Below are 57,671 nucleotides of genomic sequence, written 5' to 3' on the forward strand. Positions count from 1 at the left end.
ACACTGGTTCGTAGCGCGTGATGGACTGCAACGGCATTGAGCGGGCTGTACTGCCATTCTATATTGCTGGTGGTGAGTGAATCCGGGGAAATCAGGTCGTATGAATATTTCTCTTTGCCAGCCGTGTAGTTAAACGGCTTACCGTTGCCAAATGTGGCTGACCATCCGCGTTTGAAGCTGTTAGGGCTGATGTGGGTAAAGGTTTTGCCGTGCTGCTCCCACAGCATTTTGATGTGAGTCGAACCGTCGTCGATATAAATGCGCATGTTGTACCTTATTTGAGTCAAATGTGAGATGAGAATTAAACATCCGGCGTCGGTAGATGCCTGAAAGGCGATTATTGAGCCAGAACTGAGAGCACAATGAGATGAATCAGCGCCATAAAGCGCTCAATGAGAAAAGGAAGTGCCGCAAGTGAGACAAAGATGAGAAATCTTTTCATAGGTTTTTTCCTGTATGGGGTGAGTAAAATGCGAATTGCCATACAAGATTAAGGAGATGAGCGTCGGGAAATTACTCCACTGCTGATATTGAGAATTGCTCGCAACTGATAAAATGAAAATGCAGTTCATTTAAAGTGCATTGTGGGGGCGAGATTGAGTGGGAATTAAAGCACTGCTATGAAATGAAGAAGGACGCACAACCATGCAAGCTGTACGCCTTGGGATTACGCCATTTTATTTGCCACGACTCAGGTTGTCGATGTGGTCAGCGTACCACTGCATCATTTCGCGCCGCCCATCCAGATACAGCGCATGGTTGTATGTTCCACGGATACTGTTCTTATCCACATGCGCCAGTTGTAGCTCTATCCATGCAGAATTAAAGCCCTGTTCATGCAGGATGGTGCTCATTGTGTGGCGGAATCCATGACCAGTTGCCCTGCCACCATAACCGATACGCCGAATCAATACATTCAACGACATATCGCTGATTGGCTTAACTTTTTCAAGTCTCCCAGGGAAAACATACTGATAACCAGTAGTCATCGTTTTAAGTTCCGCCAGAATAGCCAAAGCTTGTAGAGACAAAGGTACAACGTGGGGGCGACGCATTTTCATACGTTCTTCTGGAACACTCCAGAGATTATTTTTAAAATCAAACTCTGACCACTCTGCCTTACGCAACTCTCCTGGACGAGTACCGGTTAAGATAAGCAATTTCATAGCAAGCTTAACCAGAACATTTCCAGTGTACGCTTGAAGCAGAGTAAGAAAGTCAGGCAACTCTGTTGCTTGCAAATGTGGGTAATTCGCCTTTTTATGCGGCATCATCACACTAGCGAGATCTGGAGCTGGATTAGATAAAGCACGTCCCGTCGCTATTGCATACTTCCAAACTTCACCACAGCGCTGACGAACCTTTCGCATCTTCTCTGTAGCCCCCCTTTTCTCAAGACGGGATAGCACCCCCATCAATTCCATCGGTGTAATAGAGTCAATAGGGCGATGACCGATATAAGGGAAAACGTCTTTCTCAAAAGTTGCGATCATTTCTGTCCGGTAAGACTCGGCCCAAAGATCATAACGCCGTTGATACCATTCCCTAGTTATAGATTCAAAAGTGTTGCCGAGCTTATCCTGCTGGGAGATTTTCTTTTCTTTGCGGGTATCACTCGGGTTGATACCTGCAGCTAATAGGTCCTGCGCCTCATCGCGTTTGCTACGAGCTTCGGATAAAGAAACTTTTGGGTAAGTTCCTAAGGACAACATTTTCGCCTTACCTTCATAGCGATAACGAAACCGCCAGCCCTTCGAGCCATTAGGTTCAATCTGTAACGATAATCCGTTACCATCTGCTTTGGTATACGTTTTATCCGCGGGCTTGGCGCGGCGTATCTCAAGGTCTGTGAGAGGCATATGTATAGTTTTCTCCTCAAAAATCATCCTATGTGTATAGTTTCAGAGTGTATAGGAGAAACTATACACATTTCTATACAACATCGGTTCTTGATTTGGGGTAACTCTGGTTGAATTGGGTTGATGAAGAAATGATTAAAAACCCAGTAAAATCAGTATGCAGTTGACTTGAGTGGAGTTCAGAAGAGTTGAAATTGGAGCGGGCGAAGGGAATCGAACCCTCGTATAGAGCTTGGGAAGCTCTCGTTCTACCATTGAACTACGCCCGCTTTGAGGTACGAGTGGTATTATAAACCTAACTCTTCCACTGGCAAGCCTTGCGCTTGCCAAGTGGCGAGAAAATAACCTTTTAACACTTAGGCTTACTGCCCTGCGGTGGTAAATAACGCAGTGGATCGATAGCCGTGGCGCGGTAGCGGATCTGAAAATGCAGCTGCACGCCGCTGGCATCACTGCTGCCCATCGTCGCTATCTGCTGGCCAATCTTCACGCTCTGGCCGTTGTTGACCATCATTTTGTCATTGTGAGCATAAGCGGTGATGTAGTCTTCGCTGTGCTTAATCATAATGAGGTTGCCATAACCCCGGAGCTGATTACCGACGTAGACCACCTTACCGGCTCCCGCCGCATAAATTGGCTGACCGCGCTGCCCTGCAATATCAATACCTTTGTTACCGCCATCGGCGGTAGAGTACGGCAATACCACTTTCCCGGACGTTGGCCAACGCCAGCAGCGCTGCCCGACCGGAGGCCACGATGACTGCGGCACTGCGGCCGACGGTGTGACTTTCGCCGTCTGGGTCGTCTTGCCACTACCCGTTTTCTTCGTCGATCCCGAAGAGCCGTTAATCTTCAGCCGCTGTCCCACCTCGATAGTATAAGGTGGAGAGATACCGTTAAGCCGGGCCAGGTCCTGCACGCTGGTGCCGGTCGTGCGCGAAATACGGTACAACGTATCTCCGCGTTTAACGGTGTAGGTTGGGCCGCTACTGCCGCCGCTCGAACCCGATTTATTACTGGAACAACCAGCCAGCATCAACCCTGCCAGCAGGCAAAGTATCAGGGAAAAGGGGATGTTATTCAGGCGTCCTGCACGCAAAACGGATCCTCAACAAGCGGCTACGGGTGACCTATTCTAGCAGCCTCAAGCCGGATGCCAATGCCTCCCTTCGTTTAAACCTGTTTACTGACAGTAATCAGACTCGCGAACTATCAACGCCGGGCTCAGGTTATCAGCCGATTTTCCCCGGTACCGCCGCACAGATATCCTGTGCCGGGCATCTTCACACGAGGAAGTTATCATGAGCCTGTCTATTCCTGCCCTGGCGCAGGCAGCCGGGGCGAGCTATGCCGAAGCACAAAAATTAATGGCGCCGAAAGGCATCCTGGCCATTATCAAAAATTTCTTTACCTGTGGCGGAGTCACTCGCGCCAACATGGAACTTCTGGATGAATTTAAAACTGCAGTCCGGGAAAAGATAGACACACAGCACCCTCAGCACATTCAGTTCCAGTTCATGGAGCACGAGATTTGCATATCCCCGGGATCTTCAAACAGAACATTCACATGCACGGTAAAAGGCCATCATGGGGATGAGGATTCCACAGAAGAGATAAACTGCGGCTATCATCGTTTTTTGGCCTCACTCACCAGCCCTGCACAGAGCGTCTCGACCAGTGTATCTGCTCGTGGGAACAGCGCTGATGCAAACAAACTACTGAATCAGTATCTTGGTGCCGTTCATTTACCACCGTTCCATTTTGAGCCCGGCCCCGATGGTAATCCGACAGGAAAAACGGAATCAGATTGCGTCCGGATACTCAGCGCCAGGGCAATGGTCGACTGGAAAACAATGGCATCAGTTTGTGACGACATTCAACAGCAGGCTGTGCTTGCCGCAAAACCAATCCTGGCTCCGTTAGGCCTGATTAATCGCCCCCTGTTTTACGAACCTCATATGGTTCTACTGGTATGCATCCCCGATCAACTGCCAAAGATCGTCGACAGTAAAAACACCAGCCCTTACCCACGTGGTATTAGCGTCGAATGGACCGGGCGTCAGCCATTTCTGGACAGGCAGAGTTGCTGGGCGCATGCCTGCCAGCAGGCCATACACTATGCGCATCAATTGACTATGGGGGTTCCTGCAGAGCAACTCACGTTCTGGGAGGATTAAAACAACGGCGGGGTAATAGCAGAAAAAGAATGCCCCAGGGAGGGGCATTCCAGCGTGTCGAACTTACTTCTGCGGACGCAGAGCCGGGAACAGGATCACGTCACGGATGGTGTGGCTGTTGGTGAACAGCATAACCATACGGTCGATACCAATGCCCAGACCAGCGGTCGGCGGCAGACCGTGTTCCAGCGCGGTCACGTAGTCTTCGTCGTAGAACATCGCTTCGTCATCGCCTGCGGCTTTCGCGTTTACCTGATCCAGGAAGCGCTGAGCCTGGTCTTCAGCATCGTTCAGCTCGCTGAAGCCGTTACCGATTTCACGGCCGCCGATGAAGAATTCAAAGCGATCGGTGATTTCCGGGTTCACGTCATTACGACGCGCCAGCGGAGACACTTCTGCCGGGTATTCAGTGATGAAGGTAGGCTGAATCAGGTGCGCTTCTGCCACTTCGTCAAAGATCTCGGTCACGATACGGCCCAGACCCCAGCTCTTCTCGACATGAATGCCGATAGATTCTGCGATGGCTTTCGCCGCGTCGAAGTTATCCAGATCCGCCATGTTGGTTTCCGGACGGTATTTCTTGATAGCTTCGCGCATGGTCAGTTTCACGAACGGCTTGCCGAAGTCGAAGGTGTGTTCACCGTAAGGTACTTCGGTTTTACCCAGAACATCCTGCGCCAGGGTGCGGAACAGGGATTCGGTCAGCTCGATCAGATCTTTATAATCTGCATACGCCATATAGAGTTCCATCATGGTGAACTCAGGGTTATGACGAACGGAGATACCTTCGTTACGGAAGTTACGGTTGATTTCGAAGACGCGTTCGAAGCCACCCACGACCAGACGCTTCAGGTACAGTTCCGGCGCGATACGCAGGTACATGTCCATATCCAGAGCGTTGTGATGCGTGATGAACGGACGTGCAGAAGCACCACCCGGGATCACCTGCATCATCGGGGTTTCCACTTCCATGAAGCCACGACCAACCATGAATTTACGCATGCCGGCCAGGATCTGAGAACGGATTTTAAAGGTGTTACGGGACTCATCGTTAGCGATGAGATCCAGGTAGCGCTGACGATAACGCGCTTCCTGATCCTGCAGGCCGTGGAACTTGTCCGGCAGCGGGCGCAGTGCTTTAGTCAGCAGGCGCAGCTCGGTGCAGTGAATAGACAGCTCGCCGGTTTTGGTTTTAAACAGCTTACCGCGCGCAGCGATGATGTCGCCGAGATCCCATTTCTTAAACTGATCGTTGTAAACGCCTTCCGGCAAATCGTCACGCGCCGCGTAAAGCTGGATACGGCCACCCACGTCTTGCAACGTGATGAAGGAGGCTTTACCCATAATACGGCGGGTCATCATACGGCCAGCAACAGAGACTTCAACGTTCAGGGATTCGAGTTCCTCGTTTTCCTTGGCATCGAATTCAGAGTGCAATTGGTCAGAGGTATGATCGCGACGGAAATCATTCGGGAAAGCAACAGCCTGCTCTTCACGCAGCGCGGCCAGCTTCTCACGACGAGATTTCAGTTCATTATTAAGGTCAATGGCCTCATCGGCACCTTGTGCTTGTATTTCAGACATTTTGGTTCCTCATAACCCTGCTTTCAAACTTGCTTCGATAAATTGATCCAGGCTGCCATCCAGCACTGCCTGGGTATTGCGGGTCTCTACACCAGTACGCAGATCTTTAATGCGCGAGTCGTCCAGGACATAGGAACGAATCTGGCTACCCCAGCCGATGTCAGATTTGTTATCTTCCATCGCCTGCTTTTCGGCATTCTTTTTCTGCATTTCCAGTTCATAAAGCTTCGCTTTCATCTGCTTCATGGCCTGGTCTTTGTTCTTATGCTGAGAACGGTCGTTCTGGCACTGTGTCACGGTATTGGTCGGAATGTGGGTAATACGTACCGCAGATTCCGTACGGTTAACGTGCTGGCCACCGGCACCTGACGCACGATACACATCGATACGCAGATCCGCCGGGTTGATATCGATGTCGATATCATCGTCCACTTCCGGGTATACAAACGCGGAGCTGAACGATGTATGACGACGACCACCGGAGTCAAACGGGCTCTTACGTACCAGGCGATGAACGCCAGTTTCAGTACGCAACCAGCCGTAAGCATAATCACCGGAAATTTTAATCGTGGCAGATTTCAGGCCCGCCACTTCGCCTTCGGACTCTTCAATCACTTCGGTTTTAAAGCCGCGTGCTTCAGCCCAGCGCAGGTACATACGTACCAGCATGCTCGCCCAGTCCTGCGCTTCTGTACCACCAGAACCCGCCTGAATGTCGAGATAACAATCAGCATTGTCATATTCGCCGGAGAACATACGACGGAATTCTAACTGAGCTAATTTCTCTTCCAGTTGATCAAGCTCAGCAACTGCTTCATTGAAGGTCTCTTCGTCTTCAGCTTCAACAGCAAGTTCCAGCAGACCGGAAACATCTTCCAGCCCCTGAGCCATCTGATCCAGCGTTTCGACGATGGCTTCGAGGGAGGAACGTTCTTTACCCAGCGCCTGTGCGCGCTCAGGTTCGTTCCAGACATCCGGCTGTTCCAGCTCGGCGTTTACTTCTTCCAGACGCTCTTTCTTGGCATCATAGTCAAAGATACCCCCTAAGAACGTCAGAGCGTTCCGTGAGGTCCTGAATGCGGTTTTTTACCGGATTAATTTCAAACATGGTCTGTTTTCTTTAATTGGACTTGTAAAATGCGGTGTTAAGGGGCGAATTTTACCGGATCTCCGCCCCTTTTTATAGCGATTACTGCCACGCGCTGTCTCTAGACAGGCCAAATATTGTCAATAATCAGCTGTACACTTCGGTTGCCACGGAATTCGTTGATATCAAGCTTATAAGCCAGCTCAACCTCACGCACACCGTTATCTGGCCAGCAGGCCGTGTCGATATTAAACGCGATGCCGTCGAGCAATGGCCCGCCGCCAACCGGCTCTACCATCACTTTTAAATGACGCTCTCCAACCAGGCGCTGCTGCAACAGCCGAAAACGCCCGTCGAACAACGGCTCTGGAAACATTTGTCCCCACGGGCCAGCATCGCGCAGCATTTGAGCGATTTCCAGCGTCATCTCATTGGGTGACAACGGCCCGTCAGAGACTACTTCACCCTGTAGCAGCGACGGATCCAGCCAGTCAGTGACCAGCTCACCAAAACGTTGCTGAAACTCGTCAAAACGAGCCTCTTCAAGCGACAGCCCCGCCGCCATGGCATGGCCACCAAACTTGATTATCAAACCGGGAAACAGCGTATCAAGGCGCTCCAGAGCATCTCGCATATGCAGGCCCTGAATAGAACGCCCGGAGCCTTTTAACGTACCGTCTCCCGCAGGGGCAAAAGCAATGACCGGGCGGTGGAAACGCTCTTTTATCCGCGAAGCCAGAATACCGACCACGCCCTGGTGCCATTCGGGGTGATACATGGCGAGGCCCCCCGGGAGGGTATCCCGAGAGCGCTCAAGCTTTTCGCAAAGCGTCAGCGCTTCTGCCTGCATCCCCTGCTCAATCTCTTTGCGCGTCTGATTCAGCGCATCGAGCTCGTTGGCGAGCATTCGCGCTTCACCCGGGTTATCACAAAGCAGCAGCGCCACGCCAACGGACATATCATCCAGCCGGCCAGCAGCATTCAGACGCGGCCCAAGCGCAAAGCCAAGATCGCTTGCCGCCAGCTTCTGCGCTTCACGATTAGACACTTCAAGCAGCGCTTTGATACCGGGACGGCACTTCCCGGCACGAATCCGACTGAGCCCCTGCCAGATAAGAATGCGATTGTTAGCATCAAGCGGTACTACGTCCGCCACGGTACCAAGCGCAACCAGGTCGAGCAGCTCCGCCAGATTCGGCGGCGTAATGCCTCGCTCCTCGAACCAACCGTTGTCACGCAGGTGGGTACGAAGCGCCAGCATCAGGTAAAACGCCACCCCCACGCCCGCCAGCGATTTCGACGGAAAGTCGCAATCATTCAGATTTGGGTTAATGATGGCTTCGGCGGCGGGCAGCGTGTCACCCGGCAGGTGGTGATCGGTCACCAGCACCGGGATGCCGAGCGCATGCGCACGATCCACTCCCGCGTGGGAAGAGATGCCGTTATCCACGGTCATAATGAGCTGTGCGCCGCGAGCGTGGGCCTGTTCAACCACTTCCGGGCTAAGGCCGTAGCCGTCTTCAAAACGGTTCGGCACCAGATAGGCGATGTTCTGGCAACCCAATGCACGCATGCCGAGCACGCTGAGCGCGGTACTGGTTGCGCCATCGGCGTCGAAATCGCCCACCACGACAATACGCAGCCCTTCCCGGAAGGCGTTATGCAGGATCTCAACGGCCTTTTCCACACCGCTAAGCTGCTGCCAGGGCAGCATCGCCTTCACGCTGCGTTCAAGATCGCTTGCGCTCTTCACGCCCCGACTGGCGTAAAGTCTGCGCAAAAGCGGCGGCAGTGACTCAGGTAGCACCACCGCCTCGTCGACTTCTCGCCGACGAAGTTGTATCTGTGATTTCACGCGAATCAGTTACCGCTGGTTTGTTTCTGGTGTTCATCAAGAAACGCTTTCATCTCTTTTGGTCCCTGATAACCAGGTACCACGAAACCGTTGCTCAACACGATGGCCGGCGTTCCGTTCACGCCAAACTGCACGCCCAGCGCGTAGTGTTTAGCGATATCGATGTCGCAGGAGGCAGGTTTAACACCTTTGCCCTGCATGGCGTCATCAAAGGCTTTCTGGCGGTCTTTGGCACACCAGATAGATTTCATGTCGCTCTCAGCCTGGCTCTGCACGCCCTGGCGCGGGAAAGCGAGATAGCGCACGGTAATACCAAGCGCGTTGTAGTCTTTCATCTCTTCATGCAGCTTGTGGCAGTACCCGCAGGTGATATCGGTAAACACGGTGATCACGTGTTTTTCCTGCGGAGCCTTATAGACGATCATCTCTTTTTCTAACGCATTCAGGCGGGTCATCAGCAGCTGATTAGTGACGTTTACCGGCTGAGCGCCGCTGACGTCATACATCGGTCCCTGAATGATATGTTTACCGTCTTCGGTGACGTACAGCACCCCGCTGTCGGTGAGCACGGTTTTCATGCCTGCAACCGGTGCAGCCTGAATATCCGCGTTCTGAACACCCAGTTTCTTCAGGGACTGTTTGATGGCTGCATCATCAGCATGGGCTACGCCAGAGAGCGAAGCGGCCAGCAGAGTGAACATCAGTAAACCTTTTTTCATACCATTTCCTTTTAATCAGCCTTCACGCACGCGGGTGATGCTGTTGATGGAGCTGCCGCAGGCGTTCGGTCGCGACATGGGTGTAGATCTGTGTTGTTGACAGATCGCTATGCCCAAGCAGCATTTGCACCACGCGCAGATCTGCGCCGTGGTTCAGCAAATGCGTCGCGAACGCATGTCGTAAAACGTGCGGCGAGAGTTTTTCACTGTCTATGCCCGCCAGTTGAGCATAGTGCTTAATTCGATGCCAGAAGGTCTGGCGCGTCATTTGCTGAGCCCGGGAGCTTGGGAACAGAACATCCAGCGAAACGCCGTTCAGTAGCCATGGCCGCCCGTGTTCAAGATAATTCTCCAGCCAGTACACCGCTTCTTCTCCCAGCGGAACCAGCCGTTCTTTGTTGCCCTTGCCAATAACCCGCACCACCCCTTGTCGCAAACTCACGTCGCTCATGGTCAGGCTAACGAGCTCGGTAACGCGCAGCCCGGTGGCGTAGAGTACTTCCAGCATAGCTTTATCGCGTAACTCCAGCGGCTGGTCAACTAACGGTGCCTGTAACAGGCTGTCGACCTGCGCCTCGCTGAGATCTTTGGGCAACCGCTGCGGGAGTTTTGGTGAGGCCAGCTGGGCGCTGGGGTCGTCAGCGCGTAGTTTTTCCCGATACAAATGCTGGAAGAAACGACGCATAGCGCTCAGCAAACGAGCAGAACTGGTTGCTTTGTAGCCACCGGCTTTACGTTCAGCAAGCAGCGCCTGCAGTTCGTCATGCTGAACGGTTTCGAGGGTTGATCCGCGATGGTTCAGCCACTCCACCAGCATGGTCAGATCCCGACGATAGGCGCTGAGCGTGTTTTCCGCCAGATTTTTCTCAAGCCACAGCGCATCGAGAAACTGTTCTATTTGTGCGAGATCCTTTTCCACATTCGCTCCTCTCAGTCGGCAACCCGGGTCATTATGCCTGAACGGAATTCATTTCTGTTACACTAGCGCGAAGTCATAGCAATAAATGAGACGTTTACGCGATGAACATTGGCCTTTTTTATGGTTCCAGTACCTGTTACACCGAAATGGCGGCGGAAAAAATCCGCGACGTGATCGGCGACGAACTGGTGACGCTGCACAATCTTAAAGATGATTCACCCTCGTTGATGGAGCAGTACGATGTGCTCATCCTTGGTATTCCGACCTGGGATTTTGGTGAAATCCAGGAAGACTGGGAAGCCGTCTGGGAACAACTGGATACGCTGAATCTGCAGGGCAAGATCATCGCGTTATACGGTATGGGCGATCAACTTGGCTACGGCGAGTGGTTCCTCGACGCCCTTGGTATGCTGCACGATAAGCTGGTCACCAAAGGCGTACAGATGATTGGCTATTGGCCAACGGAAGGTTATGAGTTCACCAGCCAGAAACCCATTATTGCCGACGGGCAACTGTTCGTTGGGCTGGCGCTGGATGAAACCAACCAGTACGACCTGAGCGATGAGCGCATCCAGAACTGGTGCGAGCAAATCCTCGGTGAAATGGCTGAACGCTTCTCCTGAGCCCGCTACTGTTGCGCCGGTTGTTGCATAATTATCCGGCGCAAATCCCGCCACTCTCCGGCTTCCATACTGTCTGCCGCCAGCCATAGATGATGTTTACGGCGATGACCGACGCGACGGATCCGCAGCAGCATCCCGCCAGATAATATCCAGGGTGTGCCCAGGATATCCCACTCCTGATTTTGCCAGCGTAGACGTGAATCTATCAGTAGTTTAATTTCGCCCTGCCGCGCGTTTATCCTCCGCTGGCTGCGGACGCAGTCAAACACCACCAGCGAAAGCAGCAGCAGCCACAGCGGCGTATAGCTCAACGGCCAGGGCATCAGTAATACCACCCCGGCCACCACGCCATGAAGTAGCAATGACAACCATTGTGCGCGCCATGAGACGCGAAGATCAGATTGCCACAGGACCACGTTCCCGATTCCGTGTCTGAATAAGTTGTACCATGCGCTGGAAACCGGCATCGGCAGGTTTGCCGTGGTTCATCAGCCAGTTAAACAGGTCTGGGTCGTCGCACTCCAGCAGACGAACGAAGAGGAGTTTATCTTCATCACTCAGCGTGTCGTACTCGTACTCAAAGAACGGCATGATGGAGATATCAAGTTCGCGCATACCGCGACGGCATGCCCAGTGGATACGGGCTTTGTTATTAATGTCCATGTTGTCCTTCCTGCATAACGATACCGAATAGTTTAACGCGTTTTCCGCCCTTACTTTACAGGATTATTACACTGTGCGGTGCCTCTTCCACAAAAAACCCTTTTACTTGCAAGGATTTCAATTTTTCTCGTGTCTTCTCGCATAACCGTCAAACGGCACAAAAGGGCTGTGGAAAGCGCTTGCATTAGGGCCTGTCTCTTTTACCATTAGTCATTATCAGAGCGTTAAGCAATTCAGGACATTATTATGGCATTTACTCCATTTCCTCCGCGCCAGCCTACCGCCTCTGCGCGTCTGCCGCTGACGCTAATGACCCTTGATGACTGGGCACTGGCACGCATTACCGGCCCTGATGCCGAGAAATACCTGCAGGGGCAAGTGACTGCAGATGTCGCGCAAATGAACGACAGCCAGCATCTGCTGGCCGCGCACTGTGACGGAAAAGGTAAAATGTGGAGCAATCTGCGTCTTTTCCGTCAGCCCGAAGGCTTTGCCTGGCTTGAGCGCCGTAGCCTGCGCGATGCCCAACTCACCGAGCTGAAAAAATATGCCGTGTTCTCGAAAGCGACCATTGCCGCTGATGATGAACATGTTCTGCTGGGCGTTGCCGGTTTCCAGGCACGCGCAGCGCTGGCAAATCTGTTTACCACCCTTCCTGACGCCGAACAGCAGGTTACCCATAATGACGCGACGACCCTGCTGTGGTTTGCCGAACCGGCTGAACGTTTCCTGCTGGTGACCGATGTCGCCACCGCAGAGAGCATCGTTGACGCTTTACGCAGTGAAGCACAGCTGAACAACAGCCAGCAGTGGCTGGCGCTCGATATTGAAGCCGGGATCCCGGTTATCGACGCGGCGAACAGCGGGCAGTTTATTCCGCAGGCCACCAACCTGCAGGCGCTGGGCGGGATCAGCTTCAAAAAAGGGTGCTATACCGGTCAGGAGATGGTGGCACGAGCAAAATTCCGGGGCGCCAATAAACGTGCGCTGTGGTATCTGGCAGGTCACGCCAGCCGCGTACCGGAAGCCGGAGAAGATTTAGAGTTGAAAATGGGTGACAACTGGCGCCGTACCGGCACCGTACTCGCCGCCGTTCAGCTCGACGACGCCCGCGTGCTCGTTCAGGTCGTGATGAACAATGACATGGAAGCTGACAGCGTATTTCGCGTTCGCGACGATGCTAATACCCTGAGCATCGAGCCGCTGCCTTATAGCCTGGAAGAAGAATAAGATCTTTAGTCACGCGACCCGGCACCGCCGCCGGGTCGTTGTTGCTATTTATAAGACGTATAAATAGATGGCGAGGAAGTGGCACACGCTGCCTCCAAGCACAAAACCGTGCCAGATAGCATGATTGTACGGGATACGTTTACAAACGTAGAAAATCACCCCCAACGAATAAACCACCCCACCCGCCGCCAGCAGCGTAACACCACCCACCGCAAGCTTGATGGCTAACTGATATACCACAATCAGAGACAGCCACCCCATGATGAGATAAGTCACCAGCGACAACACTTTGAACCGGTGCGCGATAGTCAGTTTAAACAGGATCCCAACCAGCGCCAGGCTCCAGATGACAATCATTAGCCCCCGCGCCAGCGGTGAGTCAAGCCCCACCAGCAGAAACGGCGTATAGGTACCGGCAATCAGCAGGTAAATGGCGCAATGGTCGAACTTTTTCAGCCACTGCTTTGCCCGTTGATGGGGAATAGCGTGATACAGGGTGGAGGCAAGAAACAGCAGGATCATGCTGCCGCCGTACAGGCTATAGCTGGTGATAGCCATAGCGCTGGCATTGGTATCCACAGCCTGCACCAGCAGCAACACCAGGCCGACAATCCCGAATACCAGGCCTATCCCATGGCTGATACTGTTAGCAACCTCTTCAGCCAGCGAGTAACCCTGGGTAATTAATGCTTTACGAACCATACTGAGCTCCGGAAGAACTAATCTACAATTAGCGCATCACTAGCGTAACTGAGAATGATTCCAGTGAACACATGTTCGCTAAAATAAATACGTGAATATTTATAACCATCACAAAATCATTAAGTTACGTTTTTATTTCAACTAACAGGTGTTCTCTATAAACTCAAAGGCATTTGAATTCAATCACATAAAACTGATTCTCACCGGGGTAAATGTCTGAAATAACTTGCTTAAGCTGCGCCAGAGTCATGTTTTCCTGTTGGGCATGCTGAGTGGTAAGAGCGTCGAGCGTCACCGTTGAGGTTGCCACTACCTCGATAGTGCAGAAGTAGCCATCATCTTCGTAGCGCCCCACGCGCAGAATATCCCCGACGTTAAAGTGTGACTCGCTCGCGTCGCGCAGGGTTATGGTTTTACGCCCGGCTAAAATGTCTTCCTGAAAGCGCTGAAAAAAAGTGATGTCGTTAGCTGTCATGTTATGCTTTCCTTTCGCTGAATGTCTGTCGAGAGTAACCCGTACCGTGAGCCTATTTTCACACGCCGCCATTGCCAGCCTCAACAATCTCGAAATGATGGTCTACCACTTTGTCATCAAAAATCGCGACACGGTGATGTACATGACCATTCGTGAACTGGCCGATGCCGCGGGGGTATCCACGACCACGGTGCTGCGTTTTTGCCGTCGCCTGGGCTGTGAAGGGTACTCTGAGTTTCGGGTGCGTTTTAAATTATATTTAGAGCAGGAAGAACCTCAACAGACAAATTTTGGTGCCAGCGAAATAATCAGTTTTTTTAAAAGCGTTAATAACGACGAGTTCGATACACTACTTGATGATGCGGTCGATATTATCCTCGCTTCAGAACGTATTATTTTTGTCGGTGCAGGCACCTCCGGTTCTCTGGCAAAATATGGCGCACGTTTTTTCTCCAACGTTGGTAAATTCAGTAACCATATTGACGACCCTTATTTCCCGGTCACCAACGATATGGCAAAGAATGCGCTGGCGATTGTGCTGTCGGTCTCCGGAGAAACCGAAGAGATCCTGCGCTTTGCCAGCCAGTTCAGTCTGCATCACTGTAAAGTGCTCTCCATTACCAGCCACGAGCACTCACGCCTGGCAAAGCTTGCTGATTTTAACCTCTCCTGGCATGTTCCTCAGACTCGTATAGCGGGCGTCTACGATATTACGACCCAAATCCCGGTTATTTATATTCTGGAATCCCTGGGGCGAAAACTTGCCAAAAAGCTACGTTAAAAAACAGCTTGTTTTTTGGATGTGACAAATCACATTCGGCCTGAATTGTTATATCGTGACAATTCACTTCGCTTTGTTAGACTCATTTTCAGCGATTTATTGAATGAGATTAATAGCGATGAAAAAACTGACTCTACCGAAAGACTTTTTATGGGGTGGCGCCGTCGCGGCACACCAGGTTGAAGGTGGCTGGGATAAAGGCGGCAAAGGCCCCAGTATTTGCGACGTTCTGACCGGCGGCGCTCACGGCGTTCCACGTGAAATCACCCAGCAGGTTGAAGCAGGAAAGTACTACCCGAACCATGAGGCCGTCGATTTCTACGGGCATTACAAAGAAGACATTAAGCTTTTTGCTGAAATGGGCTTCAAATGCTTCCGTACCTCCATCGCCTGGACCCGAATCTTCCCGAAAGGTGACGAAGCGCAGCCGAATGAAGAAGGGCTGAAGTTCTACGACGACATGTTCGATGAACTGCTTAAATACAATATCGAACCGGTTATCACCCTCTCCCATTTCGAAATGCCACTGCATCTGGTTACGCAGTACGGTAGCTGGACTAACCGTAAGGTGGTTGATTGTTTTGTACGCTTCGCTGAGGTGGTTTTTGAGCGCTATAAGCACAAAGTGAAGTACTGGATGACCTTCAACGAAATCAATAACCAGCGTAACTGGCGTGCACCGCTCTTTGGTTACTGCTGCTCCGGAGTCGTTTATACCGAACACGACAATCCGGAAGAGACCATGTACCAGGTACTGCATCATCAGTTCGTTGCCAGCGCCCTGGCGGTGAAAGCTGCTCGCCGCATTAATCCAGAAATGAAAGTCGGCTGCATGCTGGCGATGGTGCCACTCTACCCCTATTCCTGTAAGCCAGAAGACGTGATGTTTGCTCAGGAATCAATGCGTGAACGCTACGTCTTTACCGACGTCCAGCTGCGCGGTTACTACCCGGGTTACGTGCTGAACGAGTGGCAGCGCCGTGGCTTTACTATTCACATGGAAGAAGCTGATGCACAGATCCTGCGCGAAGGGACCTGCGATTACCTCGGCTTCAGTTATTACATGACCAACGCGGTCAAAGCCGAAGGGGGTACCGGGGATGCAATTTCCGGGTTTGAAGGCAGTGTGCCTAACCCGCATGTAAAAGCCTCCGACTGGGGCTGGCAGATTGACCCCGTTGGGCTGCGCTATGCGCTATGCGAGCTGTACGAGCGCTACCAGAAGCCGCTCTTTATCGTAGAAAATGGTTTTGGAGCCTACGATAAAGTCGAAGCCGACGGCACTATCAACGACGACTACCGTATTGAATACCTGCGCGCGCATATTGACGAGATGGTCAAAGCGGTCACCTGGGACGGCGTCGACCTGATGGGCTACACCCCGTGGGGCTGCATCGACTGCGTTTCCTTTACTACCGGACAGTACAGCAAGCGCTACGGTTTTATTTACGTTAACAAACACGACGACGGCACCGGCGATATGTCCCGCTCAAGGAAGAAGAGCTTTAACTGGTACAAAAACGTGATTGCCAGCAACGGCGAAAATCTCTGATTATTTGCCGGATGTGACGTGAAAACGTTATCCGGCAGAAAATGAATTATCTCCAAAAAATAAGGGCGCCGGAGCGCCCTTAATCAAACCGTAAACCAATGTGGTTACTCGTAATCGCTCATCGGTACACAAGAGCAGAACAGATTACGATCGCCGTAAACGTCATCCAGACGTTTCACCGTCGGCCAGTATTTGTTTGCAAAGCCTCCCGGGAAGACCGCCTGCTCGCGGGTGTACGCATGGTTCCACTCGCTCACCAGCTCATTCTGGGTGTGCGGTGCGTTCACCAGCGGGTTATCTTCCAGCGTCCAGTGACCCTGCTTCACCTGGTCAATTTCAGCACGGATAGCCAGCATCGCATCGATGAAGCGGTCCAGCTCCACCTTGCTTTCCGATTCCGTCGGCTCCACCATCAGCGTACCCGCAACCGGGAACGACATGGTCGGTGCGTGGAAGCCGTAGTCAATCAGGCGTTTAGCGATGTCGAGCTCGCTGATGCCGGTCTCTTCTTTCAGAGGGCGAATATCCAGAATACATTCGTGCGCCACGCGACCGTCGCGGCCGGTATACAGCACCGGGAACGCGTCTTTCAGACGGGTCGCGATGTAGTTGGCGTTCAGAATAGCCATCTGGCTCGCCTGCTTCAGGCCTTCAGCCCCCATCATACGGATGTACATCCAGCTGATTGGCAGGATTGAAGCGCTGCCGAACGGTGCAGCAGAAACCGCACCCTGACGGGTCAGCATACCTTCAATTTGCACCACGCTGTGGCCCGGCACGAACGGAGCCAGGTGCGCTTTCACGCCGATAGGCCCCATACCCGGGCCGCCACCGCCGTGCGGGATGCAGAAGGTTTTGTGCAGGTTGAGGTGAGAGACGTCGGCACCGATAAAGCCCGGTGAAGTGATCCCCACCTGAGCGTTCATGTTTGCGCCATCGAGATAAACCTGACCGCCGAACTGGTGTACGATTTCGCATACTTCACGAATTGTCTCTTCGTACACGCCGTGGGTAGACGGATAGGTCACCATGATACAGGAGAGGTTCTCACCCGCTTGTTCTGCTTTTGCACGCAGATCGGCGAGATCGATGTTACCGTTCTTATCACAGGCCACAACCACTACCTGCATCCCTGCCATCTGGGCAGACGCCGGGTTAGTGCCGTGCGCGGAGCTTGGGATCAGGCAGATATCACGATGACCGTCGTTGCGGCTTTCGTGATAGTGACGGATCGCCAGCAGGCCCGCATATTCGCCCTGCGCGCCGGAGTTCGGCTGCATGCAGATTGCGTCATAACCGGTCAACTTCACCAGCCACTCGGAGAGCTGGCTAATCATCTGATGATAGCCTTCCGCCTGCTCTGTCGGGCAGAACGGGTGCAGTTCGGCAAATTCCGGCCAGGTGATCGGCAGCATTTCTGCGGCGGCGTTGAGCTTCATGGTGCAGGAGCCCAGCGGGATCATCGCCTGGTTCAGCGCCAGATCTTTGCGCTCAAGCGAGTGCATATAACGCATCATCTCGGTTTCGCTGTGATAGCGATTAAACACCGGATGGGTCAGGATAGCGTCATCACGCAGCATCGGAGCCGGGATAGAGCGGCTGTCGAGGGCAATTTCTTTATCGAGCTTATCGATATCCAGGCCGTGATTGTCGCCAAGGAACACGGTAAACAGATTCAGCACGTCTTCCCGGGTTGTGGCTTCGTCGAGGGTAATCCCCACCGCGCCAACGATATCGCTACGCAGGTTGATTTCCGCCGCTTCAGCACGAGCCAGCACTGTTGCTTTGTCCGCCACTTCTACGCACAGGGTGTCAAAGTAGTGAGCAAAACGCAGCTTCTGGCCCTTCTGCTGCAGGCCGGTCGCCAGCACATCGGTCAGACGATGAATACGGCCCGCAATACGCTTGAGACCAACCGGACCATGGAACACCGCGTAGAGGCTGGCAATGTTAGCCAGCAGCACCTGGGAAGTACAAATGTTGGAGTTCGCTTTCTCGCGACGGATATGCTGCTCGCGAGTCTGCATCGCCATGCGCAGCGCCGTGTTACCCGCAGCATCTTTCGATACCCCGATAATACGGCCAGGCATAGAGCGTTTGAATTCATCTTTTGCCGCGAAGAATGCGGCATGTGGGCCACCGTAACCCATCGGTACACCGAAGCGCTGCGCGGAACCGAAGACAATGTCGGCACCCTGTTTGCCAGGCGCGGTGAGCATGACCAGGGTCATGAAGTCAGCGGCGACGCTGACCACCACTTTGCGGGATTTCAGCTCAGCAATCAGTTTGCTGTAGTCGTGAATTTCACCGGTGGTGCCAACCTGCTGCAGCAGTACGCCAAAGACGTCCTGGTGATCCAGCGCTTTTTCAGCGTCATCAACGATAACGTCAAAACCGAAGGTTTCGGCACGGGTACGCACCACGTCCAGGGTCTGCGGGTGAACGTCCGCCGCCACGAAGAAGCGGTTGGCGTTTTTCAGTTTGCTGACGCGCTTTGCCATCGCCATGGCTTCTGCCGCCGCGGTTGCTTCATCCAGCAGAGAAGCGGAGGCGATATCCAGTCCGGTCAGATCCAGCGTTACCTGCTGGAAGTTCAGCAATGATTCGAGACGGCCCTGAGATACTTCCGGCTGATACGGGGTATATGCGGTGTACCAGCCCGGGTTTTCCAGCATGTTGCGCAGGATAACCGGCGGCAGCTGCACGGCGGTGTAGCCCATGCCAATGTAAGACTTAAAGCGCTTGTTGCGACCCGCGATGGCTTTCAGTTCTGCCAGCGCTGCAAATTCGGTTGTCGACTCACCCACCTGCGGCGGTGTGGCAAGCTGGATATCCTTAGGCACAATCTGCCCGATGAGCGCGTTTAACGAATCAGCGCCTACGGTGTTGAGCATCTCCTGCTGTTGCTGAGTGTCCGGTCCAATGTGACGTTCAATAAAAGCGCCGCGGTTTTCAAGCTGGCTTAAAGTCTGGGTCATGAGCGATGGTTCCTGAAACATGCAGTGATTTTAAGATTTCCTCTCCCTGAGGGAGAGGAAAAAAACCTTATTCGTCTTCTAACAGGGCTTCGTATGCGGCAGCATCCAGCAGAGCAGCAACCTGAGATTCGTCGCTGGCTTTGATCTTGAAGATCCAGCCGTCGGTGTACGGATCGCTGTTAACCAGTTCCGGAGAATCGCTCAGTTCGTCATTAACCGCGACGATCTCACCGCTAATCGGAGCATAGATATCGGATGCTGCTTTTACAGATTCCGCTACCGCGCAGTCATCGCCTGCGTCAACGTTTTTACCCACGTCCGGCAGGTCGACAAATACCATGTCACCCAGCAGCTCCTGCGCGTGCTCGGTAATACCGACGGTGTAAGTGCCATCCGCTTCTTTACGCAGCCATTCGTGTTCTTTGCTGTATTTCAGTTCTGCAGGTACGTTGCTCATTCAAAATTCTCCAGAAAAAATAATCGATTACACAACGGCTTTGCCATTGCGAACAAAAACAGGTTTGGTCACTTTCACCGGCATTTCGCGGTTACGAATCTGCACTATCGCCGTGTCGCCAATGCCCTGAGGCACGCGAGCCAGCGCAATGCTGTAACCCAGCGTTGGTGAGAAGGTACCACTGGTGATAATGCCTTCTTTTTGGTTGCCCTGGGCATCGGTAAAGCGCACCGGCAGCTCGCCGCGCAGAACGCCTTTCTCGGTCATAACCAGGCCTACCAGCTGCTCAGTGCCGTTTGCACGCTGAGCTTCCAGCGCGTCGCGGCCAATGAAATTACGCTCAGCCGGTTCCCAGGCGATAGTCCAGCCCATGTTGGCTTCCAGCGGAGAGATACTTTCGTCCATCTCCTGGCTGTAGAGGTTCATACCCGCTTCCAGGCGCAGGGTGTCACGCGCGCCAAGACCGCACGGCTTCACACCAGCTTCCACCAGCGCCCGCCAGAAATCCGCCGCCTTTTCATTTGGCATCGCGATTTCATAGCCCGCTTCACCGGTGTAACCGGTAGTGGCAATGAACAGATCTCCTGCCTGCACGCCGAAGAACGGCTTCATACCTTCAACGGCTTTGCGCTGGGCATCAGTAAACAGACTTGCCGCTTTGGCCTTAGCCTCAGGCCCCTGCACGGCAATCAGCGACAGGTCGTCACGCACGGTAATGTCGATACCATACGGTTCAGCCTGCTGGCTAATCCAGGCAAGGTCTTTTTCACGGGTCGCTGAGTTAACGACAAGGCGGAAGAAATCATCAGAAAGGAAGTAAACAATCAGGTCATCGATGACGCCTGCGGAGGCATTGAGCATGCCGGTGTAAAGCGCTTTACCGGGGATCGTCAGTTTTGCGACGTCATTTGCCAGCAAATAGCGCAGAAACTCCCGGGTCCGGCTGCCGTGCAGATCGACTATCGTCATATGCGAAACGTCGAACATACCGGCACCCGTACGAACAGCGTGGTGCTCATCTAACTGGGAGCCGTAATGCAGCGGCATCATCCAGCCGTGGAAATCCACCATGCGGGCGCCACACAGCGTGTGTTGTTCATACAAAGGCGTCTGTTGAGCCATCTTTTCCTCGTTGAATAAGCAAGGGCCAGCACGCATTTTGCGGCAACATTTGTGCCACAAAACCCATCGTCGACGCCCATTCCCGGGCATCGACGCAAACGTTCTCTTTAGCCTGAACTTACCACCGAAACGAGCGGTAAACCATAAGGCAAAGTGGGTCATCACATTAGCTTATGACCAAAACGAGCAAAAAACTGTACAGAGTTATCGACTGGAAAAATGCGATTAATACCACATAAAATTAACAACTATGGCCAGCAGTTCAGGACAAGCTGACATTTTGTGCGGGAAAAGGGACAAAATTCGCGTAGCGAAAATTTAACCGCATTACTAAATCTAATGCGAAAAAGTTGCTGGAATTAGATTATTTCAAACGAGGAGAGACTTCCCGGCGCACAGGCCGGGAGAAGAAGTGTGACGCAGTTAACGTAACCAGGAAGGAAGATCGTTGAGGCCCATCGCCTGACGAATCAGTTGCGGTTTCACGCCGGGGAGCGTATCCGCCAGTTTCAGACCAATATCGCGCAGCAGTTTCTTCGCCGGATTTTCTCCGGCAAACAGTTCGCGGAATCCCTGCATACCGGCAAGCATCAGCGCAGCGCTGTGTTTGCGGCTGCGCTCGTAGCGGCGCAGGTACAGGTGCTGACCGATATCTTTACCCTCACTATGCAAGCGCCTTAACGTCTCGATAAGCTCTGCGGCATCCATAAAGCCAAGGTTTACCCCCTGCCCGGCAAGCGGGTGAATGGTATGCGCAGCATCCCCTACCAGCGCCAGTCGATGCGCGGCAAACTGACGGGCATAGCGTCCGGTCAGCGGGAATACCCGACGCTCACTTTCAAGGGAACACAGCCCCAGACGGTTGTCGAAGGCAATATTCAGCGCCTGATTGAACGCCTCATCGCTGGCCGCCTGCATCCGCTCGGCTTCCAGCGGAGGCAATGACCAGACGATTGAACAGAGATGCGGGTCACTCAACGGCAGGAAAGCCAGAATGCCCTCGCCGTGGAACGCCTGCCGGGCAACGGCCTGGTGTGGCTCTTCAGTTCGAATGGTTGCCACCAGTGCATGATGGCGATAGTCCCAGGAGGCCAGCGGAATATCCGCATGTTGACGCACCCATGAGTTGGCGCCGTCGGCGCCCACCACGACTCGCGCGGTCAGCATGCTGCCGTCTTTTAGCGTAATGAAGGCTTCGTTTTCACCCCACGCCACCTGCTGCAGCGCGGCAGGCGCCATCAGAGTGACGTCGCGGCACTGCTGCGCTTTTTGCCACAGCGCATAGTGGATAACGTCATTTTCAATGATATGACCAAGATGGCTGTAACCGAGGCTACTGTCTTCAAACGCGATTCGGCCAAAGCTGTCCTTATCCCACACTTCCATGCCGTGGTAGCAGCTGGCGCGATTTGCCAGAATAGATGACCAGACGCCAAGGTGCGTCAGCAGTTTTTCACTGGCGGCATTAATTGCCGACACCCGCAACGCAGGCGCTGCTTCTGCGGCCAGCGGCTCGGGAACAGATTGTTCCAGTACTGCAACGCGTAATCCGCTGCCCTGCAGGCCGCAGGCAACCGCCAGTCCAACCATGCCACCGCCAACGATAGCGACATCAACACTTTGCACTCTAATGCTCCTTATCTCGCCACCATGCCGAGGGTGCGCGCCGCCAGCGCGTCACGGGCAGGGGTCAGGATTTCCATCGCCATCAAACCAACGTTACGGCCCGCCACCAGCGGTGCCCAACGGTTGGCAAACAGATGTACCAGCCCATCGGTCACGCCGATGGTGGCGGATTTATCTTCGCTACGCCGCGCCTGGTAACGGCACAGCAGCGCATAATCACCCGGGTCTGCCGCCGTCGCCAGCATCTCAGCCAACGTCATCACGTCGCGCATCCCAAGGTTAAAACCCTGTCCGGCGATCGGGTGCAGCGTTTGCGCGGCATTCCCCACCAGCGCCAGACGGTGCGATACCGCGCGCGAAGCCGTGGTGAGCGACAGCGGGTAGGCGCTGCGTTTCCCGGCCTGGGTAATTCGCCCGAGCCGCCAGCCAAAAGCTTTCTGCAATTCATCGCAAAAACGCGCATCTGACCAGCTCAGTACGTCATCCTGCTGTTCCAGTGCATGACACCAGACCAGCGAACAACGCCCTTTCGACATCGGCAGCATCGCCAGCGGGCCAGAAGCGGTAAAACGCTCGAACGCGCGGCCTTCGTGCGGCAGCGCGGTAGTAATATTGGCAATCACCGCCAGCTGCTGATATGGCTGCTGCTGCCAGTGAATACCGCACTGTTCGCCCAGCGCCGAACGCGAACCGTCGGCGGCCACCAGCAGTTTACCCTGCAGGATCTCACCACCGTCGAGCGTCACGCTGACACCGTCTTCGCTACGGGTAAATTCAGTGACGCGAGCCGGGCAGTGCAGCGTCACACCCGGCGCTTTACGCAACAGAGCAAACAGTCGCTGGCCGACGTCGTGCAGTTCCACTACCTGCCCGAGCGCAGGAAGACGATAATCTTCGGCATCGAGAGTGACGAAACCGGCATGGCCGCGATCGCTCACGTGAACGGTCTCAATTGCCGTCGCGCAGTCGCGAATAGCCTGCCAGACGCCAATGCGCTCAAGCTGCTGACAGGTGCCCGCCGCCAGCGCAATAGCACGGCCATCAAACCCTGGATGCTGCTGGCTCTCAGGCGCTACCGCTTCAATCAGATGCACCGGCATTTTCCCGCCGCTCTGCTGCGATATTGCCAGCGCCAGCGTCGCGCCGGTCATGCCTCCGCCGACGATGATAATACTCATACGGTTTTCGCTGCGGCCATCAGCGCCTCGATGTCATCGGCATACTTCACGACGCTCGCGGTCAGGTTTTCATTACCGTCGGCAGTGATAACGATGTCATCTTCAATACGGATCCCAATGCCGCGATATTCAGCGGGCACCTCGGCGTCGTGAGCGATATACAAGCCCGGTTCAACGGTCAGCACCATCCCCGGTTCGAGTACGCGTGAACGGTCAACGCCGTACTCACCGACGTCATGCACATCCAGCCCCAGCCAGTGGCTCAGGCCATGCATGAAGAATTTGCGATGGGCGTTCTCCGCGAAGAGCTGATCGACATCGCCTTTGAGCAGGCCAAGCTTCACAAGCCCATTAATCATGATGCGCACCACTTCGCTGGTCACTTCCGCAATCGTCGTACCCGGACGATAGCGGGCGAGCGCATGCTCAAGCGAAGCCAGCACGATGTCGTAAATCTCACGCTGCGCTGGGGTAAATTTACCGTTCACCGGGAAGGTGCGTGAAATATCACCGGCGTAACCTTTATATTCACAGCCCGCGTCGATCAGCACCAGGTCACCGTCGTTAAGTGCCGCCTCGTTCTCGGTGTAATGCAGAATACAGCCGTTAACCCCGCCTGCGACGATGGTGTTATAGGACGGATAACGCGCACCATGACGGGTAAATTCGTGGTGGATCTCGCCCTCCAGCTGGAACTCCATCATTCCAGGTCGACACTTTTCCATCGCCCGGCGATGTGCCAGCGCGCTTATCTCACCCGCCCGGCGCAGTATGGCTATCTCTTCTGGCGATTTGAACAGGCGCATCTCGTGCACCAGCGGTCGCCAGTCGACGACCGACGCCGGGGCCGTCAGATTCTGTCGGGATCCTTTACGCAGTTTATCCAGCGCGCGGAAGACGATTTCATCAGCCCAGGCGTATTCACCCTGAGCAAAATAGATGGCGTCGAGTCCGTTTAACAACTGATAAAGCTGCTGATTGATTTCACTGAAGGCTAGCGCCCGATCGACACCCAGCGCCTGTGGTGCCGCTTCCTGACCCAGACGACGCCCAAACCAAATCTCCGCGGTCAGGTCGCGAACCCGGTTAAACAGCACGCTGTGGTTGTGGGTTTCGTCGCTTTTCACCAGCACCAGTACTGCTTCCGGCTCGTTAAATCCGGTGAAGTACCAGAAGTCGCTGTTCTGGCGGTACGGGTATTCCGTATCCGCACTGCGAATCGCCTCGGGGGCGGCGAAAATCAGCGCCGCACTGCCGGGCTGCATCTGCGCCAGAAGAGCCTGGCGTCGACGGTCAAATTCCTGCTGGGTCATGACGCCTCCAGTGTTATTTTTTTCTTAGTGCAGGGTTGGCTTGCGTACTTCCGGGGCCGTTGGCTGCGGATGCGCGAAGGTGTCGTGGCACAGCAGCGCCGCAACGCGCACGTACTCAACAATCTCTTCAAGCGACATCTCAAGCTCTTCCTGATCTTCTTCTTCGTCGTAACCGAGCTGGGCAATATTGCGCAGATCGTCAATCGCTTCGCCGGTTTCGCCTTTTATCTTATCCAGACGCGGCTGCGTCACGCCAAGACCGAGCAGGAAGTGGTTAACCCAGCCGGCCAGCGCATCGGCGCGATCGAACACCGTCGCGTCGTCGCCATCAGGCAGATAAAGCTGAAAAAGGAAGCCGTCGTCTTCCAGCGCATCGCTGGTAGCGGCATGCATTTTACGCAGCGATTCGGACAGATCGTGGCTGAAGGCCAGACCTTCGTTAGTGAGGTCGTGAACCAGCGGCTGCCAGCTGCTGTCGTTGTTTCCGCCACAGAGGATCCCACTCAGCAAACCGTGCATTTCGGCAGGGGTTAAGCCCACACCCTGTTGATTCAATAACTGGTTCAGGTCGTTGTAACCAGGCATTTCGTTCTGTATAGACATGCGCATTCATCGTCGTTGGGGGGAATATCGTGATATGCTACCACTTTGGACCCTGGTGATACCAGAAAAGGGCTTGTATCTTCATACCAGGGTAGCTATAGTGTCGCCCCTTCGCAGACCCGGTCAGGGTGTGAAGGCCGCGCAGTCAATCAGCAGGAAGGTGGCATGTCTGCACAACCCGTCGATATCCAAATTTTTGGCCGTTCACTGCGAGTGAATTGCCCGCCTGAACAAAGGGATGCCCTTCAACAGGCCGCGGACGATCTGAATCAGCGGTTGCAAGATCTGAAAGAACGCACTAGAGTCACAAATACTGAGCAACTGGTCTTTATTGCCGCGCTGAATATCAGCTATGAGTTGACTCAGGAAAAGGTGAAAACCCGCGATTACGCCTCCAGTATGGAGCAGCGTATTCGGATGTTACAGCAGACCATAGAACAAGCATTGCTTGACCAGGGTCGCATAACAGAAAGAACGGGACAAAAGATTGAATAACACTTCATGGTCACCTGTGGTAGAGTAACCCTGAAGACAAAATTTCTCTGAGATGTTCGCAAGCGGGCCAGTCCCCTGAGCCGATATTTCATACCACAAGAATGTGGCGCTCCACGATTGGTGAGCATGCTCGGTCCGTCCGAGAAGCCTTAAAATTGTGACGACGCATTCACCTTGAACCAAGGGTTCAAGGGTTACAGCCTGCGGCGGCATCTCGGAGATTCCCTCTTTCTTCCACTACCATGCATCATGACGCAACTTCCTGAAGTCACGATATCCCGACAGTCACTTCGCCAGACCATCCGGCAACGCCGTCGTTCGCTCAAAAGTTCCCAACAACAGCACTTTGCCCAACAGGCCGCCGCCCGCATGATGGCGTATCCGCCGTTAGTAATGGCCCATACCGTTGCGGTGTTTTTATCCTTTGACGGTGAGCTTGACACCCAGCCGCTGATTGAGCAGCTGTGGCGGGCAGGCAAACGTGTTTACCTTCCGGTAATTCACCCCTTCAGCCCCGGCAATCTGCTGTTTTTACACTATCATCCACACAGTGAACTGGTGGTGAATCAGTTTAAGATCCGCGAACCTGCGCTTGACGTGCGTGACGTTCTTCCGCTGGCGGAACTCGATGTGCTGATTGTGCCTCTGGTGGCGTTTGATGCCGAGGGGCAGCGTCTGGGAATGGGGGGCGGATTCTACGACCGAACTCTGCAAAACTATCGCCAGCACGGTATTCAGCCCGTAGGCTATGCCCATGACTGCCAGCAGGTTGCAGCGATCCCGGCCGAAGCCTGGGATATTCCACTGCCTGCGGTCATCACGCCGTCAAAAGTGTGGCAGTTTTAAATCCCTCCCCCGACGGGAGAGGGATTGAGAGAGATTAGTACAGCATACGGGCGCGGATAGTCCCCGGGATCGCCTTCATGCTCAGCAGCGCTTTCTGCGCCACATCTTCTTCCGCTTCAATATCAATAACCACATAGCCCATCTGCGGCGTTGTCTGCAGATACTGCGCGGCAATGTTGACGCCCTGATCGGCAAAAATCTGGTTCAGCACGGTCAGTACGCCCGGACGGTTTTCGTGGATGTGCAGCAGGCGACGCCCGCCGTGCAGCGGCAGTGAAACTTCCGGGAAGTTAACGGCGGAGAGCGTAGAGCCGTTATCAGAGTACTTCGCGAGTTTCCCCGCCACCTCAAGACCAATGTTTTCCTGCGCTTCCTGGGTTGAGCCGCCGATATGCGGCGTCAGGATCACGTTATCAAACTCACACAGCGGTGAGTTAAACGGATCGCTGTTGGTGGCAGGCTCCGTCGGGAAGACGTCAATCGCCGCCCCGGCCAGATGTTTGCTCGCCAGCGCATCGCACAGCGCCGGGATATCCACCACGGTGCCGCGAGAGGCGTTAATCAGCAGCGAGCCCGGCTTCATCAGCGCCAGCTCATGCGGCCCCATCAGGTTTTTAGTGGAGGCATTTTCCGGCACGTGCAGGGTGACCACATCGCTCATGTTCAGCAGATCGGAGAGGTGCTGAACCTGGGTGGCATTGCCGAGCGGTAGTTTGTTTTCGATATCATAGAAAAAGACGTGCATGCCGAGCGATTCCGCCAGGATACCAAGCTGGGTACCAATGTGGCCGTAGCCAATGATCCCAAGCTTTTTGCCGCGAGCTTCAAAGCAACCTACAGCCTGTTTGTTCCACAGACCCCGGTGGGCTTTGGCGTTGGCTTCCGGTACGCCGCGCAGCAGTAGCAGAAGTTCACCGATAACCAGTTCTGCCACCGAGCGGGTATTGGAGAACGGGGCGTTGAACACCGGGATACCCCGGCTGGCCGCTGCCATCAGGTCAACCTGGTTGGTGCCAATACAGAAGCAGCCGACGGCCACCAGTTTCTCCGCCGCCTGGAAGATCTCTTCGGTCAGATGGGTGCGGGAACGCAGGCCAATGAAGTGGGCATCACGGATCGACTCTTTCAGTTGCTCAGGATCGAGTGCACCTTTGTGAAACTCGATGTTGGTGTAACCTGCGGCACGAAGATTATCCACCGCTTTCTGGTGTACGCCTTCAACCAACAGAAACTTAATCTTGTCTTTTTCCAGTGATACCTTAGCCATTTCCCCGCCCTGTCTTTCTGCTTGTGATGTTGTCTTGTGTTGTGTTGAACGAAAGTCCGTCTAAGCAACATATCAAAAAAAACTATCGCGGCAATATGAACGTTTGCGTCAGGCATTTGAGGAAATGTCATACAGGGGGAAAAGGCAGGAGAAAATGCTAATGCAGAGAAATATGACAGAATGATTAACAGATGCGCTAACAAAATGTGACAGAAGTCACCAAATATCACCAGGCAAAAATTTTTACGGGAGGACAATGCCTCCCGTCAGATCATTTCACAATGGTTTTAACGCCGTCGGCGGTGCCAATCAGCGCAACATCTGCACCACGATTGGCGAACAGACCGACCGTTACCACGCCCGGAATGCCGTTGATGGCATTTTCCATCGCGACAGGATCGAGGATTTCCATCCCGTACACGTCGAGGATCACGTTACCGTTGTCGGTCACTACGCCCTGACGATATTCCGGACGGCCACCGAGTTTCACCAGCTCACGCGCTACGGCGCTGCGGGCCATCGGGATCACTTCAACCGGCAGCGGGAAGTTGCCCAGAATATCGACCTGCTTGGAGGAGTCCGCGATGCAGATAAACTTGTCTGCGACAGACGCGATAATCTTTTCGCGAGTCAAAGCCGCACCGCCGCCCTTAATCATCTGCATGTGGCCGTTAATTTCGTCGGCACCGTCGACGTAAATCCCCAGACGGTCAACTTCGTTAAGATCGAATACGGTGATACCGAGGCTTTTCAGTTTCTCGGTAGAAGCGTCCGAACTGGAAACCGCCCCTTCAATCTGCCCTTTCATGGTGCCCAGCGCGTCAATAAAATGCGCCGCCGTGGACCCCGTACCGACACCAACGATGGTGCCCGGTTGTACATACTGAAGTGCTGCCCAGCCTACTGCTTTTTTCAGTTCATCCTGCGTCATGATTCTTACCCATGGAGTGATTAGGTGCGGGCATTATAAAACATTACCGGAAAGCATGTGTCATGCCAGCTCACCAATTTGGTCTGTATCAAAGACAAATTTATGTCATAGTGCGAACAACAGACATCACAGGAGTTAGCCAGATCTGATGAAACGACCTGACTACAGAACACTACAGGCGTTGGATGCGGTCATCCGGGAACGAGGCTTCGAGCGCGCCGCGCAGAAGCTGTGTATTACCCAGTCCGCCGTTTCGCAGCGTATTAAGCAGCTGGAGAACATGTTCGGCCAGCCATTGCTGGTGCGTACCGTTCCCCCCCGCCCGACCGAGCAGGGACAAAAGCTGCTGGCGCTGCTGCGTCAGGTTGAACTCCTGGAAGAGGAATGGCTGGGGGATGAACAAACCGGCTCAACCCCGCTGCTGCTTTCGCTGGCGGTCAACGCCGACAGCCTGGCCACCTGGCTGCTGCCTGCGCTGGCGGGCGTACTGGCAAACTCCCCTATCCGCCTGAATTTACAGGTGGAAGACGAAACGCGCACTCAGGAGCGCCTGCGTCGGGGTGAAGTGGTAGGCGCTGTGAGTATTCAGCCCCAGGCGCTGCCAAGCTGTCTGGTGGATCAACTCGGGGCGCTGGACTACCTGTTCGTTGCCTCAAAGCCTTTTGCCGAGCGCTATTTCCCGAACGGCGTCACCCGCGCATCGCTGCTGAAAGCCCCCGTCGTCGCTTTCGATCATCTCGACGACATGCATCAGGCGTTTTTGCAGCAGCACTTCGATCTGCCACCGGGCAGCGTGCCGTGCCACATCGTGAACTCGTCGGAAGCGTTTGTGCAGCTGGCGCGTCAAAGCACCACCTGCTGTATGATCCCGCATCTGCAAATTGAAAAGGAGCTGGCCTCTGGCGAACTTATCGATCTGACCCCAGGTCTGTTCCAGCGCCGGATGCTCTACTGGCATCGTTTTGCGCCAGAAAGCCGCATGATGCGCCGGGTTACCGACGCGCTCGTGGAATATGGCCACAAAGTCCTGCGTCAGAATTAAGCCGTTTATCGCCGGATAACGCGTGGTTATCCGGCTCCCGCCTTTTCACGTTATCTCCACCACGTCTTTGAAATCCATCACAAAATAAAATACAGCACGCGGCAAAAAACGACGCCCTGTTAGCTATTTTTTGCTGGCGACAAGCCCGCTGAAAGAGCTCACCGTATTCGCAAATATTCAAATTATTGCGTAATACGGAGCAAAAAATGGTTAACACGCTGGAATGGCAAAAACTCGCCAACAAAGAGCTCAGCAGACGGGAACAAACCGTGGCATCGCTGGAACGGCAAACGGCGGAAGGGATTGCCATCAAGCCACTGTATACCGAAGCCGATCTCGATAATCTGGAAGTCACCGGCACGCTCCCCGGCCTGCCGCCCTACGTCCGCGGCCCGCGCGCCACGATGTATACCGCCCAGCCATGGACAATTCGTCAGTATGCCGGGTTCTCCACCGCCAAAGAGTCCAACGCATTTTACCGCCGTAACCTCGCCGCCGGACAAAAAGGGCTTTCAGTCGCCTTTGACCTTGCCACTCACCGAGGCTATGACTCTGACAACCCGCGCGTGGCGGGCGATGTCGGCAAAGCGGGGGTGGCGATTGATACCGTCGAAGACATGAAGGTGCTGTTCGACCAGATCCCGCTGGATAAGATGTCCGTATCAATGACCATGAACGGTGCGGTATTGCCGGTGATGGCGTTTTATATCGTGGCAGCCCAGGAGCAAGGCGTTACGCCAGAGCAGCTGACCGGGACTATCCAGAACGATATTCTGAAAGAGTATCTGTGCCGCAACACCTACATTTATCCACCCAAACCCTCGATGCGCATTATCGCCGACATCATTGCCTGGTGTTCGGGCAACATGCCGCGCTTTAACACCATCAGCATCAGTGGATATCACATGGGTGAAGCCGGCGCCAACTGCGTACAGCAGGTCGCTTTCACCCTGGCCGACGGCATTGAATATATTAAAGCCGCGCTGTCTGCCGGGCTGAAAATTGACGACTTCGCCCCACGTCTGTCGTTCTTTTTTGGCATCGGCATGGATCTGTTTATGAACGTCGCGATGCTGCGCGCCGCCCGCTATCTGTGGAGCGAAGCGGTGAGTAGTTTTGGCGCCACCAACCCGAAATCCTTAGCCCTGCGCACCCATTGCCAGACCTCAGGCTGGAGCCTGACCGAGCAGGATCCCTATAACAACGTGGTCCGTACCACCATTGAGGCGCTCGGTGCCACGCTCGGCGGGACACAGTCTCTGCATACCAATGCCTTTGATGAGGCGCTTGGTCTGCCTACGGATTTCTCGGCCCGCATCGCGCGTAATACTCAGATAATCATCCAGGAAGAGTCAGAGATCTGCCGCACCGTCGATCCACTGGCGGGATCGTATTACGTCGAATCACTCACCGATCAGATCGTTAAGCAGGCGCGCACCATCATCCAACAGATTGATGAGGCTGGAGGGATGGCGAAGGCGATCGAGGCCGGGCTCCCCAAACGCATGATTGAAGAAGCCTCGGCGCGCGAACAGTCGCTGATCGACCAGGGCAAGCGAGTCATCGTCGGCGTCAACAAGTACAAGCTGGATAAAGAAGACGAAACCGCGGTGCTGGAAATCGACAACGTGAAAGTGCGCAACGAGCAGATTGCCTCGTTGCAGCATATCCGCGCCACTCGCGATAACGCTGCCGTCAAAAATGCGCTAACGGCGCTGACCCACGCGGCGCAACATCATGAAAACCTGCTGGCCGCCGCCGTCGAAGCCGCACGCGTTCGTGCCACGCTCGGGGAAATTTCCGACGCGCTGGAAACCGCCTTTGACCGCTATCTGGTCCCCAGCCAGTGCGTCACCGGCGTGATTGCGCAAAGCTACCATCAGTCTGATAAATCGGCTGACGAGTTCGATGCCATTCTTGCGCAAACGGATCGATTCCTGGAAGAGAACGGTCGTCGCCCACGCATTTTGATCGCCAAAATGGGCCAGGATGGCCACGATCGCGGTGCAAAAGTGATCGCCAGCGCCTACTCCGATCTTGGTTTCGATGTCGATCTCAGCCCGATGTTCTCGACACCGGAAGAGATTGCTCGCCTGGCAGTAGAAAATGATGTCCATGTCATCGGCGCCTCATCGCTGGCCGCAGGCCATAAGACATTGATTCCACAGCTGGTTACAGCCCTCAAAGCGTGGGGTCGTGAGGATATCTGCGTGGTGGCAGGCGGTGTGATCCCTCCACAGGATTATGCTTTTTTGCACGAGCGCGGCGTTGCGGCCATTTACGGCCCCGGCACCCCGATGCTCGATAGCGTCCGCGATGTACTCACCCGCATCAGCCAGCATCATGATTAACGCCACCACGCTTGCGGATTCCGTCCGTCTCCTGCGTCTGGGCGATCGCGCCACGCTCGCCCAGGCCATGACGCTGGTTGAAAGCCATCATCCCCGTCACCAGGCGCTAAGCACACAGCTGCTGGACGCCATTATGCCGTTCACCGGTCGCGCCCTGCGCCTGGGGATCACCGGCACGCCGGGCGCGGGGAAAAGCACCTTTCTGGAAGTCTTCGGGATGCTGCTGATTCGTCGGGGATTGCGGGTCGCCGTGATTGCGGTCGATCCCAGCAGTCCGGTCAGCGGCGGCAGCATTCTTGGCGACAAAACCAGGATGACCCAGCTGGCGCGCGCAGAGGGAGCCTTCATTCGCCCGGTACCGTCCAGCGGACATTTAGGGGGCGCCAGCCAGCGCGCACGCGAGCTCATGCTGCTCTGCGAGGCGGCAAACTTCGACGTGGTGATTGTCGAGACCGTCGGCGTCGGGCAGTCCGAAACCGAAGTTGCCCATATGGTCGACTGCTTTATTTCGTTACAGACAGCAGGCGGCGGCGATGAGATCCAGGGCATTAAAAAAGGGCTTATGGAGATGGCAGATCTGATTGTCATCAACAAGGATGACGGTGATAACCGCAACCAGGTCGCCATTGCCCGCCATATGTACGAATCCGCCCTGCACATTCTGCGCCGCAAATATGACGAGTGGCAGCCACGGGTTCTGACCTGTAGCGCACTCGAAAAACGCGGTATCGAGGAAATCTGGCAAGCGATATCCGACTTCCAGACGCGTCTTACCGACAGCGGTCGGCTGGAAAAAAACCGTCAGCTGCAGGCCGTGGACTGGTTGCAAAAGCAGACCGAAGAAGAAGCGCTACACCTGCTCTTTACCCACGCTGACTTCAAACGCTATTTCCAGCAAACGCTGCTGTCAGTGAAAAAAAATGACCTTTCGCCGCGCGCCGGTTTGCGGCATATCAGCGAATTTATCCAGCATCATTACTTTGAATAAAGAGAACATTATGTCCTATCACTACGTCAAGGTTGTTATCATTCAGAAAGTTGCGGTCATTGAATTCAATTATGCCCGCAAGCTTAACGCGCTGAGCAAAGTGTTTATTGACGATCTCACCAGGGCACTCAGCGATCTCAATCGCCCTGAAATTCGCTGCATCATTTTGCGCGCCCCGAGCGGAGCAAAAGTGTTCTCTGCCGGGCATGACATTCACGAGCTGCCCACCGGACGTCGCGATCCGCTCTCCTATGACGATCCGCTACGCCAGATAACCCGCATGATCCAAAAATACCCCAAACCGGTGATCTCGATGGTCGAGGGCAGCGTCTGGGGCGGCGCTTTTGAAATGATCATGAGTTCCGATCTGATCATCGCCGCCGAAACCTCAACGTTCTCAATGACCCCGGTCAACCTCGGTGTGCCGTATAACCTGGTGGGTATACACAACCTGACCCGCGATGCGGGTTTCCATATCGTTAAAGAGCTGATTTTCACCGCCCTGCCGATCACCGCGCAGCGCGCGCTGGCGGTCGGCATTCTCAACCACGTCGTCGATGCCGAAGAGCTGGAGGATTTCACCCTGCAGATGGCGCACCACATCTCGGAAAAAGCGCCGCTGGCAATTGCGGTCATTAAGGAAGAACTGCGCGTCCTTGGCGAAGCGCACACCATGAACTCCGATGAATTTGAACGCATTCAGGGTATGCGTCGCGCCGTTTACGACAGCGATGATTATCAGGAAGGGATGAACGCGTTTCTGGGAAAACGTAAACCCAATTTTGTCGGCCATTAATACCGTTTAGCGGGAGGAGACGGGCATGAAACAGATGAATGCCGAAGAAGCGGCAGAAATTATCCAGCACGATGATATGGTGGCGTTCAGCGGTTTTACGCCCGCAGGTTCCCCAAAAGCGCTGCCCGCTGCGATTGCCCAACGAGCCCGCGAACAGCATCTGGCCGGGAAGCCCTTCCAGATCCGCCTGTTGACCGGAGCATCAATTAGCGCAGCCGCTGATGATGCGCTATCAAAGGCGGACGCCCTTTCCTGGCGTGCGCCTTATCAAACGTCACCCGGCCTGCGTGAGAAAATCAATCAGGGTCAGGTAAGGTTTATCGACCTCCATCTGAGTGAAGTGGCGCAGATGGTTAATTACGGTTTTTTCGGCGACATCGATGTCGCTGTCATCGAAGCCTCCGCCATTACGCCTGATGGTCGGATCTGGCTTTCCAGCGGTATCGGTAATGCGCCCACCTGGCTGCTGCGGGCGAAAAAAGTCATTATTGAATTGAATCATTACCATAGCCCACGAGTGGCGGAGCTTGCCGACATCGTGATCCCCGGGGCGCCGCCGCGCCGTAACAGCGTCCCCATTTTTCATACCATGGATCGCATAGGAAGCCAGTACGTTCAGATAGACCCGAAAAAAATCATCGCGGTAGTCGAAACCGAGCTACCCGATGCCGGAAATGCGTTGGATAAAACCAATCCTGTCTGCCAGCAAATCGCTGACAATGTGGTCTCCTTCCTGCTGGAAGAGATGGCGCGCGGACGTATTCCGCCAGAATTTCTGCCCCTGCAAAGCGGCGTCGGTAATATTAACAATGCGGTCATGGCGAGACTCGGTGAGAACCCCGATATTCCACCTTTTATGATGTATTCAGAAGTGCTGCAGGGATCGGTGGTGCATCTGCTGGAAACAGGTAAAGTCACCGGTGCCAGCGCCTCCAGCCTGACGGTATCTGCGCCATCGCTGCGGAATATTTATGACAATATGGATTTCTTCGCCAGCCGGATAGTGCTGCGCCCGCAGGAGATCTCCAATAACCCGGAGATCATCCGTCGGCTGGGGGTTATCGCGCTCAACGTCGGTCTGGAATTCGATATCTATGGCCACGCCAACTCCACGCACGTCGCGGGGGTGAACCTGATAAACGGTATTGGCGGCAGCGGCGATTTCGAACGCAACGCCTACCTGTCGATATTCATGGCTCCGTCGATTGCCAAAGAGGGGAAAATATCTGCCATCGTGCCTATGTGTAGCCATGTCGATCACAGCGAACACAGCGTCAAAGTGATCGTCACCGAACAGGGGATTGCCGATCTGCGCGGATTATCCCCGCTACAACGGGCGCACACCATCATCGACAACTGCGCCCATCCTCTGTACCGCGATTATCTGCACCACTATCTGGAAAACGCCCCCGGCGGACATATCCATCACGATCTCAGCCATGCGTTCGATCTGCATCGTCACCTGCTGGAAACCGGCTCTATGCTGGGTTAATTTTCCGTACCATCACGATCCTCAGCAATCTGCTGGAGCATCGTGGTGGTATAGCGATGATTTTTCAGCGAATAGAGAAACTCCTGCATGTACATTGGGCTGCCGGGAGCATCAAAATACTTCAGCGTCGACGGATTCACTAAGCGCCAGGCAAAATAGGGAATAACCGTCAGAAACTGTCCACGCTCCACCGCGCTGATCTTGGCCATAAAGCTGTAAGGACGATAAATAATCGTCGGGTTGATCCCGCTGGGGCGCATCCAGGCATCCAGCATCGCCTCAAAATTGGCCCGATTCTGGAAACGCATTTGTAGCCAGGGTAGCTCTCGTAGCAGATCCTGCGGCTGTTTTTCCTCGTAACGCCGGGATACCAGAAACCCCAGACGCAAAGGAGGTAGCTCACTGACCGCCAGGTTTTCCAGCCCCTGCACGCGAGGGGAAACATGCTGCGGTGAAATAATAAAATCAAGCTGCCGGTCGAACAGGTTATCGATCACCTCATTCTCGCTGAACTCCACCGCCTGGGTGGTCACCCCTTCGTATTTATCACCAAGGCTAATCAGCTGGTCAAAAATAATGGTCGGATAGGTATTGTCGATACCGATAACGACATCTCGTCGGCGACGAGAAGAGTTGTGGATTTCGTTATCAATGGCTGAGAGCCGCTGATAGACAGGAAAGAGTTTCTGGTACAGGTCCTGCCCGGCCTTATTGAGGCTGATGTTATTATCTTTACGATTAAACAGCGTATAGCCTATTTGCTCTTCCAGTGCGGCGATGCTTTTCCCGAAGGGTGATGCGGTCATGTGTATTTTTTCTGCAGCTCTGGCGATGTTATTGGTCTGTGCCAGCAGAATAAAATTACGCATCTTTTTTGAGATAAAAATATCCATAGTCACCTCATAAAATCACTATGGCATATCCTCATTCAGACCAAAAAAAAGACTCGCGGTGCGGTCTCATTTTTACAGTTACTCACAGAAAAAACCCGGCTGGGTAGCCGGGTCTGCAATCATTACTGCGCTTTAGCAGGCGTTGCCGCTGCCTGACCCGCTGCGGGCTCCAGCTGGAACACCACATCAACCTGATCGTCAAACTGAATCGTCGGCTGCTCATAGGTTTCCTGCGCAGATACCGGGGCATCGGCGGCTTTCATCATCCGTACCATCGGGCTCGGCTGATAGTTAGAAACGTGGTAGCGCACGCTGTACACCGGGCCGAGCTTGCTGTTGAAACCAGCGGCCAGCTCTTTTGCCTGATGAATGGCATCATCGATAGCGGCTTTACGCGCCTTATCTTTATAGGACTCTGGCTGCGCAACGCCAAGCGATACAGAACGGATTTCGTTCAGACCCGCTTTCAGCGCGCCATCCAGCAGAGAATTCAGCTTGTCTAACTGACGCAGAGTGACCTCAACGGTGCGCACTGCGCGGTAGCCTTTAAGGACGCTTTTGCCATTCTGATAGTCGTAGTCTGGCTGCGTGCGCAGGTTAGCGGAGCTAATGTCTTTCTTCGCGACACCGCTCTGTTCAAGGAAAGAGAGGTACTGCGCCACGCGATCGTCAGCCTGTTTCTTCGCGGTCGCGGCGTCTTTCGCGGCGATATTGACTTCAATGGACATGGTCGCAATATCCGGAACCGCATCCACGCTCGCTGTGCCAGAGGTGACAATGTGCGGGCCATCCGGCAATTCATTTGCCTGGACCGCGGTTGCACTTAAACCAATCAATGCCACCAGGGCCATCACTTTGAATTTCACTGTCGTTCCTCCTTGTTACGTAGTTCACCCAAAACAGGGCGCATGCCAGCAAGCTTAGCTTCAGACCGGCAAAAGTCCATAAGATAACGCTTAGTTGAACAGGGACTGAACGTGCGTAACACCTTCTTTCGCCAGCTGAAAAGCGATAAACCACATCACCAGACCGACCAGAATATTGATGATGCGTTGCGCTTTAGCCGTTCGCAGACGCGGGGCCAGCCAGGCGGCCAGCAGCGCCAGACCGAAGAACCACAGGAATGAGGCGCTGACGGTGCCGAGCGCAAACCAACGCTTCGGTTCCATCTCAAGCTGTCCGCCCAGGCTTCCCAGCACCACAAAGGTATCGAGATAAACGTGCGGATTGAGCCAGGTCACCGCCAGCATGGTGGCGATAATCTTCCAGCGCCCCTGCTTCATCACCTCAGCGCTCGCCAGCTCAAGGTTGCTGCTCATCGCCGTTCTCAGCGCGCCAAAACCGTACCACAGCAGGAACGCTACGCCCCCCCAGGTGACCAGCGCCAGCAGCCACGGCGACTGCATCAACAGTGCGCTGCCGCCAAAAATCCCGGCGCAGATAAGCAGCAGATCGCTGACCGCACACAGCAGAGCAATCATCAGATGATACTGGCGACGGATCCCCTGATTCATGACAAAGGCGTTTTGCGGACCTAGCGGCAGGATCATGGCAGCACCAAGTGCAAGACCTTGAAAATAATAAGATAACACGATAATTTTCTCGTACAGTTCGTTAATGAGCGAGACTATAACGCGAGAGAATCATTAGAGGAAATTGATAATATTAATCAGACATTAGAGTTGCTAATTAGCATTAATGTAAAAAGGGCCGGTTAAACCGACCCTCTGCATTTTACTCTGCGCTGCTTTCTGCTGAACGCTTCACGTGCACATCCATCTGCGGATACGGGAAGCTGATACCGTTGGCATCGAAGTCACGCTTAATGTGCTCCAGCACGTCCCAGTATACGGCCTGCAGATCGCTACTTTTGCTCCACGCACGAATAACGAAGTTGATTGAGGAAGCACCCAGCTCGTTCAGACGCACGGTCATCTCACGGTCCTTCAGAATACGATCGTCAGACTGCAGGATCTGCATTACCAGCGCTTTCACCTTGTCGATATCGGTGTCGTAGGCCACGCCGATGATGAATTCATTACGGCGTACCGGCTCGCGGGAGAAGTTGATGATGTTGCCAGCGATGATTTTCCCGTTCGGGATAACCACGATTTTGCCATCCACGGTACGCATGGTGGTGGAGAAAATCTGTACGTTCAGCACGGTACCGGCGACGCCGCCGAGGTCAACATATTCACCGGCGCGGAAAGGACGGAACATCACCAGCAGCACGCCGGCCGCCAGGTTAGAGAGCGAGCCCTGCAGTGCCAGACCAACGGCCAGACCCGCGGCACCGAGTACCGCGATGACCGATGCGGTCTGCACACCCACGCGACCCAGCGCCGCAATCAGCGTAAACGCGATGATGGCATAACGCACCAGTGCGGCCAGAAAATCCGCCACGGTGGCATCAATTTTACGTGCCACCATCAGACGATTGATGGTGTTGGAAATGATCCGTGCCGCAATCATACCGACGATAACAATGGCCAGCGCCGCGACGATGTTGACGGCATAGCTCAACAGCAGCTCCTGGTTGCGCACCAGCCAGCCACCGGCATTATTTATACTGTCGACAACATTTAAATCTTCCATTTACCCTTCCTTTTGAAGAACCCTAACCATGCCAATGAGATCAGCATCACAAAAAAAGTTAACGACAAAGGTTAACAAAATTCACAGAATTTGCCATTTTTCAGAATCACCTGAGCCACAGCAAAACGTAAAATAAGAAGATTCTATGGCGTAAAGAGATTATTCCACGGGCCGGTCGATCATGCGTAAAAACCCACTCACTAAGGGGTCTTTTTGCGCGAAAAGGCGGGCAATATCGGTCACAACCTTTCCGCTGTCGGCGACTTTCCATGCCACCGAAAGTGGCGAAGGACGGCGAGGATTTACCACTTCACGCACCACCAGCGCCCCCGACTCCACGTAGGGGCGGCTCAGGCGCTCGGGCAGAAAACCGACGCCCAGCCCACTTAAATGACAGGCGAGCTTGGTGGCGATATCCGGCACCTTGATCTCTTTTTGCCCGCTCAACAGCCACGCCACCCGACGGGTCAGCGTTCGCGAAGTGTCATCAATATTAATGGCCGGATAGCGACGCAAGATATCGTCGGAGAGTACCGGTGCCGGGTGGCAGGCCAGCGGATGCGACGCGGCAATCACAAATTGCCAGCCGACATCACCGAGAGGTAATAATGAGATGGTGTTAGAGAGCGACTCCGATCCGGTGACGCCTACCGCCAGGTGGAAATCGTCGTACAGTAAGGAATCCCAGACGCCCATATACACCTGGCGCGAGACCTGGAAACGAGTAAAGGGATATTGCTGATGCAGCCAGGTGAGTAAATCTGCGGCGGCCTGCGGCTGGTACAGCAGGTTGTTCACTACAATATTCACCTGCCTTTCTACACCTTCGTTAATTTGCTGCAGCTCGTCCGGCATAGCATCGAGCCAGTTCAGCCACTGGCGGCAATGTTCCAGCAGATGCTGCCCGGCAAGCGTCAGGCTCACCGAACGGGTGGTGCGCAGAAAAAGCTGTGTGCCGACCTGCTCCTCCAGCGTTTTGATGCGGTAGCTTATCGCCGCCGGTGTTTTATGTAACGCGCTGGCGGCACGGGAGAAGCTCTCCGTCTCCGCAACCCGAATAAACGTTCGAATAGTTTCCTGATCCAGCATGATCCCTCCCGCATTGCAATGTCTGTAGCCAGTCCAGCGCCACCACCATGCCGGTCAGTATATCCGCGCCGGAGGTATGCCCGACAGACAATAAACGTCGAATGGTGGGGAGCGAGTTACGTCCCGACTGCAGGTGTCGCAACACGCGTAATACCGGGGTGGAGAACATTCCCTCTCTGGCGCTATTAAGATAACTACAGCTTACAGAAGTTGTCAGAAAAGCGAGTTGACCGGCAGGGGGTAAAAACGCGGTTCCCTGCAATCTTGCGGCCCAGGGAGTCGTCCACAGCACCGCCATCGCACCGGTAAGCATATCATCGCCGCCGGGAGTGAGCCCCGGCCCCTTGCCGATAAGCATTGACCACTCCGGTACACCACCTCGGTGCCAGATCTGCAACCCATCCCGCAGCAACCGGTAATCTTCCTGCTCGCTGTTAAGTTCATGGAGAGAACCGCACAGGCCGGTTGGAGCCTGCAGCGAAGAGAGCGCCGGGCGGCATAGCTTCCCACGCCCTGCCGTCAGCGCCAGTACTCGCCGGGCGCGCAGCACCATGCCGTCGCCCTGCAGACGCAGGCCCTGCTTTTCAACGTGTTGAAGCGTGGAGATTAAGGAGAAGTCGCGTGTCGACAGCAGCAGCCCGCCGGGCCCCATGCCTTTGCCATAGCGCCAGAAGGTCAGCAACTGCCCGTTGCGATGGGAAAAGTTTACCGCCTGAGTAAAGCGGCTGTGCAGGCTCCAGTAACCATCGGCGAGACGATCGAGCCCGGCACAGGCTAGTGCATCAATGTTCATAACGAATCAACTCCGGGGCGGCCTGCGCCGCCCCTACCTGTCAGGCGCTGATATGATGCAGCTCTGCCAGTGCTTCCAGCGCTTTTTCAAAGCACAGCAGCGGCGCACGCACGGTGCCTGCCCCCACCTGCCCGATCCCGGCTTCGCGGTGGGCAATACCGGTGTTGATAAGCGGCGTAATACCGGTTTCGACTACCCGACGAACGTCCAGACCGAGACAGGCACCTTTGAAATCCCACGACGGGATCTGGAACAACGGGTTATGGTCGAGATAAATTTCAGCCATCTCCTCTGATGTTTCCAGCGCAGCCCCCATACCGCCGGCACCAACAAAGCGCGTAACGCCCGGGGCCGCAATCATCGCAGCGCCGCCGATACCCAACGTTTCGGTAATCGCACTGTCGCCGATATCCGGGTTCGCGTCGGCCTGGCTGTAGCCGGTGAAGAACAGCCCCTGCGGCGTATTCACCGGAGCAGTAAACCAGCGATCGCCGGTGCCGCTAACGCGGATCCCGAACTCACGACCGTTTCGCGTCATGGCGGTGACAACCGATCCGGCTTTGATTTCTGCCGCAGCGTCCATCACCGCTTTGCTGTAGGCCATCGCCAGGTTCAGGAAGAACTGGTCGGTGACGCTCAGGAACTGCAGCACATCGGCAAGCTCGGCTTTATCGCGATCAAGACGGGCGATAACCGGCGACAGCGCGCGCAGCAACAACGAAGAAGCGGCGATATTACGTTGATGGAACTCATCACCCATGGTGATAGCCTGCGCCATCATGGCGGTCAGATCCACGCCACCTTCCATCTCGCTGAGCGCTGCCTGTAGCACCGGAGCTAAGGTATCGCGCATCCAGCGCAGACGCTGCTGCACGTCTTCGCCGTAGGCACCAAAGCGCATCACCTTACCAATGCCTTCGTTCAGGTTGCAGCAGGCCTCATTGCCGTGCACCACATCACGCACCACCAGCACCGGCATGGTCGCCGAGGTAATACCGCCCATGGGACCCACTGCGCCCACATGGTGGCATGGAATAAACTCGACTTCGCCCTGCTCCAGCAGACGCACCGCGTCGGCTTCACTGCTCGCCCAACCTTCAAACATGGCCGCGCCGATACAGGCTCCGCGCATTGGTCCGGTCATATCCTGCCACGCGATCGGCGGCCCGGCGTGCAGCAGCTTGCGCCCCTGCGCCAGCACCGGCACCGCTTCTTTCGCCGGGCGAACCGCTATCCAGTGAGGACGCGCTGCTTTAATTCGTTCAATGATGGCTTCGTTAGCCTGCGCAATTGATGAATACATATCCGTACCTCTGAACTTAACGTAACTGTTTGAGTAAACTGGCGAGACGCGCGTTACCACCGGCAACGGGCGCCCACTGATAGTGCACAACCGGCGTGTTGCTGCTTTGCAGATCCAGCGCGAAGCTACGCAGCCCGGCGTTGATCACCTGCACCCCGTCGAGCAGTGAATAATGCACATCGTGATGGGTATGGGCCTGCTGATGGGTAAGACTCACCGCCAGCAGCACCGCCTCTTCCAGGGTTTCCGCCACCGCGATACCTGCCTCACGTAGCTTTTCGCTTTGCCCGGAGCGCCCCTGCGGATCCTGCTCGGTACCGGTTAAGGTCGCGATGGTGACCAGCGGTGCGTTTGTTCCACGTTTCGCCTGCAGTTGTGCAATAGCATCCACCACGGCTCCGGCAGGATCTTCACAGGCGCCGTAGCCCAACACCACGTCGAGCAGCAGCACGCCCACTTCTGGCTGCGTCGCCAGCTTTTCGATTTCGATAGTGCGGGTCGTCGGGTCGATCATCGGATGCGGACGGCCCAGGGTGTAGCTGTCATCGCCAAGATCGACAATACGATGGCCACCCTGCGCCAGCATGACGCCGTCCGGGTGGTCTGTGCTGAGAGGAATGCCGAGGCTTGCGGAAAGCAGCATCGCCGCTTCGGCTGCCAGTGTGCCACCGGCATACAGGCCATGAATGGTTTTCCCGGCGACCATCGGTTGCAGGCCACGCTGTTGCTCAACGTGCGCCAGCAGCACCGCCAGACGCGCAGCGTCAGACAGCGACGTTGCCAGCCAGACGTTACCTTCGCGGCGCTGCTCCGGTTTGCTCCCGAGGAACAACGCCACCACCGGTTTATTCAGGGTTTGCATCGCCGTGATAATGCGTTGACGAACTTCTGCGGCCGGGGGCTTAGAGACAAAGGTAATCACCTGCGTGGCGTCGTCACCGGCCAGCATCTCCAGCGCGGTCAGCGCGCTGATACCGCCAACGTCGGCGCTTAAATCACGCCCGCCAAGACCAATGGCGTGGGAGATCCCCTGCTGGTGCAGGGCAATCTGCGAAGTTATCTCCTGGATCCCGGTGCCGGATGCACCGATGACACCGATATCCCCTTTCGGCAAGACGTTGGCAAACGCCAGCGGGCTACCGGCGATCATCGCAGTGCCGCAGTCCGGCCCCATGACAATGAGGCCGCGGGATTGCGCCAGCTTTTTCAGCTCCACTTCCTGCGCCAGCGGCACGTTGTCGGAGAACATCATCACGTTTTTATCTGCGAGCAGCCCTTCACGAGCCACGTCTGCGGCATACTCGCCCGCTACCGACACCAGCAGAAGATTAGCCTGCGGCAGTTTCTGGCAGGCACTCTCCCAGCGGCGCGCTTTCACCAGTTGGCTGGAGCTACCGGACGCATTGGCGATGGCGTTCAGCTCTTTCTCAAGCTGCTCACGGATAAGATCCATGATCCCCGGCACTTCCTGGGTCGTGCGCACCGCAACACAAATATCGTTCGGCGTCGCACTGGCGAAGTCGTCATGCCAGAACCCGGTAGAATCGAGCATCGATTTATTAGCCGGCGTTCCCATCATCACGGACACCTGATCGACCTCCGGGCGTTCGCTTAATTTGCGAGAAATAATCATCAGGCTGACGGAGTCCTGAAAACTTCCCTTCTTAATAAAGGCGTAAATCATTACCGCTACCTCTTTATGAACGTTTTTCTTTTAAAAACAGCATACTGATAAGCCCCACCACCAGAAGCGCAGCAGAGACATAGAAACTGGACGCCAGGCTGCCGGTAATATCACGGGCAGCACCGGCAATAATCGGCGCCAGAATGGAGGAGCTCATACCAATGAAATTGAACAGACCGAAGGCGGTGCTGTAGTTGTTCTCATCCACGCTGTCCGCAACCAGCGCCACCAGCACCGGATCGAGCGCCAGTTTGCCCACCAGGCCATAGATGCAGAGCGCCACGATGACCCCGGTCATGCTCGGCATCCAGACGATGGAGAGCATGCTGAGAATTGCCACCGGCACCAGGAACATAATCAGCGGTTTGCGGCGACCTAATTTGTCGGAAAGACTGGAGAATAACAGTGCGCCGGGAATAGATATCCACGCCACCAGCGAAGAAATAAACCCGGTTTCACTACCGGCAATTCCACGCTCATTTTGCAAATAATAAGGAAGCCAGGTCAGAATAACGAAGAATCCAAACAGGCTACAGAACACCATAATATAAGTCAGAATAAGGTTGCGGTTTTTCAGTAAATCGCTGAATTTACCTTTTTTAACCGCCTGACCATTTTCATCTTTGCTGCGTTTTTTCTCTTTTACGAATAGCCAGATGGCAACCCCCACCAGAATAGAAGGGATAGCCATGGCGTAAAACGGCATACGCCAGGAGTAACCTTTATCGTAGACCAGCCAGCTTGAGGTCATCAGACCGAGGGCAATACCGAACGCCATCCCGCTATTGATAATCGCACTACCAAGAGAACGGTATTTTTTCGGGATCTGCTCTGAAGAGAGGCCATACTGCGGGCCGTAATAGGTGCCTTCGCCAGCCCCGGTCACCACGCGGGCGAACAGCAAGGTGGTCCAGGTCTTGGCCCATCCGGTCACAGCAGTGAAGGCGCCAAACAGAATAAAGCCCGGTACCAGCACCTTTTTCTTACCAATTTTGTCGCCCAGTACCCCGGCCGGGACCTGCAGCAGCGCATAGGAGAAGTAGAATACCGAGTTCAGGATCCCAAGCTGGGTGCCGGTTAAACCAAACTCTTTTTCCAGTTCACCCATCACCGGGTTAAGAATGGTGCGATCGGCATACATAAAGATCCACCCTAACCAGAACAGGAATACCGTTACCCACCATGCGGGTATCCCTCTTTTTTTCGGCACATCGGCCACTTCACACGATCCAGACATAAGCAATCTCCCGGTAATCATTACCGTTGAATACCTCAGTCAATGAGGTTTGATGTTTAACTGTCTTCAACTTATCGGGTCGTAGCACTATTTCATTTGCGCGAAATCACACTATATCCATTGTTATAAATTACTGAGCATTACCCATGTGATTATTAAAAAAACTCTAATAATGATTATTAAATATCGTTAAATAAAAACCACACTAGCATAAAACATTAGCGAGATATTTTTACCAATAGATGAATTCCTCTTACGATCACAATTTAAATTAATAAATCTTATATTTTGAGGGGGAAATATTTCTATTATTTGAGGTCAGAATGAAAAAGAAACTGGTCATTGCGCTGGGTGGTAACGCATTGCTACAGCGCGGAGAAGCATTAAGCGCCGAGAACCAACAGCGCAGCATTCAGCTGTTCGCCAGAATGGTCTCTGAACTGGCGCGTGACTATCAACTGGTCATCGTCCACGGCAACGGCCCGCAGGTGGGTTTACTGGCGCTGCAGAATGCGGCCTATCGTGAGTCTCCGGCGTGGCCGCTGGATATTCTGGTCGCAGAAAGCCAGGGGATGATTGGTTACGCCATCGCCGAAGGGGTTTCTCAGTACGCCGACGCCCTGCCGGTGACGACACTTCTGACCCGCGTGGTGGTGGATCCGGAAGATGAAGCCTTCCAGGCTCCGGGGAAATTTATCGGCCCGGTCTATCCGGCGGAACAAAAAGCAGCGCTCGAGCAACAGCATGGCTGGCAGGTGAAAGCGGATGGGCAGTACGTTCGCCGGGTTGTCCCCTCCCCTGCACCACTGAAAATTGTCGACAGCGCGGCGATTGAAACACTGATGGCCGCCGGGCATCTGGTTATCTGCTGCGGCGGTGGCGGTATTCCGGTGGTGGAGCATGAACACGGCTATCAGGGCGTAGAAGCGGTAATTGATAAGGATTTGACCGCCGCGGTGCTGGCACAGTCCATCGATGCCGATATGCTGCTTATTCTCACCGACGCCGATGCCGTCTATCAGGACTGGGGCACGCCGCAGGCGCGTGCATTGCGGAAGGTGACGATTGAAGAGTTAGCGCCCTTTGCCGCACCCGACGGCGCGATGGGGCCGAAAGCCGCCGCGGTTATCCAGTTCGTTCGCCGTAGCGGAAACCCGGCCTTTATCGGAGCGCTAAAAGATGCGCCGCAGATCCTCAGCGGAGAAAAAGGCACCTGCATTCACTAAAAAAATGGCTTCCCGAGGGAAGCCATTTTATTGCCATCAGGCAGATTACAGTACGTCTACCGCGTTCAGTTCTTTGAACGCCTGCTCCAGACGAACGATCATGCTGCTCTGTGCAGCACGCAGCCATACGCGCGGATCGTAGTACTTCTTGTTCGGCTGGTCTTCGCCTTTCGGGTTGCCCAGCTGACCTTGCAGGTAAGCTTCGTTGGTTTTGTAGTACTGCAGGATACCGTCCCAGGTCGCCCATTGGGTGTCGGTATCGATGTTCATTTTCACAACGCCGTAGCTCACGGAATCTTTGATTTCCTGAGCAGAAGAACCGGAACCGCCGTGGAACACGAAGTTCAGGCTGTTGTGCGGCAGGTTGTGTTTCTTAGAAACATATTCCTGAGAATCACGCAGGATAGTCGGGGTCAGAACCACGTTACCCGGCTTGTACACGCCGTGTACGTTACCGAAGGAAGCAGCGATGGTGAAACGCGGGCTGATTTTGCTCAGTTCAGTGTACGCGTAATCAACGTCTTCCGGCTGGGTGTACAGTGCAGAAGCGTCCATGTGGCTGTTGTCCACGCCGTCTTCTTCACCACCGGTGCAACCCAGTTCGATTTCCAGGGTCATGCCGATTTTGGACATGCGAGTCAGGTACTTAGAGCAGATCTCGATGTTCTCGTGCAGAGACTCTTCGGACAGGTCAATCATGTGAGAAGAGAACAGCGGCTTACCGGTGGCTGCGAAGTGTTTTTCACCCGCGTCCAGCAGACCGTCGATCCACGGCAGCAGTTTCTTAGCGCAGTGGTCAGTGTGCAGGATAACCGGAACACCGTAATGCTCAGCCATCTGGTGAACGTGATGCGCGCCAGAGATAGCACCCAGGATTGCAGCGCCCTGAGGAACGTCGGTTTTCACGCCTTTACCCGCGATGAACGCAGCGCCACCGTTGGAGAACTGAACGATAACCGGTGCTTTAACTTTTGCTGCGGTTTCCAGAACGGCGTTGATGGAGTCAGTCCCCACGCAGTTAACAGCTGGCAGAGCAAAGTTATTTTCTTTTGCTACCTGGAACACTTTCTGAACGTCATCACCAGTGATCACGCCAGGTTTTACGAAATCAAAAATTTTAGACATGTTACGTAGTCCTGTATCTTCGGCCGTTAGAAATGGGTGCGTGCTTGTATAGCGCGCTGAAAAATGGGCAGGTTTCCCTGCCCTTTAGGTCTTACTTCTTAGCGCGCTCTTCGAGCATTGCTACTGCTGGCAGTACTTTACCTTCCACGAATTCGAGGAATGCGCCGCCGCCAGTGGAGATGTAGGAAATCTTGTCAGAGATACCGAACAGGTCGATAGCGGCCAGCGTGTCACCGCCGCCTGCGATAGAGAACGCGTCGCTGTCAGCAATGGCGTTAGCCACGATTTCGGTACCTTTACGGAAGTTCGGGAACTCGAACACGCCAACCGGGCCATTCCACAGAATGGTTTTGGCATTTTTGAGGATATCTGCCAGTTTCTGTGCAGAAACATCACCGAGGTCCAGGATCTGCTCTTCATCTTTGATGTCGTTAACAGATTTCAGGGTCGCGGTGGCGGTTTCAGAGAACTCGGTCGCCACGCGAACGTCAGTCGGAACCGGGATATCGCAGGTCGTCAGCAGGCGTTTAGCTTCGTCAACCAGGTCTGCTTCGTACAGGGATTTACCCACGTTGTGGCCTTGAGCGGCAACGAAGGTGTTAGCGATACCGCCGCCGACGATCAGCTGGTCAGCGATTTTGGACAGAGAATCCAGAACGGTCAGTTTGGTAGAAACTTTAGAACCACCGACGATAGCAACCATCGGGCGAGCCGGTTCTTTCAGCGCTTTACCCAGAGCGTCAAGCTCAGCGGCCAGCAGCGGGCCTGCACAAGCAACATCAGCAAATTTGCCGATACCGTGGGTAGAGGCCTGCGCGCGGTGCGCGGTACCGAATGCATCCATCACGAACACGTCGCACAGTGCAGCGTATTTCTTAGACAGCGCTTCGTCGTCTTTTTTCTCGCCTTTGTTGAAGCGAACGTTTTCCAGAACCACCAGTTCACCAGCAGCAACGTCAACGCCGTCGAGGTAGTCTTTCACCAGGCGAACCGGGCTGGAAAGTTTTTCTTTCAGGTAGTTAACTACCGGAAGCAGAGAGAATTCTTCGTTGTACTCGCCTTCGGTCGGACGACCCAGGTGGGAGGTAACCATCACTTTCGCGCCTTGTTTCAGGGCCAGTTCGATGGTCGGCAGAGATGCACGGATACGCGCGTCGCTGGTCACTTTCCCTTCTTTAACCGGCACGTTCAGATCCGCACGGATGAAAACGCGTTTGCCAGCCAGATCCAGATCGGTCATCTTAATTACAGACATGGTGAATCCTCTCATTGATTCATAAAGTTTTGCAGACGCATTCGCGTCTTACCTGAAACCAATAGCTGCCATCGCCAACGTGGTGTCGAGCATTCGGTTGGCAAAGCCCCATTCATTATCACACCAGACCAGCGTTTTGATGAGGTGCGCACCACTCACTCGCGTCTGCGTTCCATCAACGATGGCGCTGTGCGGATCGTGGTTAAAATCGGTGGAGACCAACGGCAATTCCGTATAGTCAACTATACCATGAAATGCTCCCAGCGCTGCTTTTTGCAGCAAGCTGTTGACTTCACAGGATTTTACCGGATTTTTCACCGTCACGCTAAGGTCGATCGCCGTCACATTTATCGTTGGAACTCGCACCGCAATCGCTTCAAAACGGTCATTAAACTGCGGGAAAATACGGGTGATCCCCGCCGCCAGTTTTGTATCAACCGGAATGATGGACTGACTCGCGGCACGCGTACGGCGCAAATCCGGATGATAAGCGTCAATCACCTGCTGATCGTGCATGGCAGAGTGAATGGTAGTTACCGTCCCCGACTCGATGCCAAAAGCATCATCTAACAATTTGATGACGGGGATTATGCAGTTTGTAGTACAGGAGGCGTTGGAGACAATGCGATGCTCGGCGCGAAGCTCGTCCTGGTTCACACCAAAGACGACGGTGGCGTCAAGATCGTTGCTGCCGGGATGAGAAAAGAGCACTTTCTTCGCGCCAGCCGCGAGGTGCGCTTCACCGTCTTCACGAGTGCCATACACGCCGGTGCAGTCGAGTACGACATCCACACCCAGCTCCCGCCACGGCAGCGCATCAATACTGCGCTCGTGGAGCAGACGAATTGCATCGTCACCGACGTACAGTTGCTCGTTCTCCTGACGGACATCCCAGGCAAAGCGGCCGTGGCTGGTGTCGTACTTCAATAAATGCGCGATGCCGGTAGCATCGGCAAGCTCATTGATTGCCACCACGGTGATTTCCGCCCGGCGTCCGGATTCATACAGTGCACGAACCACGTTACGCCCGATGCGACCAAAGCCATTAATCGCTACGCGTACGGTCATAGGTCTCTCGCTAGACTTTCCCTGATTTGAGGTGGCAAACAGAGTAATGCAGCCACGCCCTGAGGGAAACCTTGCCTGTCACAAACTGCGACTGATTGATTATTTGTCGAACATTTAATCGACTGAAACGGTTCAGCTAGAATAAGCGAAACCAAGAATAAAAGGAATGATTGTCCAGACAAAGAAGCCAGTTATCTGACATTCGTCACATTTTCTTTGGAATAATTGACGGGCGATTTCAGAGATTCAGGAATAGCAGGAACAGGAAGCGGAGGTGAGGAAAAAACAAAACGGTAACCCAATGGCTACCGTTTTTTGTGTTTGCCCCTCGCCCATGAGGAGAGGGTCAGAGGGCGGGCTAAAGCCTGCCCCTGCAAACGATTACAGCAGTTCTTTCGCTTTCGCGACTACGTTTTCGACGGTGAAGCCGAACTCAACGAACAGCTGTTCCGCCGGAGCTGATTCACCGAAGGTGGTCATGCCGACGATAGCGCCGTTCAGGCCCACGTATTTGAACCAGTAGTCAGCGATACCCGCTTCAATGGCCACACGGGCAGAAACGGCTTTCGGCAGTACGGATTCACGGTACGCGGCATCCTGCTTCTCGAACGCGTCGGTAGACGGCATGGAGACCACGCGCGCTTTCACGCCTTCGGCAGTCAGTTTTTCCCACGCGGCAACCGCCAGCTCAACTTCAGAGCCGGTCGCGATGAAGATAAGCTGCGGCTGACCGTCGCAATCTTTCAGCACGTAACCACCGCGAGCGATATCCGCCAGCTGTTTCTCGGTACGATCCTGCTGTGCCAGGTTCTGACGGGAGAGGATAAGCGCGGTCGGGCCATCGTGACGCTCAACGCCATATTTCCATGCCACAGCAGATTCAACCTGGTCACACGGACGCCACAGGCTCATGTTCGGCGTCACGCGCAGAGAGGCAATCTGCTCAACCGGCTGGTGAGTCGGGCCATCTTCGCCAAGACCGATAGAGTCATGGGTGTAAACCATCACCTGACGCTGCTTCATCAGCGCAGCCATACGTACCGCGTTACGCGCGTACTCGACGAACATCAGGAAGGTGGAGGTGTACGGCAGGAAACCACCGTGCAGGGAGATACCGTTAGCGATAGCGGTCATACCGAATTCGCGCACGCCGTAATGGATGTAGTTACCCGCTGCATCTTCGTTGATTGGCTTAGAACCAGACCACAGGGTCAGGTTAGAAGGTGCCAGGTCAGCGGAACCGCCAAGGAACTCAGGCAACAGCGGGCCAAAGGCTTCAATCGCGTTCTGAGAAGCTTTACGGCTGGCGATTTTCGCCGGGTTAGCCTGCAGCTTAGCGATCCACTCCTGCGCTTTCGCGGCGAAGTCAGCCGGCATTTCACCCTTCATACGACGGGTAAATTCAGCGGCTTCCTGCGGGAAGGCTTTCGCATAAGCAGCGAACTTCTGGTTCCAGGCAGATTCTTTCGCCTGGCCTGCTTCTTTAGCATCCCACTGCGCATAGATTTCAGACGGGATTTCGAACGGAGCGTATTTCCAGCCCAGCTGTTCACGAGTTGCAGCAACTTCTGCATCACCCAGCGGCGCGCCGTGGGAGTCGTGAGTACCGGCTTTGTTCGGAGAACCGAAACCGATAATGGTTTTGCACATCAGCAGGGACGGTTTGTCGGTCACTGCACGCGCTTCTTCAACCGCACGTTTGATAGCGGCCGCGTCATGACCGTCTACGCCACGCACAACGTGCCAGCCGTAGGCTTCAAAGCGCTTCGCGGTATCGTCGGTGAACCAGCCTTCAACGTGACCATCAATGGAGATACCGTTGTCGTCGTAGAACGCAACCAGTTTGCCCAGTTTCAGGGTGCCCGCCAGGGAGCACACTTCGTGGGAGATACCTTCCATCATGCAGCCATCGCCCATGAAGGCGTAGGTGAAGTGATCAACGATGTCGTGACCCGGACGGTTAAACTGTGCTGCAAGGGTTTTCTCTGCGATAGCCATACCTACGGCGTTGGCAATACCCTGACCCAGCGGACCAGTAGTGGTCTCAACACCGGCGGTGTAACCCACTTCCGGGTGGCCCGGCGTTTTGGAGTGCAGCTGACGGAAGTTCATCAGCTCAGACATCGGCAGGTCGTAGCCGGTGAGGTGCAGCAGGCTATAAATCAGCATAGAGCCGTGGCCATTGGACAGCACGAAACGGTCGCGGTCTGCCCAGGCTGGGTTCTGCGGGTTGTGGTTCAGGAAATCACGCCACAGGACTTCGGCAATGTCAGCCATGCCCATCGGGGCACCCGGGTGACCAGACTTGGCTTTTTGTACTGCGTCCATGCTCAACGCACGAATAGCATTGGCAAGCTCTTTACGTGAGGACATTTTGACTCCAGATCGGACTGTTGAAGGCCATGCCAAAACGACTTGACGACAGCGCGTTTTGGGCTATGCCGGAAAAAAGTGTGAACAATGTAACCCAAGCGGCTGGTCATGTACATGGAGCATCCTTTTGGCCCTTAAGAAATCTCTGGATCACGCTCGCATGTTGCGCAATCTGCTCGCTCGCTTGTTGTTATTTTCTTTATACTTCCGCCACGGTCCGTTGCCGAAGGCGGCAGATCTTTTTTTCAGAATCATCACAACCTGGTCGTGCGGAAGAGAACCAAATGAAAATTCGCCTTGCTTTAGTCGCTGTTGGGATGGCTACGCTGTTAACCGGCTGCCAGAATATGGATTCAAACGCGCTGCTAGGCTCAGGCGCCGAGGCGTTTCAGGCCTGGTCCCTGTCGGATGCCCAGGTTAAAGCCCTGAGCGATCAGGCCTGTAAAGAGATGGATTCCAAAGCGACCATCGCCCCGGACACCAGTGATTACGCCAAACGCCTCGGCAAAATTGCCGCCGCATTGGGCGACAACATCAATGGTCAACCGGTGAACTACAAGGTTTATGTGGCTAAAGACGTGAACGCCTTTGCCATGGCAAACGGCTGTATCCGCGTCTACAGCGGCCTGATGGACATCATGAACGACAACGAAGTTGAAGCGGTTATTGGCCACGAGATGGGCCACGTTGCGCTCGGCCACGTGAAGAAGGGTATGCAGGTGGCGCTCGGGACTAACGCCCTGCGCGCGGCAGCAGCTTCAGCGGGCGGTATGGTCGGCAGCCTGTCACAATCGCAGCTTGGCGATCTCGGTGAAAAACTGGTGAACTCACAGTTCTCTCAGCGCCAGGAGTCCGAAGCGGATGACTACTCTTACGATCTGTTGCGCAAACGCGGCATCAACCCATCGGGTCTGGCCACCAGCTTCGAGAAACTGGCGAAACTGGAAGCGGGCCGTCAGAGCTCCATGTTTGACGATCACCCGGCCTCTGCGGAACGTGCCCAGCACATCCGCGACCGTATGGCAGCAGACGGAATTAAGTAAGTTTTCTCTCTGACCCTCTCCCTAAGGGAGAGGGTTTTCTGTCTGTCAATACAGCGTTTTCTGCGGCGGTCCGGCAAAGCGCAGGGCACCGATTTTGTCCATCCGAACTTCCACCACCGACGGCCCCGGCGTTGCCAGTGCTTCCGTCATCACCGCCTGAAAATCATCCGCACTTTCGACGCTCCACGCCTGCAATCCCATAGCCTGTGCCAGTTGGGTGAAATCCGGGGTGTGCAGCTCGTTGTAATACTGACGTCCACCGAAGTATTTATCCTGGATGCCGCGCATCACGCCATAGCCGCCGTCATTCATGATAAGCAGTGTGAGGTTAGCCTTCTCCTGCGCCATCGTCGCCATTTCACCAAGGTTCAGACTAAGCCCGCCGTCGCCAACCAGGCCAACGACCTTACGTCGTGGGTTTGCTACCGCGGTGCCAATCGCCATCGGCAGTCCCATGCCGATCGCCCCTGCCAGCGAATGAATATTGCAAAGCGGAGCCTGCGCCCGGAACAGACGGCTGCCCCACAGGCTGCCGGAAACGGTGATATCTCGCACCAGGATCCCGTCAGCGGGTAACGCACTGGCGATGGCGTCACTGAGGCGGGCGTAAGGTCCGCACTGCTCGCGTAGCCCCTGTTCGGCGATAGACACCGCTTCGCGCACCTGCAGATCCCACTGCGTGTTGCCCCATACCCGGCCCTGCACCCTTGAGGCCAGCGCGGTGAGTAATTCACGGCAGTCCGCCGTCAGGGTGTTTTCCATCAGGTAATTACGGCTCGCCGCCGCCGGATCGATATCAATCTGAACTCGCGGCTCCGGCAGCGCCAGCGTCCAGGAGCGCGTTTCGTTGCTGCGCAGGCGAGACCCAGCCACCAGGGTAAAATCACACTGCCCCAGCAGCGCTTCAACCGACGGCGAGTTATGAAACGCCCGCAGGCTCGCCGGGTGCGAATCGGCTAAAATGCCACGCCCATGGGTGCTGGAAATCACCGTCATTCCAGCATCTGCCAGCTTTTTGACCGCATCCAGACAATGCAGCGCCCCACCGCCCAACCACAGCAGCGGCTGTTTCGCACGGTTGAGCTGCGCCCACAGCGCATCAACATCGGCGTCGTTCACCACGGCAGCCGGTGTCGGTTTCACCGGCATCGTCACCAGTGAACGCGGTATCATCGCGCTCTGAATATCGATGGGGATTTCTACCGAGACGGGTCCGCACGGCGGCGTCTGCGCCTCCTGAATTGCCTTATGCAGAATGGCGATGGCCTGGTTAGCGCTGCTGACGCGATACGCCCGTTTTGAGCTTGCCTTCAGGAACGTCAGCTGATCGCGGGTTTCGTGGATAAACCCGGTGTCGGCATCAAGCCAGGCTTTCTCCACCTGACCGGTCAAATGCAGCAGCGGCGTCGAGGCGTTCAGCGCTTCTACCAGCGCCCCCACCGCGTTGCCAGCCCCGGCCCCCGTGCTGGTCAGCGCGACCCCAAGCCCGGTGAAACGCCCATGGGCATCCGCCATGGTCACTGCCCCGGCCTCGCCGCGGGAAGGGACAAAACGAATTTTCTCTCGCTGACCAATCGCATCGGCAATCGGCAGGTTGTGAATAGAGATAACGCCGTACAGCGCGTCAACCTGATAGTGTTCAAGTGTTCTGGCGATGGCCTCGCCCACGGAAATCATGTCACTCATAGCTCACCCTTTTTTTAGTCGCACCAGTGGTTGATGCCGTTCCCCGTCGCCAGATAAACGCTCTTCTGCTGCATCCAGGCTTTAAGTCCCTGAATGCCCTTCTCGCGGCCCAGACCGCTCTCTTTGAAACCACCAAACGGGGTTGAAACAGAGAAAACTTTATAGGTGTTGATCCACACCGTTCCGGCCTCCAGCTGTTCACTCAGGCGCAGCGCGCGCCCGCTGTCGCGCGTCCAGATACCGGCTGCCAGGCCGTATACCGAATCGTTCGCTTCCGCGATAAGCTCGGCTTCATCGCGAAACGGCATGGCTACCAGCACCGGGCCGAAAATCTCCTCCCGGCAGGTACGCGCCTGATTGTTCAGTCCTTCGATAATGGTCGGCTGGAAGTAGCTACCACCAGCAAGCTGTGGATCCGCCGGAACCTCACCGCCGCACAGCACCCGGCCACCCTCCTGCTGGGCCAGCGCCACGTAGTTCATCACGCTCTGGCGATGTTTCTGGTTGATAAGCGGGCCGACGTGGGTGCCTTCGGTAAACGGGTTACCAATGCGCAAACCGCGCGTCAGCTCCAGCAGACGGGCCATCAGCGGTGCATATACATGCTGATGAACAAACAGTCTTGAACCGGCGATACAGGCCTGGCCGCCGGAGCTGAAGATGCCATAGCAGATACCGCGCGCGGCCTGCTCGATATCTGCGTCTTCCAGCACGATGGTTGGCGATTTACCGCCAAGCTCTAATGACGCCGGGATCAGTTTTTCTGCCGCCACATGCGCCAGATGACGGCCGGTGTTTGTACCGCCGGTAAACGAGATTTTGCGCACCCTCGGATGGCGCGCCAGCGCGTCACCAATCACCGATCCTTTACCCGGCAGCACGCTCAGTAATCCTGCGGGGAGCCCGGCTTGCTCGAAGATGCGCGCCAGCTCCAGCGCCATCAGTGGCGTTGCTTCGGCAGGCTTGAGGATCACCGCGTTTCCCGCCGCAATCGCCGGGGCAATTTTCTGCATTTCGCTGGCGATGGGGGAATTCCACGGCGTAATGGCGGCCACCACGCCCAGCGGCTCATAGCGGCTGAAGGTCAATACCTGCGCAATACGCGGCGTTGGCAGCTCGCCCTCCAGCAGTTCGCAGGCGGCGGCAAAATAGCGGGCGGTTCCGGCAGCGCTCAGCACCAGTCCCCGGGTTTCCGCCAGCGGTTTACCGTTATCACGGCTCTGCATCTGCGCCAGTTCGTCCACCCGCGCCTCTATCTCGTTCGCGACGTGGTGCAAAATCCTCGCCCGCTGGTGCGGCAGCGCGTTGCGCCAGGCCGGTGCTCGCCAGGCACGTTCACCTACCGCAATCGCCTCTTCGAGATCGTCGAGGCTTGCTGCATTAAGCGTGGCGTTGAGCGATCCATCTGCCGGGAAGTGACTCTGCAGAACCTCCCCGCCACCCGGGCGCCATTTCCCACCAATGAAAATATCGAGAGCTTTCATGTTGTGTCCTTATTGCTGCGCCAGTTCACGACAGGCGCGCACCGCGCTCAGCGCCGCCAGCGTCGAGGTTTTCGGGTTACTGGCGAGCGGCAGCCCGCTCAGTTCAATATGAAATTCACCGAACAGCCCTTCCACATGCAGCGTGTGCGTATTGCGGGTAGTTGTCGGGTCAACCATCAGTTGCACGCGGGTTTCATCCATACCGATGCCGCCCAACGCTACGGTTGCCGCCACGTTGGCATTGGCTGGAAACAGACGCGCTGCCTCCCGCGCACTGCCTTCAAAAAAGATCTGCGCGCTGCTTACGGTGTCGAGGTTGATAAGTTTTTCCGCGTGGCTGCCGCGCCAGCTGGCTGGGCTTTTGCGCGAACGGTAAACCACCCGCTGCAGCCCTCCTTCTTTCGCCGCAGATAGACCGTCAATGCCCGCAACGGCTCCGGAAAGCAGGGTCAGTCTGCCACCAGTGTTGCGCAACCGGGCTTCAAGTTCCCGGTCGGCCAGCGCCCCGGTCGAAACCACCGCCAGATGCCAGCCCCGGCGTAAGATAGCCTCACCGTATTGCGCAACGGCCTGCTGGCTGGCGCACTCCAGCACTAAATCCGGCGTATCAGCACAGTCACCCGGCGACAGCAGCGGCATTACCGTGCCGTGAAAGCGTGCCAGAATCCCGGCATGGTGGTGCTCATGCGCCACAATCCAGCCAATAGCAACCGCCCCCGGCATACGCTCAATCACCGCCTGCGCCATCGCTCCGTATCCCAACAGCATGATTTTTTTCATCTTCGCTCCCTACAGATGACGGTTAAAACCGCCCGACACGTCCAGAGCCGCGCCGGTGGTAAACGAGGCCAGCGGCGAGGCAAGGAACAGCAGCGCCTGCGCCGGTTCCTGCGGCTTGCCAAGACGCTGCATGGGGATCCCGCGCTGACGGGCAATCTCTGCCGTCCACTCACCGAAGCTCTGCTGTTTGTCGCTGCGGGCTTCAAAACGGCGTCGCCACTGGCCGGACTCCACCATGCCGAGCAGAATGGAGTTCACACGAATGCCTTTGCTAATCAGCTCCTTAGAAAGCGTCAGCGTCATGTTGAGCAGCGCCGCCCGCGCCG

The 57,671-nt window shown here is 55.0% G+C and carries 52 protein-coding genes, 1 tRNA gene and 1 other RNA gene (1 of these 54 running past the window's edge); 15 read left to right on the forward strand and 39 right to left on the reverse strand.

What is annotated here, in order from left to right:
• From parM to actS, 4 genes are all read right to left on the reverse strand, one after another.
• Nucleotides 1-266 (reverse strand): plasmid segregation protein ParM domain-containing protein (gene parM, locus GYRE_RS11925; protein WP_038255485.1); only part of this gene is annotated, 266 nt, incomplete at its 3' end.
• Nucleotides 267-677: 411 nt separating this feature from the next.
• Nucleotides 678-1,859 carry a tyrosine-type recombinase/integrase gene (locus tag GYRE_RS11930; protein ID WP_038255583.1) on the reverse strand — a complete coding sequence of 394 codons (1,182 nt, stop codon included), beginning with the start codon at nt 1,857-1,859 and terminating at the stop codon, nt 678-680.
• 195 nt (nt 1,860-2,054) lie between these two features.
• Nucleotides 2,055-2,128 (reverse strand) — tRNA-Gly (locus tag GYRE_RS11935).
• Nucleotides 2,129-2,208: 80 nt separating this feature from the next.
• A complete protein-coding gene (gene actS, locus GYRE_RS11940) occupies nt 2,209-2,958 on the reverse strand; it encodes an amidase activator ActS (RefSeq protein WP_038255488.1) in 750 nt (249 codons plus the stop codon).
• Nucleotides 2,959-3,160: 202 nt separating this feature from the next.
• Here actS and GYRE_RS11945 point away from each other — a divergent pair, with 202 nt between their 5' ends.
• The gene (locus GYRE_RS11945; protein WP_038255489.1) at nt 3,161-4,036 is read left to right on the forward strand and encodes a hypothetical protein; all 876 of its coding nucleotides are present in this window, start codon (nt 3,161-3,163) and stop codon (nt 4,034-4,036) included.
• A 63-nt stretch (nt 4,037-4,099) separates the two neighbouring features.
• On the opposite strand, the gene lysS is transcribed toward GYRE_RS11945, so the two are convergent.
• From lysS to xerD, 5 genes are all read right to left on the reverse strand, one after another.
• A complete protein-coding gene (gene lysS / locus GYRE_RS11950; RefSeq protein ID WP_006818416.1) occupies nt 4,100-5,620 on the reverse strand; it encodes a lysine--tRNA ligase in 1,521 nt (506 codons plus the stop codon).
• Nucleotides 5,621-5,629: 9 nt separating this feature from the next.
• Nucleotides 5,630-6,728, reverse strand: a protein-coding gene (gene prfB / locus GYRE_RS11955; protein ID WP_112471493.1) for a peptide chain release factor 2 whose coding sequence is annotated in 2 segments (ribosomal slippage) — nt 5,630-6,652 and nt 6,654-6,728 — 1,098 coding nt in all. Because the reading frame shifts where the segments join, the coding sequence is not laid out codon by codon here.
• A 100-nt stretch (nt 6,729-6,828) separates the two neighbouring features.
• Entirely contained in the window at nt 6,829-8,562 is a 1,734-nt protein-coding gene (gene recJ / locus GYRE_RS11960; RefSeq protein WP_006818413.1) for a single-stranded-DNA-specific exonuclease RecJ, read from the reverse strand.
• A 5-nt stretch (nt 8,563-8,567) separates the two neighbouring features.
• Nucleotides 8,568-9,281: a bifunctional protein-disulfide isomerase/oxidoreductase DsbC gene (gene dsbC, locus GYRE_RS11965; RefSeq protein ID WP_038255492.1), complete on the reverse strand. Its 714-nt coding sequence runs from the start codon at nt 9,279-9,281 to the stop codon at nt 8,568-8,570.
• Between the two features lie 22 nt (nt 9,282-9,303).
• On the reverse strand, nt 9,304-10,200 hold the full coding sequence (xerD, locus tag GYRE_RS11970) for a site-specific tyrosine recombinase XerD (RefSeq protein ID WP_038255494.1): 897 nt from the start codon (nt 10,198-10,200) through the stop codon (nt 9,304-9,306).
• 101 nt (nt 10,201-10,301) lie between these two features.
• Here xerD and fldB point away from each other — a divergent pair, with 101 nt between their 5' ends.
• Entirely contained in the window at nt 10,302-10,823 is a 522-nt protein-coding gene (gene fldB, locus GYRE_RS11975) for a flavodoxin FldB (RefSeq protein WP_006818410.1), read from the forward strand.
• Nucleotides 10,824-10,828: 5 nt separating this feature from the next.
• Here the strand turns inward: fldB and GYRE_RS11980 are convergent, their stop codons facing one another.
• Together GYRE_RS11980 and sdhE are read right to left on the reverse strand one after the other, a co-directional pair.
• The gene (locus GYRE_RS11980; RefSeq protein ID WP_038255496.1) at nt 10,829-11,239 is read right to left on the reverse strand and encodes a protein YgfX; all 411 of its coding nucleotides are present in this window, start codon (nt 11,237-11,239) and stop codon (nt 10,829-10,831) included.
• Entirely contained in the window at nt 11,220-11,486 is a 267-nt protein-coding gene (gene sdhE / locus GYRE_RS11985) for an FAD assembly factor SdhE (protein ID WP_006818408.1), read from the reverse strand. The genes GYRE_RS11980 and sdhE overlap by 20 nt, the downstream gene beginning before the upstream one ends.
• 246 nt (nt 11,487-11,732) lie before the next feature.
• Here sdhE and ygfZ point away from each other — a divergent pair, with 246 nt between their 5' ends.
• Nucleotides 11,733-12,716 carry a tRNA-modifying protein YgfZ gene (ygfZ, locus tag GYRE_RS11990; RefSeq protein WP_038255498.1) on the forward strand — a complete coding sequence of 328 codons (984 nt, stop codon included), beginning with the start codon at nt 11,733-11,735 and terminating at the stop codon, nt 12,714-12,716.
• Nucleotides 12,717-12,764: 48 nt separating this feature from the next.
• Here ygfZ and trhA read toward each other — a convergent pair whose 3' ends face one another.
• Nucleotides 12,765-13,418 carry a PAQR family membrane homeostasis protein TrhA gene (gene trhA / locus GYRE_RS11995; protein ID WP_006818406.1) on the reverse strand — a complete coding sequence of 218 codons (654 nt, stop codon included), beginning with the start codon at nt 13,416-13,418 and terminating at the stop codon, nt 12,765-12,767.
• Between the two features lie 163 nt (nt 13,419-13,581).
• Nucleotides 13,582-13,893, reverse strand: a complete 312-nt coding sequence (gene yqfB, locus GYRE_RS12000; protein ID WP_006818405.1) for a N(4)-acetylcytidine aminohydrolase — start codon at nt 13,891-13,893, stop codon at nt 13,582-13,584.
• Between the two features lie 46 nt (nt 13,894-13,939).
• Between yqfB and GYRE_RS12005 the strand changes: the two genes are divergently transcribed.
• Together GYRE_RS12005 and GYRE_RS12010 are read left to right on the forward strand one after the other, a co-directional pair.
• Nucleotides 13,940-14,674, forward strand: a complete 735-nt coding sequence (locus GYRE_RS12005; protein ID WP_038255585.1) for a MurR/RpiR family transcriptional regulator — start codon at nt 13,940-13,942, stop codon at nt 14,672-14,674.
• 118 nt (nt 14,675-14,792) lie between these two features.
• Complete coding sequence (locus GYRE_RS12010; RefSeq protein ID WP_038255500.1) at nt 14,793-16,226, forward strand: 6-phospho-beta-glucosidase; 1,434 nt, start codon at nt 14,793-14,795, stop codon at nt 16,224-16,226.
• 104 nt (nt 16,227-16,330) lie between these two features.
• On the opposite strand, the gene gcvP is transcribed toward GYRE_RS12010, so the two are convergent.
• From gcvP to GYRE_RS12045, 7 genes are all read right to left on the reverse strand, one after another.
• The gene (gene gcvP / locus GYRE_RS12015; protein ID WP_038255502.1) at nt 16,331-19,204 is read right to left on the reverse strand and encodes an aminomethyl-transferring glycine dehydrogenase; all 2,874 of its coding nucleotides are present in this window, start codon (nt 19,202-19,204) and stop codon (nt 16,331-16,333) included.
• Nucleotides 19,205-19,271: 67 nt separating this feature from the next.
• Entirely contained in the window at nt 19,272-19,661 is a 390-nt protein-coding gene (gene gcvH / locus GYRE_RS12020; RefSeq protein WP_006818399.1) for a glycine cleavage system protein GcvH, read from the reverse strand.
• Nucleotides 19,662-19,688: 27 nt separating this feature from the next.
• Entirely contained in the window at nt 19,689-20,783 is a 1,095-nt protein-coding gene (gene gcvT / locus GYRE_RS12025) for a glycine cleavage system aminomethyltransferase GcvT (protein WP_038255505.1), read from the reverse strand.
• A 423-nt stretch (nt 20,784-21,206) separates the two neighbouring features.
• Nucleotides 21,207-22,409, reverse strand: coding sequence for an FAD-dependent 2-octaprenylphenol hydroxylase (ubiI, locus tag GYRE_RS12030; RefSeq protein ID WP_038255507.1), 1,203 nt, complete (start codon nt 22,407-22,409; stop codon nt 21,207-21,209).
• Between the two features lie 11 nt (nt 22,410-22,420).
• Entirely contained in the window at nt 22,421-23,587 is a 1,167-nt protein-coding gene (gene ubiH / locus GYRE_RS12035; RefSeq protein ID WP_038255509.1) for a 2-octaprenyl-6-methoxyphenyl hydroxylase, read from the reverse strand.
• Nucleotides 23,584-24,900 carry a Xaa-Pro aminopeptidase gene (gene pepP, locus GYRE_RS12040; RefSeq protein ID WP_038255511.1) on the reverse strand — a complete coding sequence of 439 codons (1,317 nt, stop codon included), beginning with the start codon at nt 24,898-24,900 and terminating at the stop codon, nt 23,584-23,586. The genes ubiH and pepP overlap by 4 nt, the downstream gene beginning before the upstream one ends.
• 24 nt (nt 24,901-24,924) lie before the next feature.
• Entirely contained in the window at nt 24,925-25,503 is a 579-nt protein-coding gene (locus tag GYRE_RS12045) for a YecA/YgfB family protein (RefSeq protein ID WP_146748715.1), read from the reverse strand.
• Nucleotides 25,504-25,668: 165 nt separating this feature from the next.
• On the opposite strand from GYRE_RS12045, the gene zapA reads away from it, so the two are divergent.
• The 3 genes from zapA to GYRE_RS12055 all read left to right on the forward strand — a co-directional run bounded on the left by zapA (nt 25,669) and on the right by GYRE_RS12055 (nt 26,844).
• Nucleotides 25,669-25,998 (forward strand): cell division protein ZapA, encoded by a 330-nt coding sequence (zapA, locus tag GYRE_RS12050; protein WP_006818392.1) that lies wholly within the window; start codon nt 25,669-25,671, stop codon nt 25,996-25,998.
• 41 nt (nt 25,999-26,039) lie between these two features.
• Nucleotides 26,040-26,223, forward strand: a non-coding RNA gene (ssrS, locus tag GYRE_RS23765) — 6S RNA.
• 24 nt (nt 26,224-26,247) lie between these two features.
• Nucleotides 26,248-26,844, forward strand: coding sequence for a 5-formyltetrahydrofolate cyclo-ligase (locus tag GYRE_RS12055; RefSeq protein WP_038255515.1), 597 nt, complete (start codon nt 26,248-26,250; stop codon nt 26,842-26,844).
• 34 nt (nt 26,845-26,878) lie between these two features.
• Here the strand turns inward: GYRE_RS12055 and serA are convergent, their stop codons facing one another.
• Together serA and rpiA are read right to left on the reverse strand one after the other, a co-directional pair.
• Nucleotides 26,879-28,111, reverse strand: a complete 1,233-nt coding sequence (gene serA, locus GYRE_RS12060) for a phosphoglycerate dehydrogenase (RefSeq protein ID WP_006818390.1) — start codon at nt 28,109-28,111, stop codon at nt 26,879-26,881.
• 271 nt (nt 28,112-28,382) lie between these two features.
• Nucleotides 28,383-29,042, reverse strand: a complete 660-nt coding sequence (gene rpiA, locus GYRE_RS12065; RefSeq protein ID WP_038255517.1) for a ribose-5-phosphate isomerase RpiA — start codon at nt 29,040-29,042, stop codon at nt 28,383-28,385.
• Between the two features lie 148 nt (nt 29,043-29,190).
• Here rpiA and argP point away from each other — a divergent pair, with 148 nt between their 5' ends.
• The 5 genes from argP to scpC all read left to right on the forward strand — a co-directional run bounded on the left by argP (nt 29,191) and on the right by scpC (nt 35,711).
• Nucleotides 29,191-30,084, forward strand: coding sequence for a DNA-binding transcriptional regulator ArgP (gene argP, locus GYRE_RS12070; RefSeq protein WP_006818388.1), 894 nt, complete (start codon nt 29,191-29,193; stop codon nt 30,082-30,084).
• 206 nt (nt 30,085-30,290) lie between these two features.
• Nucleotides 30,291-32,435: a methylmalonyl-CoA mutase gene (gene scpA, locus GYRE_RS12075; RefSeq protein WP_006818387.1), complete on the forward strand. Its 2,145-nt coding sequence runs from the start codon at nt 30,291-30,293 to the stop codon at nt 32,433-32,435.
• On the forward strand, nt 32,428-33,423 hold the full coding sequence (gene meaB / locus GYRE_RS12080; RefSeq protein WP_038255519.1) for a methylmalonyl Co-A mutase-associated GTPase MeaB: 996 nt from the start codon (nt 32,428-32,430) through the stop codon (nt 33,421-33,423). The genes scpA and meaB overlap by 8 nt, the downstream gene beginning before the upstream one ends.
• Nucleotides 33,424-33,433: 10 nt before the next feature.
• Entirely contained in the window at nt 33,434-34,219 is a 786-nt protein-coding gene (scpB, locus tag GYRE_RS12085; RefSeq protein WP_006818385.1) for a methylmalonyl-CoA decarboxylase, read from the forward strand.
• Nucleotides 34,220-34,244: 25 nt separating this feature from the next.
• Complete coding sequence (gene scpC / locus GYRE_RS12090) at nt 34,245-35,711, forward strand: succinyl-CoA:acetate CoA-transferase ScpC (RefSeq protein WP_006818384.1); 1,467 nt, start codon at nt 34,245-34,247, stop codon at nt 35,709-35,711.
• Here the strand turns inward: scpC and srsR are convergent.
• From srsR to GYRE_RS12135, 9 genes are all read right to left on the reverse strand, one after another.
• A complete protein-coding gene (gene srsR, locus GYRE_RS12095) occupies nt 35,708-36,604 on the reverse strand; it encodes a LysR family transcriptional regulator SrsR (RefSeq protein WP_006818383.1) in 897 nt (298 codons plus the stop codon). The two genes, scpC and srsR, sit on opposite strands and share 4 nt — an antisense overlap.
• Before the next feature lie 122 nt (nt 36,605-36,726).
• Nucleotides 36,727-37,470 (reverse strand): oxidative stress defense protein, encoded by a 744-nt coding sequence (locus GYRE_RS12100; protein WP_038255521.1) that lies wholly within the window; start codon nt 37,468-37,470, stop codon nt 36,727-36,729.
• A gap of 90 nt (nt 37,471-37,560) precedes the next feature.
• Nucleotides 37,561-38,196 (reverse strand): arginine exporter ArgO, encoded by a 636-nt coding sequence (gene argO / locus GYRE_RS12105; protein ID WP_038255523.1) that lies wholly within the window; start codon nt 38,194-38,196, stop codon nt 37,561-37,563.
• A 142-nt stretch (nt 38,197-38,338) separates the two neighbouring features.
• Nucleotides 38,339-39,199, reverse strand: a complete 861-nt coding sequence (locus GYRE_RS12110) for a small-conductance mechanosensitive channel MscS (protein WP_006818380.1) — start codon at nt 39,197-39,199, stop codon at nt 38,339-38,341.
• Nucleotides 39,200-39,358: 159 nt separating this feature from the next.
• Nucleotides 39,359-40,288: an HTH-type transcriptional activator AllS gene (allS, locus tag GYRE_RS12115; protein ID WP_038255525.1), complete on the reverse strand. Its 930-nt coding sequence runs from the start codon at nt 40,286-40,288 to the stop codon at nt 39,359-39,361.
• Entirely contained in the window at nt 40,206-41,081 is an 876-nt protein-coding gene (locus GYRE_RS12120) for an oxamate carbamoyltransferase subunit AllH family protein (protein ID WP_038255527.1), read from the reverse strand. Before GYRE_RS12120 ends, allS begins: the two co-directional genes overlap by 83 nt.
• 40 nt (nt 41,082-41,121) lie before the next feature.
• Nucleotides 41,122-42,384, reverse strand: a complete 1,263-nt coding sequence (locus GYRE_RS12125) for a YlbE family protein (protein WP_006818377.1) — start codon at nt 42,382-42,384, stop codon at nt 41,122-41,124.
• A gap of 16 nt (nt 42,385-42,400) precedes the next feature.
• On the reverse strand, nt 42,401-44,068 hold the full coding sequence (locus GYRE_RS12130; RefSeq protein ID WP_006818376.1) for an acyl-CoA synthetase FdrA: 1,668 nt from the start codon (nt 44,066-44,068) through the stop codon (nt 42,401-42,403).
• A 13-nt stretch (nt 44,069-44,081) separates the two neighbouring features.
• Nucleotides 44,082-45,305, reverse strand: coding sequence for an MFS transporter (locus GYRE_RS12135; protein ID WP_038255529.1), 1,224 nt, complete (start codon nt 45,303-45,305; stop codon nt 44,082-44,084).
• Nucleotides 45,306-45,628: 323 nt separating this feature from the next.
• Between GYRE_RS12135 and GYRE_RS12140 the strand changes: the two genes are divergently transcribed.
• The gene (locus tag GYRE_RS12140) at nt 45,629-46,531 is read left to right on the forward strand and encodes a carbamate kinase (protein ID WP_038255532.1); all 903 of its coding nucleotides are present in this window, start codon (nt 45,629-45,631) and stop codon (nt 46,529-46,531) included.
• 45 nt (nt 46,532-46,576) lie between these two features.
• On the opposite strand, the gene fbaA is transcribed toward GYRE_RS12140, so the two are convergent.
• From fbaA to tkt, 4 genes are all read right to left on the reverse strand, one after another.
• Complete coding sequence (gene fbaA / locus GYRE_RS12145) at nt 46,577-47,656, reverse strand: class II fructose-bisphosphate aldolase (RefSeq protein ID WP_038255533.1); 1,080 nt, start codon at nt 47,654-47,656, stop codon at nt 46,577-46,579.
• Nucleotides 47,657-47,747: 91 nt separating this feature from the next.
• Complete coding sequence (pgk, locus tag GYRE_RS12150; protein ID WP_038255535.1) at nt 47,748-48,911, reverse strand: phosphoglycerate kinase; 1,164 nt, start codon at nt 48,909-48,911, stop codon at nt 47,748-47,750.
• A 48-nt stretch (nt 48,912-48,959) separates the two neighbouring features.
• Nucleotides 48,960-49,979, reverse strand: coding sequence for an erythrose-4-phosphate dehydrogenase (gene epd, locus GYRE_RS12155; protein WP_006818371.1), 1,020 nt, complete (start codon nt 49,977-49,979; stop codon nt 48,960-48,962).
• A gap of 381 nt (nt 49,980-50,360) precedes the next feature.
• Nucleotides 50,361-52,352, reverse strand: a complete 1,992-nt coding sequence (gene tkt / locus GYRE_RS12160; protein ID WP_006818370.1) for a transketolase — start codon at nt 52,350-52,352, stop codon at nt 50,361-50,363.
• A 284-nt stretch (nt 52,353-52,636) separates the two neighbouring features.
• Between tkt and loiP the strand changes: the two genes are divergently transcribed.
• On the forward strand, nt 52,637-53,395 hold the full coding sequence (gene loiP, locus GYRE_RS12165; protein ID WP_006818369.1) for a metalloprotease LoiP: 759 nt from the start codon (nt 52,637-52,639) through the stop codon (nt 53,393-53,395).
• A gap of 45 nt (nt 53,396-53,440) precedes the next feature.
• On the opposite strand, the gene GYRE_RS12170 is transcribed toward loiP, so the two are convergent.
• The 4 genes in view from GYRE_RS12170 to GYRE_RS12185 are tightly spaced (at most 14 nt apart) and all read right to left on the reverse strand, a layout consistent with a single transcriptional unit that may run on beyond the window.
• Nucleotides 53,441-55,081 carry a thiamine pyrophosphate-binding protein gene (locus GYRE_RS12170; RefSeq protein ID WP_038255537.1) on the reverse strand — a complete coding sequence of 547 codons (1,641 nt, stop codon included), beginning with the start codon at nt 55,079-55,081 and terminating at the stop codon, nt 53,441-53,443.
• 14 nt (nt 55,082-55,095) lie between these two features.
• Nucleotides 55,096-56,565, reverse strand: a complete 1,470-nt coding sequence (locus GYRE_RS12175) for an aldehyde dehydrogenase (RefSeq protein WP_038255539.1) — start codon at nt 56,563-56,565, stop codon at nt 55,096-55,098.
• A 9-nt stretch (nt 56,566-56,574) separates the two neighbouring features.
• Nucleotides 56,575-57,345 (reverse strand): aspartate dehydrogenase, encoded by a 771-nt coding sequence (locus tag GYRE_RS12180; protein ID WP_038255541.1) that lies wholly within the window; start codon nt 57,343-57,345, stop codon nt 56,575-56,577.
• 9 nt (nt 57,346-57,354) lie between these two features.
• A protein-coding gene (locus GYRE_RS12185; RefSeq protein ID WP_038255543.1) for an SDR family oxidoreductase crosses the window boundary here: on the reverse strand, nt 57,355-57,671 show its end. Its footprint extends 478 nt past the window's final position; only the last 317 of its 795 coding nucleotides appear in the window; its start codon lies off the right edge, out of view; the stop codon is at nt 57,355-57,357.

It is taken from the genome of Yokenella regensburgei ATCC 49455, from assembly GCF_000735455.1.
GTDB classification, from domain to species: Bacteria; Pseudomonadota; Gammaproteobacteria; order Enterobacterales; family Enterobacteriaceae; genus Yokenella; species Yokenella regensburgei.

Excerpts from the sequence above, each read along its gene's own strand:
- gcvP (WP_038255502.1), bottom strand. The coding sequence starts at position 19,204 with ATGACCCAGACTTTAAGCCAGCTTGAAAACCGCGGCGCTTTTATTGAA.
- GYRE_RS12110 (WP_006818380.1), bottom strand. The coding sequence starts at position 39,199 with ATGGAAGATTTAAATGTTGTCGACAGTATAAATAATGCCGGTGGCTGG.
- sdhE (WP_006818408.1), bottom strand. The coding sequence starts at position 11,486 with ATGGACATTAATAACAAAGCCCGTATCCACTGGGCATGCCGTCGCGGT.
- GYRE_RS12045 (WP_146748715.1), bottom strand. The coding sequence starts at position 25,503 with ATGTCTATACAGAACGAAATGCCTGGTTACAACGACCTGAACCAGTTA.
- gcvT (WP_038255505.1), bottom strand. The coding sequence starts at position 20,783 with ATGGCTCAACAGACGCCTTTGTATGAACAACACACGCTGTGTGGCGCC.
- gcvH (WP_006818399.1), bottom strand. The coding sequence starts at position 19,661 with ATGAGCAACGTACCTGCAGAACTGAAATACAGCAAAGAACACGAATGG.
- trhA (WP_006818406.1), bottom strand. The coding sequence starts at position 13,418 with ATGGTTCGTAAAGCATTAATTACCCAGGGTTACTCGCTGGCTGAAGAG.
- pgk (WP_038255535.1), bottom strand. The coding sequence starts at position 48,911 with ATGTCTGTAATTAAGATGACCGATCTGGATCTGGCTGGCAAACGCGTT.
- GYRE_RS12125 (WP_006818377.1), bottom strand. The coding sequence starts at position 42,384 with ATGTATTCATCAATTGCGCAGGCTAACGAAGCCATCATTGAACGAATT.
- lysS (WP_006818416.1), bottom strand. The coding sequence starts at position 5,620 with ATGTCTGAAATACAAGCACAAGGTGCCGATGAGGCCATTGACCTTAAT.
- scpA (WP_006818387.1), top strand. The coding sequence starts at position 30,291 with ATGGTTAACACGCTGGAATGGCAAAAACTCGCCAACAAAGAGCTCAGC.
- rpiA (WP_038255517.1), bottom strand. The coding sequence starts at position 29,042 with ATGACGCAGGATGAACTGAAAAAAGCAGTAGGCTGGGCAGCACTTCAG.
- GYRE_RS12055 (WP_038255515.1), top strand. The coding sequence starts at position 26,248 with ATGACGCAACTTCCTGAAGTCACGATATCCCGACAGTCACTTCGCCAG.
- GYRE_RS12140 (WP_038255532.1), top strand. The coding sequence starts at position 45,629 with ATGAAAAAGAAACTGGTCATTGCGCTGGGTGGTAACGCATTGCTACAG.
- allS (WP_038255525.1), bottom strand. The coding sequence starts at position 40,288 with ATGCTGGATCAGGAAACTATTCGAACGTTTATTCGGGTTGCGGAGACG.
- GYRE_RS11930 (WP_038255583.1), bottom strand. The coding sequence starts at position 1,859 with ATGCCTCTCACAGACCTTGAGATACGCCGCGCCAAGCCCGCGGATAAA.
- pepP (WP_038255511.1), bottom strand. The coding sequence starts at position 24,900 with ATGACCCAGCAGGAATTTGACCGTCGACGCCAGGCTCTTCTGGCGCAG.
- argP (WP_006818388.1), top strand. The coding sequence starts at position 29,191 with ATGAAACGACCTGACTACAGAACACTACAGGCGTTGGATGCGGTCATC.
- GYRE_RS12010 (WP_038255500.1), top strand. The coding sequence starts at position 14,793 with ATGAAAAAACTGACTCTACCGAAAGACTTTTTATGGGGTGGCGCCGTC.
- scpB (WP_006818385.1), top strand. The coding sequence starts at position 33,434 with ATGTCCTATCACTACGTCAAGGTTGTTATCATTCAGAAAGTTGCGGTC.
- GYRE_RS12180 (WP_038255541.1), bottom strand. The coding sequence starts at position 57,345 with ATGAAAAAAATCATGCTGTTGGGATACGGAGCGATGGCGCAGGCGGTG.
- scpC (WP_006818384.1), top strand. The coding sequence starts at position 34,245 with ATGAAACAGATGAATGCCGAAGAAGCGGCAGAAATTATCCAGCACGAT.
- ygfZ (WP_038255498.1), top strand. The coding sequence starts at position 11,733 with ATGGCATTTACTCCATTTCCTCCGCGCCAGCCTACCGCCTCTGCGCGT.
- zapA (WP_006818392.1), top strand. The coding sequence starts at position 25,669 with ATGTCTGCACAACCCGTCGATATCCAAATTTTTGGCCGTTCACTGCGA.
- loiP (WP_006818369.1), top strand. The coding sequence starts at position 52,637 with ATGAAAATTCGCCTTGCTTTAGTCGCTGTTGGGATGGCTACGCTGTTA.
- epd (WP_006818371.1), bottom strand. The coding sequence starts at position 49,979 with ATGACCGTACGCGTAGCGATTAATGGCTTTGGTCGCATCGGGCGTAAC.
- GYRE_RS12170 (WP_038255537.1), bottom strand. The coding sequence starts at position 55,081 with ATGAGTGACATGATTTCCGTGGGCGAGGCCATCGCCAGAACACTTGAA.
- GYRE_RS12175 (WP_038255539.1), bottom strand. The coding sequence starts at position 56,565 with ATGAAAGCTCTCGATATTTTCATTGGTGGGAAATGGCGCCCGGGTGGC.
- dsbC (WP_038255492.1), bottom strand. The coding sequence starts at position 9,281 with ATGAAAAAAGGTTTACTGATGTTCACTCTGCTGGCCGCTTCGCTCTCT.
- fldB (WP_006818410.1), top strand. The coding sequence starts at position 10,302 with ATGAACATTGGCCTTTTTTATGGTTCCAGTACCTGTTACACCGAAATG.
- tkt (WP_006818370.1), bottom strand. The coding sequence starts at position 52,352 with ATGTCCTCACGTAAAGAGCTTGCCAATGCTATTCGTGCGTTGAGCATG.
- fbaA (WP_038255533.1), bottom strand. The coding sequence starts at position 47,656 with ATGTCTAAAATTTTTGATTTCGTAAAACCTGGCGTGATCACTGGTGAT.
- GYRE_RS11945 (WP_038255489.1), top strand. The coding sequence starts at position 3,161 with ATGAGCCTGTCTATTCCTGCCCTGGCGCAGGCAGCCGGGGCGAGCTAT.
- serA (WP_006818390.1), bottom strand. The coding sequence starts at position 28,111 with ATGGCTAAGGTATCACTGGAAAAAGACAAGATTAAGTTTCTGTTGGTT.
- srsR (WP_006818383.1), bottom strand. The coding sequence starts at position 36,604 with ATGGATATTTTTATCTCAAAAAAGATGCGTAATTTTATTCTGCTGGCA.
- GYRE_RS12130 (WP_006818376.1), bottom strand. The coding sequence starts at position 44,068 with ATGATTTACGCCTTTATTAAGAAGGGAAGTTTTCAGGACTCCGTCAGC.
- yqfB (WP_006818405.1), bottom strand. The coding sequence starts at position 13,893 with ATGACAGCTAACGACATCACTTTTTTTCAGCGCTTTCAGGAAGACATT.
- meaB (WP_038255519.1), top strand. The coding sequence starts at position 32,428 with ATGATTAACGCCACCACGCTTGCGGATTCCGTCCGTCTCCTGCGTCTG.
- GYRE_RS12120 (WP_038255527.1), bottom strand. The coding sequence starts at position 41,081 with ATGAACATTGATGCACTAGCCTGTGCCGGGCTCGATCGTCTCGCCGAT.
- ubiH (WP_038255509.1), bottom strand. The coding sequence starts at position 23,587 with ATGAGTATTATCATCGTCGGCGGAGGCATGACCGGCGCGACGCTGGCG.
- GYRE_RS12135 (WP_038255529.1), bottom strand. The coding sequence starts at position 45,305 with ATGTCTGGATCGTGTGAAGTGGCCGATGTGCCGAAAAAAAGAGGGATA.